A 55,861-nucleotide genomic window follows, 5' to 3' on the forward strand; every position below is an offset into this window, starting at 1 on the left:
GCGCCGACGCGCAATGGAAAGCGCAGCAGGTCGTCTCGTCTTCGCTGAGCGACAAGGTATGGATTCCAGTCTCGGCTTCCTCACGACCGAGCCGGCCTCCCGAACGCCGAGGGTGGATCAGCTACCGCGGAGGGATCAGTAGCGGTAGTGGTCGGGCTTGTACGGGCCCTCAACCTGGACACCGATGTACGCCGCCTGCTCGGGGCGCAGCGTCGTGAGCCTGACGCCCAGGGCGTCGAGGTGGAGTCGGGCGACCTTCTCGTCCAGGTGCTTGGGCAGCACGTACACGTCGGTGGGGTACTCCTTGGGCTTCGTGAACAGCTCGATCTGCGCGAGGGTCTGGTCGGCGAAGCTGTTGGACATCACGAAGGACGGGTGCCCGGTCGCGTTGCCCAGGTTGAGGAGGCGGCCCTCGGACAGGACGATGAGGACCTTGCCGTCGGGGAACGTCCAGGTGTGGACCTGGGGCTTGACCTCGTCCTTGACGATGCCGTCGATCTTCGCGAGGCCGGCCATGTCGATCTCGTTGTCGAAGTGGCCGATGTTCCCGACGATCGCCTGGTGCTTCATCCGGGCCATGTCCTTGGCCATGATGATGTCCTTGTTGCCCGTCGTGGTGACGAAGATGTCCCCCTGCTCCACGACATCGTCCAGCGTGGCGACCTGGTAGCCGTCCATGGCCGCCTGCAGCGCGCAGATCGGGTCGATCTCCGTGATGATCACCCGGGCGCCCTGGCCGCGCAGGGACTCCGCGCAGCCCTTGCCCACATCGCCGTAGCCGAGGACGACTGCGGTCTTGCCGCCGATCAGGACGTCGGTGGCGCGGTTGATGCCGTCGATGAGGGAGTGGCGGCAGCCGTACTTGTTGTCGAACTTCGACTTGGTCACCGCGTCGTTCACGTTGATCGCGGGGAACAGGAGGGAACCGTCACGGTGCATCTCGTACAGGCGGTGCACACCCGTCGTCGTCTCCTCGGTGACACCGCGGATCTCGGACGCGAGCTGGGTCCACTTCTGCGGGGCCTCGCCGAGCGTGCGGTTCAGCAGGGTGAGGATGTGGGCGAACTCCTCACTGTCCGCCGTCGACGGGTCCGGGGCGGCGCCGGCCTTCTCGAACTCCACACCCTTGTGGACGAGGAGGGTGGCGTCACCACCGTCGTCCAGGATCATGTTCGGGCCGCCGGTCGGGGTGTTCGGCCAGGTCAGGGCCTGCTCCGTGCACCACCAGTACTCCTCCAGCGTCTCGCCCTTCCAGGCGAAGACCGGGATGCCCGCAGGGGCTTCCGGAGTGCCGTTCGGACCGACCGCGATGGCCGCGGCGGCGTGGTCCTGGGTGGAGAAGATGTTGCAGGAGGCCCAGCGGACATCGGCACCCAGGGCGACGAGGGTCTCGATGAGCACGGCGGTCTGCACGGTCATGTGCAGCGAACCGGTGATCCGGGCGCCGGCCAGCGGCTGAGCGGCGGCGAACTCCTTACGGATCGACATCAGGCCGGGCATCTCGTGCTCGGCGAGCGTGATCTCCTTGCGCCCGAAGGGGGCGAGGGAGAGGTCGGCGACCTTGAAGTCCTGGCGGTTGGTGGCCGTCGTCATAACGGGCTGCTCCTCGTGATGGGTCGAGGGTGGGCTTTCTCTGGGCTGACTCTGCGGCGCGGCGGGCACACGAATGCCCGGGGGTTCGCAGTGCAGTCCGTCGGAGGCCCTCTGTCCCTCGCCCGGCTCGCTTCCGCCAGCCGGTCGACCGCCATCAGCAGCGACGTCTGTTATCCGTATCCGAATCTACACCGAACGGCCCATTGAGCCCCAGCCCGTTCGTGGAGAAGAACGTGTGTGAGGGGTCACCGGGCCGATCGGGGCCGATGCGCGGTGGGTCAGTGGCCGGAATCCTTCGAGGCCGGGCCCTCGCCCGGCTCGGGTCCCGTTTCCGGGGCCTCGGTGGCCTTGCCCGGGTTGGTTCCGGTCACCGCGGCCTGCGCGTTGTAGATGTCCGGCTCCAGGTAGATCACCCGGGCGATCGGGCACGCTGCCCGGATGCGGTTCTCGGCGGCGTTGATGGCGTCGGCGACCTCGGTCGCGGTCTCGTCGTGCCGGACCGCGATCTTGGCGGCGACCAGCAGTTCCTCGGGGCCGAGGTGGAGGGTGCGCATGTGGATGATGCGGGTGACGGTATCGCCGTCCACCACGGCCGCCTTGATCCTCTCGACGTCCTCGATACCGGCGGACTCGCCGAGCAGGAGGGACTTCGTCTCGACGGCGAGGACGATCGCGATGAGGATCAGCAGGATGCCGATGCAGAGGGTGCCGATGCCGTCCCAGACGCCGTTGCCGGTGCCGAGGGCGAGGCCGACGCCCGCGAGCGCCAGGATCAGGCCGACGAGCGCGCCGAGGTCTTCCAGGAGGACGACCGGGAGCTCGGGCGCCTTGGAATGGCGGACGAATTCGGTCCAGGACCGGTCGCCGCGCGTCTGGTTGGACTCACGGATCGCCGTACGGAAGGAGAAGATCTCCGCGATGATCGCGAAGGTCAGGACCCCGACCGGCCAGTACCAGGCCTCGATCTCGTGCGGGTTCTTGATCTTCTCGTAGCCCTCGTAGACCGCGAACATGCCACCGACCGAGAAGAGGACGATGGAGACGAGGAACGCGTAGATGTAGCGCTCGCGCCCGTAGCCGAAGGGGTGCTGAGGAGTGGCTTCGCGCTTCGCCTTCTTGCCGCCGAGCAGCAGGAGTCCCTGGTTGCCCGAGTCGGCGAGCGAGTGGACGCTCTCCGCGAGCATCGACGAGGAACCACTGAAGAGGAACGCTACGAATTTGGCCACGGCGATCGAGAGGTTGGCGACGAGTGCCGCCACGATCGCCTTGGTTCCGCCTGACGCGCTCATGAGTGCGTGGTGTCCCTTCGTCGGTGCGCGGCAGGTGCCGCCGCGGTGAGGCGGCACATTGTTGCAGCCGTCGGGACGGTCCGTGGGTCAGGCCGCCACGGTGGCCCGGAAGAGTGTTCCCGGTCCCGCCGCCACGACAGTCTCGTCGGCCGGAACGTACGCGGACTCCCCCGGTGCGAGGGCGAGTTCGCCGACGGTGACCGAGCCCGCCGTGCAGAGCAGGATCTGGGGCGTGGGGGCGGTCAGTTCGGTGGGGTCCGCCCCTGGGGCGAGGGTGTAGCGGGACAGGGCGAACTCGTCGGCGGGGGTCTCGTAGAGCTCCTCGCCCGACGGGGCCGCCTCCGGGCGCAGCACGCCGGGCTCGGTGGCCTCGAACCGGACGATCCGCAGGAGTTCGGGGACGTCAATGTGCTTGGGGGTCAGGCCGCAGCGCAGCACGTTGTCCGAGTTGGCCATGATCTCGACGCCGAGGCCGTCGAGATAGGCGTGCGGGACGCCCGCGCCGAGGAACAGGGCTTCTCCGGGCTGGAGTCGCACATGGTTCAGCAGCATCGCGGCCAGGACCCCGGGGTCGCCGGGGAAGTGGTGGGCGATGCGGGCGTACGGGGCGTGGGCGCCGCCGAGGCGTTCGGCGGCGGCCGCCGCCTCCGTAACGGTCTCGGCCATCTCCGCCGGTTCCGCGCCGAGGATCGCTGTGAGCACCTCGCGGAGGGCCGCTTCCTCGGGGTGGGCGCGGAGGAGGTCCACGTACGGCTTGAGGGAGTCGACTCCCAGCGCCTCCATCGCGTCCGCCGCGTCGGTGGGACTGCGGAAGCCGCACAGCCCGTCGAAGGGGGTGAGGGCGCAGATGAGTTCGGGCTTGTGGTTCGCGTCCTTGTACGTGCGGTGCGGGGCGTCGATCGGGACGCCCCGGGCCTCTTCGTCGGCGTAGCCCTCGCGGGCCTGCTCCAGGTTCGGGTGGACCTGGACGGAGAGGGGGGCGCCGGCGGCGAGGAGTTTCAGGAGGAACGGGAGGCGGGGGCCGAACCGGGTGACCGTCGGTGCGCCGAGCTCTCCCTCCGGGTCGGCGTCGATGGCCTCGGTGAGGGCCAGCTCCGTCTCACCGGACGCGGTGGTACGGGTGATGCGTGAGGGTGCTCCGGGGTGGGCTCCCATCCACATCTCGGCCTGTGGTTCGCCGGTGGGGGCGATGCCGAGCAGGGCGGGAATGGCCGTGGTGGACCCCCAGGCGTAGGGGCGCACGGTGTTGGACAGCCGGTCCATGGAGTCGTCCTCGGGTGGGGCGGGGTGGGTGAGTGTGGCACCAGGGGTACCAGTGTTACGTGAGGTCCTGGGGTCGTGGGGGTGGCCGGGGGGTGACACGGTCCCGGGGGGCTGAGGGGGTTCCCTTCTCTCTCTGGGATTCCTGGCCTCCCTGGCGCCTTGGGTTTCCTGGCCCTGGCCGACCTGGCCGCCCTGGCCGCCCTGGCCGCCCTGGGTTTCCTGGGTTTCCTGGGAGGGTTCGTTTCCCTGGGGGTCGCGGCCCTTGTGCGTGCTGTTCCGGTGTCCGGCTGTTTCTGTCAGGGCTGGGGGGCCGAGGCCAGTGACAGGTAGACCGCTGCGAAGTCGGTGATCGCGAGCAGTTCGGCCACGGCCTCCAGTGCGCTGCCCTCCTCCGGCTCCAGCTCGCTCACGGGAGTGTCGTGGCCGAGTGCCAGCTCCCGGGCCGCCGGGTAGGCGCTGAGGCCTCCCGTCGGGCGGTCCCGGAGCAGGACGACCCGGGCCCTCAGCGTCTCGCCCTCGTCGACCCGGTCGCGGAAGAAGTCGTCGGGGTCCGCGCCCGCCGCGAAGTCCCCGGTGAGGAGCGTGCCGTGCGAGGGCAGCGCCTCGGGCAGTTCCGCCGTCAGGGCGGGGCGGCCGGCGAGCTCGGACAGCACGGCGGCGAAGCGGCGTCCTACCGGGCCCGCGGCGTCGCCCTCCGTCCACAGCAGCGGCAGGCTGTCGGCGAGCTCGGCGGCGAGTGTCTTGGCCGGGTTGCTGTACGTGGCGATGGCCGGGCCGCAGCGTTCCGCGGTGCGGTCCAGGCGGTCCGCCACCTTCTGCAGGTCCTCGGGAGGCGCGGTCACCAGGCCGACCCGGTCCAGGAGGGCCAGCAGGGGGGTGAGCAGGGCCCACAGGGTGCCGGGGCCGGCGGCGGAGGTCTCAGCGTCGTACTCGCCGTACGGGGCGGCGGCCATCGGGACGACCAGGCCGTGCACCCCGTCGACCGCCTCGCGCAGCGGTGAGCGGGTGGGGGCGACGGCTACGACGGTGCAGCCGCGACGGTAGGCCTGCTCGGCGAGCAGGGCGAGGCCCGGTTCGGAACCGTCGGCGGTCGCGATGAGGAGCAGGTCCACGGATCCGGCCCAGCCGGGCAGCGCCCAGCGGAGGGCGCCGGGGGCGGGGGCCACACCCGTGGGGTGGATGCGTACGACGGGGGCGGCCGCGCCCGCCAGTGCGCCGATCAGGTCGGCGACCCCGGAGGCGGCGGTGCCGGGGCCCGCGACGAGGACGGCCCGCGGCCGGCCCTCCGGGTTCAGGCCGCCGATGCCGGCCTCGGCGGCGTGCCGGGCGGCGGTACGGACCCGGGCGCCTGCCTCGGCGGCGCCGCGCAGCAGATCGCGGCGGTCGGCTCGGGCCAGGGCTTCCGGGGCGTCGAGCAAGGACTCGTCGAGCATGGCGGTGGGCCTCCGATCACCGGGCGGGGTGCGGGCTGCGGTCACGGGTACGGGCGCGGTGGTGTGGCCTCCGGGGCGGGCGCGGTGCCGAACGGGGGCGCCGGCATGCGGTCGGGCCGGCTGTCGTGCGCTGCCGGGGCCGTCCCCCGCGTCGTCCTGCCCGTGCGCGTGTCGCTCGCGGTCAGGCGGGGCGGCGCGCCTCGTCGACGAGAAGGACCGGGATGCCGTCCCGGACCGGGTAGGCCAGGCCGCAGTCGTCGCCCGTGCAGACCAGCTCGGGGCTGTCGGCCGCCGAACGGTCGTCGAGCGGGGAGTGGCAGGCAGGGCAGGCCAGGATCTCCAGGAGGCCGGCTTCGAGCGCCATGGGGTGAGTCCCTTCGAGCATGCGAGTTCCGATCCGCGTGGATCAGGCGTCGTCAGCCTACCGCTGGGGTGGAGGGGGCGCGGCCTGGCCGGGGGGTGAAACGGGGGATGGGGGTGGGTGGGTGCCGTGCGGGTGGGGGTGCCGTGCGGGTGGGGGTGCCGTGCGGGTGGGGGCGGGGCGTGGGTGCGCGTGCATGTGGCGGGGGTGGACGCCTGCGGCGTGCTTCTCCCCGCCCCGCCCCTTCCCGTAACCGGGGCTCCGCCCCGGACCCCGCTCCTCAAACGCCGGAGGGGCTGGAAAGAGCGGGGCCGAAGAGCGAAGAGGGTGGGGTGGGAAGGGGGTGGGGCGGGGTGGGCCGAAGAGGGAAGGGGGCGGGTTGGGGTGGGTTGGGGTGGGGCGGGCCAGGTTCGGGAGGGGTGGGCCGGGTTGGGGCGGGGTGGGCCAACTGGGGCCAGGCCGGGCCAGGTTGGGCCAGGCCAGGTTGAGCCGGGACGGGCCAGGCCAGGCCAGGCCAGGCCAGGCCAGGTTGGGCCGGGCCAGGTTGGGCCGGGCCAGGTTCGGGAGGGGTCGGCCGGGTTGGGGCGGGCCGGGTTGGGGTGGGGCGGGTTGGGTGGGGCGGGCCAACTGGGGCCGGGCCAAGCCAGGTTGGGCCAGGCCAGGTTGGGCCGGGCCAGGCCAGGTTGGGCCGGGCCAGGCCAGGCCGGGCCAGGTTGGGCCGGGCCAGGTTCGGGAGGGGTCGGCCGGGTTGGGGCGGGCCGGGCCGGGCCAGGCCAGGTTGGGCCAGGCCAGGCCAGGCCAGGCCGGGCCGGGCCAGGCCGGGCCGGGCCGGGCCAGGCCAGGTTGGGCCGGGCCAGGTTCGGGAGGGGTCGGCCGGGTTGGGGCGGGCCGGGTTGGGGTGGGCCAGGCCAGGTTGGGCCGGGCCGGGCCAGGTTGGGCCGGGCCAGGTTGAGCCAGGTCAGGTTGGGCCGAGCCCAGTTGGCGCGGGGTGCGAACGGCGAAGGCGCCGAGCGGGGCCGGAGCGGCTCCTGGCTGGTTCAGGCTTTGCGGATCAAGGTCAGGACCTCGTCGCGTACCGCCGCCATCGTCTTCTCGTCCCTCGCCTCGACGTTCAGGCGCAGCAGCGGTTCCGTGTTCGAGGCGCGGAGGTTGAACCACCAGTCGGCGGCCGTGACCGTGAGGCCGTCCAGGTCGTCGAAGGTGATGCCGTCGCGGGCGCCGTAGACCTTCCTGACCGTGGCCAGGCTGGCGGTCTGGTCGGCGACGGTGGAGTTGATCTCGCCTGAGCCGCTGTACCGGTCGTACTCCGCGACCAGTTCGGAGAGCGGCTTCTGCTGGCCGCCGAGTGCGGCGAGTACGTGGAGGGCGGCGAGCATGCCCGTGTCGGCGTTCCAGAAGTCGCGGAAGTAGTAGTGCGCCGAGTGCTCGCCGCCGAAGATCGCGCCGTGCCTCGCCATCTCCGTCTTGATGAAGGAGTGGCCGACGCGGGTGCGGACCGGGGTGCCGCCGTTCTCGCGGACCACCTCGGGGACGGACCAGGAGGTGATCAGGTTGTGGATGACGATGCCCTCGCCGCCGTTGCGGGCCAGCTCACGGGCGGCGACCAGGGCGGTGATCGCGGAGGGAGAGACGCCCGCGCCCCGCTCGTCGACCACGAAGCAGCGGTCCGCGTCGCCGTCGAAGGCGAGGCCGAGGTCGGCGCCCTCGGCGAGGACGCGGGCCTGGAGGTCGACGATGTTCTCGGGGTCGAGGGGGTTGGCCTCGTGGTTGGGGAAGCTCCCGTCCAGCTCGAAGTACATCGGTACGAGGTCGAGCGGGAGGCCCTCGAAGACCGTGGGGACCGTGTGGCCGCCCATGCCGTTGCCCGCGTCCACCACGACCTTGAGGGGGCGGACCGTTTTGAGGTCGACCAGGCCGAGGAGGTGGGCCGCGTAGTCGGTGAGGGTGTCGCGTTCCGTGATCGTGCCGGAGGTCGGGGCGGCGGCCGGCTTCGGGGCTCCTTCCGACCACTGCTCGACCAGGGTGCGGATCTCGGCGAGGCCGGTGTCCTGGCCGACCGGGGCGGCGCCCGCCCGGCACATCTTGATGCCGTTGTACCGCGCCGGGTTGTGCGAGGCCGTGAACATCGCCCCGGGGAGGCCGAGGGCCCCCGACGCGTAGTACAGCTGGTCCGTCGAGCAGAGGCCGATGAGCGTGACGTCCGCGCCCCGGGCCGCCGCACCCCGGGCGAACGCGCCGGCGAGCCCCGGTGACGTGGGGCGCATGTCGTGGCCGATCACGATCGCGTCGGCGGCCGTGACCTGAACGAACGCGGATCCGAAGAGTTCGGCCAGCGTTTCGTCCCACTGGTCGGGCACCACTCCGCGCACGTCGTACGCCTTGACGAGCTGCGACAGATCAGCAACCACGGCCGGTCCTCCTGGGGTCTTTGCGGACCGCCCAAACTACCCGGCCGGGCAGAGCCTCAGGCGGCGGCCTCAGGAGTCCGGTGAGCGCAGCACCCTCAGGTGGCCTCGGCGGGCCACTTCCACCGGGTCGGCGGCGCGTGGCCCCCGGCCTCCGCCGTCCGGGCCCCGGTCGTGCGGGCGTGCCGCTTCGCGGACCGCGTTGGCCAGTGCTTCGAGGTCGTCGCCGCTGGGGTGCGCCGGTGCGGAGCCGTCGGAGAGCCGCACCACTTCCCAGCCCCGTGGCGCGGTAAGCCGCTCACTGTGTTCGGCGCAGAGGTCGTAACAGTGGGGCTCGGCGTAGGTGGCGAGCGGGCCGAGGACCGCAGTCGAATCGGCATAGACGTACGTCAGTGTCGCGACGGCAGGGCGGCCGCACGCGGTGCGCGAACAGCGACGTACAGGGCTCACGATGTTGGACGGTACCGCACTCGTGAGCGGGCTGCGACGACTCCCCCTCGGGTCACCCCACCGTGTCGCCCTGTGACCTGCGGCACCGCGGCGTTCCGGGCGGCTGTCCTGACCTGCGTCGGGGCGGGGGCCCGGCGGTCGCACCGTGGCCGTTCCGGTCTCGGGCGGGGGTGGATCGCGGCGTCGGGCACGGGGTCGATGATCGGATCACGGGCCTGAAATGGGCTCAACCTTGGCCGAAATGTTCAACTGTGGACATCCGAGATCCGGACGGGCCCCCTCTCCGGAAGGTCCGGTCGGCCGCGTCGGCTCGCCGATCACCCGGCCTCCGGAGCGTTACGCTGCGTCGGTGATGGACAGCTCCGTACCTCCCCGCCCGTTCGAGCCGCGGCCCCGGCGCCGTGACCGGCATGGCCGCGGTATGCGCGGGCCGGTCGCGCCACCGCAGGTGCCGCTGTCGGCCAGCCGGGGCGAGACCTTCCGTGATCTGGTCCAGGACTCGGTGGAGCGGCTGGAGCGGCGCTGGCCCCAGCTGGCCGAGGTCGACTTCGTCGTCCTCGATGTGCCCGACACTCCGGAGGAGATCGTTCCGCTCGGCAGCGCGGTCTCCGTCGGCAAGGGGCGGCCCGCGCAGATCGTCGTCTACCGGCGGCCCGTCGAGATCCGCACCAAGAGCCGCGACGAGCGCGCCCTGCTCGTCCACGAGGTCGTCGTCGAGCAGGTCGCCGAGCTGTTGGGGCTGGCGCCCGAGTCGGTCGACCCCCGGTACGGACAGGACTAGCCCCCCTGGAGCCGGGCCCCCAGGGTGATTCCCTGACTGAGGTGATCCCCTGGGGGGTTCGAGCGAGGGGACGGCTCGGCTGTCGGAGGTTCGCTCGCCCTCAGTCGTCCAGGACCGAGAGGTCCTGGCGGGCCGACGGGACCTCGACCGTGCCCCCGTCGTCGGGGAGGGTCTGCACGGTGAACATCTGAACGCCGTCCTCGGTGCGCGCCAGGGTGCGCGACGCGTGGACCGGGCCGCCCGAGGTCGTCTCGACGGTCAGCGCGTAGGCGCCCTTGAGGCCTTCCGGGGCCTTCGGGGTGACGGCGAGGGTCGTGCCGGCCTTGACCGTGTACGTCTCCACGGCCGGTTCGCCTCCGTCGCTGCCCGCCGACGCGGTGACCTTCACCTCGGAGGTGGCGCCCGGCGCGGTCAGGGAGAGCGTCGAGCCCTTGGCCCGGTTGTCCGGGACGCTCGCCCGTGCGCCGACCGGTCCGGTGGCCGGGATGTAGGCGATCTCCTGCTTGTCGCCCTTGCCGCGGACCACGCGCAGTGCGGCCACGATCGGGGTCGCCCGGTCCTTCTGGACGGGGCTCAGCCGCAGGGAGCCCGGTTCGCCCCGGGTGACGTCCTTGAGGTCGACCGCCGCCGTCATCGAGGACTTGATGTGCAGGGTGGCGTTCCCGGCCGGGGAGAACGCCCCGTTCTTCCCCAGGAGCTGGACCTTCACGTCGGCATCGTCCTCGCCGGGGGCGAACGCCACCAGTTGTACGGAGGTGGCGTCGGCCGGGATGCCAGGCAGCACGAGCGTGCCGGTGGGGTCGTCGGACGCGGTGATCCAGTCGCTGCCCGCCTTGTCGTCGGCGCTCAGGACGACCGCGCCGACCCGGCCCGAGCGGGTGGTGACGTGGGCGGTCAGGTGGTCGACGGCCTCGGCGGTGAGGGTGGACAGCAGAACGGCGACGCTGGAGCGGGCCGGCACGGTGATGCCGTCGCCGACCTCGGACTTGAGCGCGCCCTCGGGGCCGTACAGCTCGATGTCGGCGACGGCGGCGGAGTCCTCGGGGTTGGTGAGGTGGAGGTAGTCCTGGCGGGACTTCGCGGTGCTCGCGCCCGGGAACCAGAAGTCCGTGTCGGGAGCGGTGCAGGTGACCCCGAGGAGCCCGCGGGCGCCGCCCACGGTGACCTCGGTGGTCTGCTGGGCGGCCCAGCCGGGGGCCAGTTTGCCGGTGGCCGTGCCGACGAGGGCCGGGGCGTCGGAGCCGTCCGCCTCGGCGACGACCGGCTTTCCGGGCTCCTTCACGGCGAGGACCGGCTTGTCGGCCTTCTCCTTCGCCTTCTTCGCCGCCTCTTCGGCCTTCTTGACCTTCTTCGGGTCGGTCTCGTCCTCGTCGTCCACGACCGGCAGGGCCGGCTTCAGCTCGGCGGTGCCCTTGGCGTCGCCGCCCTCGCCCGCCGGGGTGAACGCGGTGTACTGCGTCTCGGCGAGGTCGGAGTCGCTGGGCGCCGGGCAGACCAGGCTGGAGCGCTCGACCGGCAGCAGCGCGGCGGACTTCGTCCCGGTCTCCGCCGGGGCTCCGGGCGCGGTGACCGTGGCGAATCCGGTGATGGCGGCCAGGACGGCGGCGCCCGCGATCAGGGACAGGTGGGTGGACTTCACTCGGAATCGCCTCGCGATGCGTTACCGGTCTGCCACGGGGCCTGGCCCGGGGCCGGGGGGTCGGTCTGTTCGCCGTTCTCGGCGGGGTGGGGGTCGGGCTGGGGCTGCTGGGCGGGGTCGGGGTAGGGCTGCTGCTGGTACTGCCCGCCGACGTACTGGCCGTACTCGTCGTACGCGCTCTGGTCGTTGTTGTACGCGCCCTGGTCGTTGTAGGAGCTCTGGTCGTTGCTGTACGCGGCCTGCCCGCCGTACGTGCCCTGCTCGTTGTACTGCTGTGTGTAGGGGTCCTGGGCCTCGTAGCCCTGGTAGCCGGCGCCCTGCTGTTGTTGCTGTTGCTGTTGCTGGGCGTACGGGTCCGGCTGGTACGTCGTGTAGTAGTCGGCGCCCTGCTGCCGGCCGTCCCACTGCGCGTACTCGCCGTACTGCTGCTGCTGCGGGACCGCCGCGTAGCCGCCGGTGGCTTCCTGCGGGTCGTGCACCGGGGGGTTGGCGGCGTACGGGTCGGCGGACTGCTGCGCGGGGATGTACTCCCCCGGGTCCGCAGCCGGGCCCGGGACGCGCGACGGGTCGCGGTCGCCGGGGTGGACGGCCTCCCCGAGCTCCCCGGGCCCTCCGGGCTCCCCGCCCTCCTCGGCGGCGGCCGCCGCCTCGGCCTGGGCCGCGGCGCGCAGCCTGCGGGCGCGGCGGCCCTCTCCGTCGACCGGCTCGGCGGCGACGGCGGGCGCCGCCTCCTCCGGCAGGTCGTCGTCGATCTCCCGGCGGCGGCCCGGCAGGGCCATGACCACCAGGACCAGGAGGAGTCCGGCCTGCGCCCAGATCCACGCGGTGTGCGTGATCGAGGCGTCGTGGGTGAGGTCCAGACGGCCGCCCTCCGCGGGCAGTTCGAAGCCCTGGGCCCAGCCGTCGACGGTCTTGCGGGGCAGCGGCTTGCCGTCCAGGGTCGCCGTCCAGCCCGGGTCGGCGGCGTCCGCGATCCGCAGCACGCGGCCCGCTTCGCCGGACGGGATCTCGGAGTGGGCCTCGACGGCGGCCGAGCCGACCGGAAGGTGCTCGCCCTCGCCGGAAGCCGGGGTGATCATGACGCGGGCGACCTGGCGGTCCACCCGCCACAGGGCGCTGCCGTCGAGCTGGCTGAGGCGGCTGAGCCCGGGCGTCGAGTCGAGGACCCGGCTCATCTCGCGCGGTGCTCCGTCCCGGACGAGGACGTAGCGGATCGCGAAGCCGCTGAGCTGGCCGCCCTGGTCGGCGCCGGAGCCGGCGACGAGATTGGCGACGACCTTGTCGAGGTGGCTGTTGCTGCCGCCGGCCTCGGTGAGTTCGCCGTCGCCGAGGCGGGCGCCCGAGCCGCGGACCAGGCTGTACTCCACGGAGCCGGGCGAGCTGCCGCCGAGGACGAGGGTGCGGGGCTGGTCGCGGGTGGTGCTCTCCTCCGCCACGAAGGCGGGCACCTGGACGGGGTCGCGCCGCTCCAGGGGCCCGTCGGCGCCACCGATCATCCAGCCGAACGCGGCCAGGACCGGGGCCAGTCCGGCGGCCAGCGCGATCAGGACGGCGACGGGCTGACGCCAGCCGAAGCTCTGTTCGGCGACCCGGATACGGGCCCCGTCCGCGCCCACCAGGGCGGCGGCGATCAGGGCGGCGCCGTAGACGAGGGTGGCGGGTCCGGCCCACGTGGACCCGTTGGCGACGGCGGCGCAGAGGAAGCCGACGAGCGCGACCGCCCAGGCGGCGCGGACGGCGAACTGCCGCTCCCCGCGCAGCAGGGCGGCGAGCGCCGCCAGCACGATGCCGAGGAGCAGGATGCCGCCCGTCGCCCCGGGGCCGCCGGGGCTGATGCCGAGCAGGTCGAGGCCCGATGCCGTTCCCGTACCGAGGTCCAGGCCCGCTTCGGTCAGGAGCGCGGACGGGTCCGTCAGGAGGGTGAGCGACCAGGGGGCGAGGACCAGCACCGGGGTGCCGACGGCGGCGACGAAGCGGAGTCCGTACGCCGTGATGTCGCCGCGCCGCAGAACGAGGACGCCGATGCCGAGGACCACGGCGAGCGGCCAGACGATCGGGGTGAACGCCATCATGACGGTCAGCAGCAGCGTGTACGCCCAGGTGGCGCGCCAGCTGCCGCGCTCCCCCGCCGCGCTGTCCGCGCGCAGCCCGTGGGCGGCGACGCCCGCGCGGGCGGCCAGCGGGAGCAGGACGAGGAGGACGGCGGTGCCGAGGCGGCCGGTGGCCAGGGCGCCGGTCGCGGCGGGCAGGAAGGCGTACGCGACGCTCGCCCAGGCCCGCAGCAGCCGGGAGGGGAGCAGCGGGCGGGAGGCGAAGTAGGCGGTGAGCCCGGCCAGGGGGATCGAGCAGACCAGCAGCACGCTGATGGCGAGGCCGGTCGAGCCGAGGAAGAGGGCCGACAGGGCGGCGAGCAGCGCGAGGTAGGGCGGGGCGGTCTGGGTGCCGCCGGTGCCGACGGTGTGCCAGGCGTCCGCGTAACTCCCCCAGAGCGCGCCGAACTCGGCCGGGGCGGGCAGCAGGGCGCCGCCCGCCAGTGCGCCGCCGCTGAGGAGGTTGCGGCCGGCGATGAGGGAGACGATCAGGAGCAGCGCGAAGAGGATGGGCCCCGGTTTGCGGCCGATGCGCTTGAGGCGGGCGAACTGGTCGACTTCGAGGAAGTCGGCGTCGTCGCCGCCGGGCCCGGATTCGACGGCTCCGTGCCGTGAGCCGCCCGAGTCGGCGTCGCTGCGGCCGCCGAAGTTGCCCGCGACCTGGTCGACGGTGGCCCGGACGGTCGCGCCCGGCGGCGGGAACAGTGCGCGCAGCTCGGCGGCGTCGACGGCGCCCTTGCCGCGGTCGCGGCGGGCGGCGAGGATGCGGCCGGGGCGCAGCAGGGTGCCGAGCAGTCCGGTGACCTCGTCGAGGGCCTGGCCGGGCACCTTGCCGAGGAGGTAGGCGAGGGTACGGAGCAGGGTGCCGACGACGAGCCGGAGCAGGACCCAGGGCAGGGCCTTGCCGCGGGCGTTGACGAGCATCGTGTAGACCGCGCCCGCCTTGTCGACGCGGTGCGGGCTCGCGACCGAGCGGCCGGCGCAGTCGATGGGGCGGCGTTCGCGGGCGGAGGCCTCGGCGTGCCGCAGGACGGCGTCCGGGGCGACGAGGACCCGGTGGCCCGCCAGGTGGGCGCGCCAGCACAGGTCGACGTCGTCGCGCATCAGGGGGAGCCTGCGGTCGAAGCCGCCGAGCTCCTCGTAGACGTCGCGGCGGATGAGCATGCCGGCGGAGGAGACGGACAGGACGGTACGGACCTGGTCGTGCTGGCCCTGGTCCTGCTCGCGGCGGTCCAGGCCCGTCCAGCGGCGTCCGCTGTTGGCGATGGAGACGCCGACTTCCAGGAGCTGCTTGCGGTCGTACCAGCCGCGCAGTTTGGGTCCGACGATCGTGGCGTGCCGGTCGGTGTCGACGACGCGCAGCATCTCGGCGAGCGCGTCCGGCTCGGGCGCGCAGTCGTCGTGCAGCAGCCAGAGCCACTGGACCGGTTCGCCGTGCGGCAGTTCGGGGAGGTCGTAGTTCTCGTCGACCCAGGTCCGGCCGGCCGGGTCCCAGCCGCTGGGGCGCTTGAGGTACGGCAGGTCGTCCGGGGTCAGGATTCCCGCCGTGCGGGCCGCCTCGTCGACGGCGGTGCCGAAGCTCGTACGGCGTGCGAGGTGCAGGACGCGTTCGTCGCCGAGCGCCTCCGTGACCAGCCGGGCCGAGTCGTCGGCGCTGCCGGTGTCGGCGGCGACGACGTTCTGTACGGGGCGTTCCTGCCCGAGCAGCCCGGCCAGCACGTCGGGCAGCCAGCGGGCGCCGTCGTGGGAGACGAGCACGGCGGTGACGACGTGCCGGGGGAACTCTGGGGCGGCGGCGGCCGCGTTCGGCGCCGCCGAGTGGCTGTGCACGGACATCGAGGTACGGGCCCTCCGGCCGGGTCCGGGGGCGTCCCCGGGGGCTGCATCGGTGTACACGCGCGCGCCGTCGGGGCGTTGGCGCGTCTCGGACGGGGCCCCACACTAACGGTACGGACAGGTGGCGGGGGTCGGAGCGGGTGAAGGGGCCGGGCGCGGACGCGCCGACGGCCCGTCCGCTGAGCCCCGGGGAAGGGGTCGGGGGACGGGCCGTCGGGGGTGGGGAAGCGGGCTCGGGGGCCTGCCGGACGGGAGTCCTGCCGGATAAGAGGTGCGGCCTCGGCCGGAAGCGAGGGAAGTGGGGGATGGGGAGGAGGGGGCGTGGGGGATGGGGAGTGAGGCGTGGGGATTGGTGTGCGGGCGTGCGGTGGGGTGCGGGTCGCTCTGCGGCTCGCGAGGGAGCGGCCGGCGGCCGGTAAGTGGTCCGGGGTGCGCCGGGGGCCTCGTGGGGGCGTTCGGGTCCGCCCGGTCTGGTGGGGGGGTGTAGGTGTATTCGGGTGCGCCCGGTCTGGTGGGGAGTGTTCGGGTGCGCCCGGGGGCCGGGTCCGGTCTGGGTGGTTCCGGGTGCGCCCGGAGGCGGGTCCGGGTGCGGTGGTCGATGGCCGACGCGTCCTGTGGCGGGGCCGACCGGGGGCGGACGTCAGATGGCGGCCTTCTTGAGGCGCCGCCGCTCCCGCTCGGAGAGCCCGCCCCAGATCCCGAAGCGTTCGTCGTTGGAAAGGGCGTACTCAAGGCATTCCGAACGCACCTCACAGGCGAGGCAGACCTTCTTGGCCTCGCGGGTGGATCCGCCCTTTTCGGGAAAGAAGGACTCGGGATCGGTCTGGGCGCACAGTGCGCGCTCCTGCCAGCCGAGTTCCTCGTCCGCGTCCTCGACCAGCAGTTGCTGGAACAGCTCGGTCATGTGCGCCCCTCGTCTGTCTCTTGCGTCCCGTGATGCAGCCGTTTGCGGCTGAACGACACGAGTGAAATTACAAGTGTGTAGCTCCGGGCCAGTCAAGCGAGGATCTGCTATTGGCCCAGGGATTCACTCTGCGGAACCAAGCGTATGCAGAAAGTGTTGAAATCAGCAAAAACCTGACATATGCCACTGGCTCCACAGCTCCACACCCTCTCTCCTGAGAGACGAGCGACGACGCCCTTGTGTTGCGATTCGATCACCGAAGCGATCAAGATCACAGTCAGGTCACGGAGTGTCAGTCGCGTTTGAGGGCGCGGATGATGCGCCACATGTCCCTGCCCGGGCGCGCATAAACCTTTCTCCAAACCCGGCAACCGGAAGGGGTGAAACATTGCCCCCATTTCGGGCATTGGGTTGACAGCGGACGGTCGAGCCGGTCTCCTTGGTCCCATGCCAGCGACCACAGTCATGCGCGTCACCCACATCCGTGGGTTCCGTAGTGCTGTCCAGGCCCGCTGTTGCTGTTCCAGCTGTCACAGCTGTTGATGCCCTAGCGCTCCAGCTCTGATCCAGCCTCTCCGGTCGAGCGTCGTTCTCCGTCTCCCCCTGCTCCTCCCCCCACCTCGCACTTCCCGCGGCTCGTTTCCGGGCTGCCGACGCTCACCGCGACTCCCCGCACGTGTACCCCCCATGCCGAGGAACCACCGCAGCCATGAACAGCGACAGCGACCTTCAGATCGCCGGCGACATCCTTGAGGTCCAGCACCTCCTGCAGCCGGCCCGCGAGCACCCCTCCACCGTCTCCGAGTTCGTCGGCCTCGCACGCTCCATCGCGGCCGACCGCGCTCAGTGGGCCGGAATCGTCCAGTACGACTCCGCCTCCCGCTGGTACCACCGCCTGCACCAGGGCCCCGGCTACGAGGTGTGGCTGCTCAGCTGGGTGCCCGGGCAGGGCAGCGGGCGTCACGACCACGGCCACTCCGCCGGCGTACTGACGGTCCTGGAAGGCGAGTTGACCGAGCACACCGAGCGAGGGGCGCGAGCTCTCGGCGCGGGCGCGCAGCGTGCCTTCGCCCCGGGGTACGTCCACGAAGTGGTCAACGACTCGCTCGAACCGGCCGTGAGCCTGCACATCTACTACCCGGGCCTGACCGAGATGCCGATGCACGCCACGCAGAGCGCCCCGACGGCCGTGGGCGCCGTACCCGCCTGACAAACTGCTCCGCATGCGCATTGTTGTTCTGGCCGGTGGCATCGGCGGTGCCCGCTTCCTTCGCGGCCTCAAGCAGGCCGCGCCCGACGCGGACATCACGGTGATCGGCAACACGGGTGATGACATCCATCTGTTCGGGCTGAAGGTCTGTCCCGACCTCGACACCGTGATGTACACCCTCGGCGGTGGCATCAACGAGGAGCAGGGCTGGGGGCGGACCGACGAGACCTTCCAGGTCAAGGAGGAGCTCGCGGCGTACGGCGTGGGACCCGGGTGGTTCGGGCTCGGCGACCGCGACTTCGCGACCCATATCGTCCGTACGCAGATGCTGGGCGCGGGCTATCCGCTGAGCGCGGTCACCGAGGCGCTCTGCGCCCGGTGGCAGCCGGGCGTGCGGCTGCTCCCCATGTCCGACGACCGGGTCGAGACGCATGTCGCCGTCGAGACGGACGGCGAGAGCAAGGCGATCCACTTCCAGGAGTACTGGGTGAAGCTGCGCGCCTCCGTCGAGGCGCAGGCGATCGTGCCGGTCGGCGCGGAGCAGGCCAAGCCGGCCCCGGGGGTGCTGGAGGCCATCGGTTCGGCCGATGTCATCGTCTTCCCGCCGTCGAATCCGGTGGTGTCCATCGGCACGATCCTCGCCGTGCCCGGGATCCGGGAAGCCATCGCCGAGGCCGGGGTGCCGGTCGTCGGCCTCTCCCCCATCGTCGGGGACGCGCCCGTGCGCGGGATGGCGGACAAGGTGCTCGCCGCGGTGGGCGTCGAGTCGACCGCCGCCGCGGTGGCCCAGCACTACGGTTCGGGGCTGCTGGACGGCTGGCTGGTGGACACGGTGGACGCGGATGCGGTCGGGGAGGTCGAGGCGGCGGGGATCCGCTGCCGGGCGGTGCCGCTGATGATGACGGACGTGGACGCGACCGCGACGATGGCCCGGCAGGCGCTGGAGCTGGCCGAGGAGGTCCGGGCGTGAGCGGTTCTCCTGGTGGCGGCGGTGGCGGTGGTGGCGCGGCTTCGGGTGCGCCCTCTTTCCGGGTCTGGGCGTTGGGCGGGATTCCCGAGGTGCGGGCCGGTGACGATCTCGCCAAGCTGATCGCCGCGGCCGAGCCCGGACTGGTCGACGGGGACATCCTGCTCGTCACCTCGAAGATCGTTTCCAAGGCCGAGGGCCGGATCGTCCGGGCCGCCGACCGCGAGGCCGCCATAGACGCCGAGACCGTACGGGTCGTGGCCCGGCGCGGGCCGCTGCGGATCGTGGAGAACCGGCAGGGTCTGGTCATGGCCGCCGCCGGGGTCGACGCCTCGAACACGCCGGCCGGGACCGTACTGCTGCTGCCCGAGGACTCCGACGTCTCCGCCGGGGCCATCCGGGACGGGCTGCGGGACGCCCTCGGCGTGGAGGTCGGCGTCGTCGTCACGGACACCTTCGGGCGGCCCTGGCGCAACGGGCTGACCGATGTCGCGATCGGGGCCGCCGGGGTGCGGGTGCTGGACGATCTGCGCGGCGGGACGGACGCGTACGGCAATCCGCTCAGCGCCACGGTCGTGGCCACGGCGGACGAGCTGGCCGCGGCCGGGGACCTGGTCAAGGGCAAGGCGGAGGGGCTGCCGGTCGCTGTGGTGCGGGGGCTGCGGCACGTGGTGGCGTCCGGCGACGAGTCCGGTGCCCGTGCGTTGGTGCGGACCGCCGCCGACGACATGTTCCGGCTCGGGACGTCCGAGGCCGTGCGGGAAGCGGTGACGCTGCGGCGTACGGTGCGCGAGTTCACCGACGAGCCGGTGGATCCGGGGGCGGTGCGGCGGGCGGTGGCCGCGGCGGTGACCGCGCCCGCCCCCCATCACACGACGCCGTGGCGGTTCGTGCTGCTGGAGTCCGCCGCGTCGCGGACCCGGTTGCTCGACGCGATGCGGGACGCGTGGATCGAGGACCTGCGGCGCGACGGCAAGAGCGAGGAGTCGATCGCCAAGCGGGTACGGCGCGGGGATGTGCTGCGCCACGCGCCGTATCTGGCGGTGCCGTGCCTGGTGATGGACGGCTCGCACACGTACGGGGACGAGCGGCGCGATACCGCGGAGCGCGAGATGTTCGTCGTCGCGGCGGGCGCGGGCGTGCAGAACTTCCTGGTGGCGCTGGCGGGTGAGCAGCTGGGGTCGGCGTGGGTGTCCTCGACGATGTTCTGCCGGCCCGTGGTGCGGGAGGTGTTGGCACTGCCGTCGTCCTGGGATCCGTTGGGGGCGGTGGCTGTGGGGCATGCGGCGGGGGCGCCTCGGGAGCGGGGCGTTCGGGATGCGGAGGCGTTTCTCACCGTGCGGTGAGGGGGCGGGCCGGGATGGTGGGTGCCCCGTGCCGCGTGCCTCGGGGTGCCGCTGCGCGGGGCCTTCCCCTACCCGCCCCTTCCCGAAACCGGGGCTCTGCCCCGGACCCCGCTCCTCAAACGCCGGAGGGGCTGGAAGCAGCGCCGGAGCGGCTGGAAATGCCACGCCCTGGAGAGCCGAGGGGCCCCGGAGGGGCTGGGAGCGCCGGGCCGGGAAACGGCTACAGATGGGTGATGTTGCCCGGGGTCATCCTCGGCGAGCGGCGTTTCGGGGTGTGGCCCGAGAGCAGGATCAGGCGGGTCGCTCGGTGGCGCTGGCCTTCGTACGGGGTGAGCAGGGACAGCATCTCCTCGTCGTCCGCGTCGCGGTTGTCCGCCAGGGCGTGGCCCACGATGCCCGGGAGGTGCAGGTCGCCGACCGTGACCGCGTCCGGTGCGCCGTTCGAGCGCTGGAGGGTCTCGGCCGAGGTCCAGGGGCCGATGCCGGGGATCAGTTCCAGGCGGGTCAGTGCCTCGGGGAGGTTCATCGTCGCCGCCTCCTCCAGTCGGCGGGCCACGCGGACCGCGCGCAGGATCGTCGACGACCGCTTGGCGTCGACGTTCGCCCTGTGCCATTCCCAGGACGGGATCATCGCCCAGCCCCGTGGGTCCGGCATGACGTGCAGGCCCAGCTCCGTGGTGGGGCCGGGGGCAGGGGTGCCGAAGCGGCGGACCAGGTGGCGCCAGGCGCGGTACGCCTCGTCCGTGGTGACCTTCTGCTCCAGGATCGACGGGATCAGCGATTCCATGACCAGGCCCGTGCGGAGGAGTCGCAGGCCCGGGCGGCGGTGGCGGGTCAGGGCCAGCAGGCGGTGGCGGGGGGCGAAGGCGTCCGGGTCGTCGTCCGCGCCCAGGAGTGCGGGGAGCCCCGCCAGCAGCCAGTCCGCGCCGGGGCCCCAGGCCGCCGCCGCGATCCGGTCGCCGCGTGCCGCGAGGCGCAGGGTGCCGGGTCCCTCGGGCGTGCGGGTGGCCCGCCAGAACGTGCCGTCCGCGACCATCCGGAACGTGGGGTCCGCCGGGCCCCGGCGCAGGGGGCCGAGGACGAGGCGGAGGTCCAGCGGGCCGGGCGGGGTCCACTCCCGGGTCAGCGGCGGGCCGTCGTGCGAGGGCGGAGCCGTCCGGCGCGCGGGGGCGGGGGCGGGGGCCTGGTGCGGCAGTGCCGCTCGCGCGGTGCGGGGGGCGAATCGTCCTGCCACGGGTGGCCTCGGTGCTCTCGGTGGTCTCGGTGTTCTCGGTGTTCTCGGTGCGGAGGGGGCGTCCTTCGAGGGTACGGGTACGGGGCTACGGGTACGGGGCTGCCGGTACGGGGCTACGGGTACGGCGCTACTGGTCCGAGGAGAAGCGGACCGCGGCGTCCGGCAGGACCGCGCCGCACCAGATCCTGATCCCGTCACGCAGCTCGTTGTCCGCGCCCACCCGTGCCCCGTCGCCGATCACCGCGCCCACCAGCACCGTGCGGTCGCCGATCCTGGCGCCGGCCCCGACCAGGGAGTCCGTGATGACCGCGCCCGCTTCCACGACCGCGTCGGCCAGGATCGTCGAGCCGTCTATCCTCGCGCCCGCGCCGATCACCGCGCCGGCGCCGATCACCGTGCCGCCGGTGAGCTTGGCGTCCGGGGCCACGGAGGCGGTCGGCAGGACCAGGCGGTCGCCGCAGCGGCCGGGGACCGCGGGGGACGGGGCGCGGCCGAGGACGAGGTCGGCGGAGCCGCGGACGAAGGCGCCCGGGGTGCCGAGGTCCAGCCAGTACGTCGAGTCGACCATGCCCTGGAGGTGGGCGCCGGAGGCGAGCAGTCCGGGGAAGGTCTCGCGTTCGACGGAGACGGGGCGGCCGGCCGGGATGGAGTCGATGATCGAGCGCCGGAAGATGTACGCCCCGGCGTTGATCTGGTCGGTGACGATCTCTTCCGGCGTCTGCGGCTTCTCCAGGAACGCCGTGACCCGGCCCGTCGCGTCGGTCGGCACGAGGCCGAAGGCGCGCGGGTCCTCGACCCGGGTCAGGTGGAGGGAGACATCCGCCCCGGAGACGGTGTGCGAGGTGACCAGGGCCCGGATGTCGAGCCCGGTCAGGATGTCGCCGTTGAAGATCAGGACCGGTTCGTCGGGCCCCGAGGACAGCTTCGGCGCGACGTTGCGGATGGCTCCGCCGGTGCCGAGCGGTTCCTGCTCGGTGACGTACTCGATGTGCAGGCCGAGCGAGGAACCGTCGCCGAAGTACGGTTCGAAGACCTCCGCCAGGTAGGACGTGGCGAGCACGATGTGCTCCACCCCGGCCGCCCTGGCCCGCGCCAGTTGGTGGGTGAGGAAGGGGACCCCCGCCGCCGGAACCATCGGCTTCGGGGTGTGCACCGTGAGCGGGCGCAGCCGGGTGCCTTTGCCACCGACCAGGAGGATCGCTTCTTTTGCCTCTGTCACAGCACCGTCTCTGCTTCCTGCTGGGGCCTGGCCTGGTTGTGGCTGGCCAGTCTAAGCAGACCGGGCGGAAACGCCCCGGTCAGCGGCCCTGCAGTTTGGCGGAGCTGGTCCGGGCCTTGCCGAGCTTCTTGTAGAGACGCGCTCCGGGGCATTCGGTTGCGAAGGCGTTCCGATGGCCCGAGATGACGTTCATCTTGACCTTCTTGCCCTTCGCGTACTTGCCGCTTCCGCCGGAGACGAGGGTGACCTTGCCCTTGGGGTTGGCCCCGAAGAGTCCGAGCTTCCAGGCGGTGAGCTTGGCGACGGCGGTCACCGCGGCGGCGGGCGGGTTGGTGGAGGAGTACGTGCCGAGCACGGCGACGCCCATGGTGTTGGTGTTGAAGCCCAGGGTGTGGGCGCCCAGGACGGCCTTGGACACGCCTCCGGCGCGGCCCTCGTAGATGTTTCCGCACTTGTCGACGGCGAAGTTGTAGCCGAAGTCGCGCCAGCCGCTGCTCTTGACGTGGTAGCGGTAGATGCTGCGGAGCACCGAAGGGGCCTGCTTGCAGGTGTAGTTGTTCCCGGTCGCGCTGTGGTGCACGAAGGCCGCCTTGACGGACTTGGTGTACGCGAAGTTGCGCTCGCGGAGCTTCTCGTCCGCGCCCCAGCCCTTGCGGGTGACGATCTTCGGGCGGGGGCCGATGTACGGCTTCGCCCCGGCAGCGACGATCGCCGCCTCCTCCACCGTCGCCGCTTTGGTCAGCGCGGGGATGACGGCCGCGCCGAGCGGCGCGAGGTCCGCGTTGACGGCCGAGGCCGCGGCGGATTCGGCGGTGAGCATCTCCGGCACGGCCCCCGTCGTCGTCGGCGGCACCGGGTTGCCGACGAACGCCGCCGGGGTGATGGTCCCGCCGGCGGGGGCGTCGTCGGCGGGTTCGGGCGCGGGGTCCTCACCGGGGTCGACGAGTTCGAGGCGCAGCCCTTCGGGGAGCGGCGCGGCGGCGGGCCGGTGCTGTGGATCGGCCGCCTCCGGACGTACGCGTACCTCCACGCCGTCCGAGTCACCGACCCAGAGCGGGGCGGTCGCTCCGCGCGCGGCGCCGGACTTCCGTTCGGCGCTGCCGAGGTCGGGGGCGTGCTCGGCGTTGTGGGTCTCGACGTCCTGCCAGTCCGACCAGCTCGTTCCGCCGGTCGCCCGGGTGCGGACCTGGACCGTGCCGTGGAGTTCGGCTTCGGCGTCGTCCCAGACCACGCCGACCAGGGAGAACGGGCGGGCCGTCCGCCGGTCCAGCCCCTGGCCGGCCGTCGCCGGGCCCATGGAGCGGTCGGACGGTGCGGCGAGGGGTTCCAGGGGCAGGGACTGCGTCGAGCCCGCGAGCGCGGCCGCACGGGTCTCGCCGGTGCGCGGCGGGGACGCTTCGGGGACTTCACGCACGCCCCCTTCGTTCGCTTCGTTCGCTTCGTTCCCCTGATTCGCTTCGTCTACTTCGTTCGCTTCGTTCGCTTCGTTCGCTTCGTGGGGGGCGGTTTCGATCCGGGCCGACGGCGGGCCGGATCCGGGCGACTCGGGGGCCAGGGAAGGAGGCCGGGCCGAGGCGGAGTGCGCGGCCGGGGCGGACAGGGCGGGGGCGGCGAGCGGCAGGGTGAGGGCTGCCGCGCAGGTGACGCCGACTGAGGTGACCAATAGTGCACGCATACGGATGATCCTCGCCATACAGCCATGAGTCCGGCGACCCGGGCATCGGCCCCGGCGTGACGCGCCGTCGGCCGAACCGGTGTACGTGACACCCGTTCAGCCCGCCCCGCACAGCGGCCCCGCGTACGCTTGCGCGGATGAACTCCAGCGACCGCACCCCTGCCGACCTGCTGCGATCCGCGCTCGCCGCGGACCCGGCCCGCCCCCTGGTCACCTTCTACGACGACGCCACCGGAGAACGCGTCGAACTGTCGGTGGCCACCTTCGCCAATTGGGTGGCCAAGACCGCCAATCTGCTCCAGGGCGACCTCGCGGCGGAGCCGGGCGACCGGCTCGCCCTGCTGCTCCCCGCGCACTGGCAGTCCGCGGTCTGGCTGCTCGCCTGCTCCTCCGTCGGGGTCGTCGCCGACGTCCAGGGCGACCCGGCCGCCGCCGATCTCGTCGTGACCGGCCCGGACAGCCTGGAGCGGGCGCGGGCCTGCCGTGGCGAGCGCGTCGCCCTCGCCCTGCGTCCGCTGGGTGGCCGGTTCCCGCAGGCTCCCGAGGGGTTCGCGGACTACGCGGTGGAGGTGCCGAGCCAGGGCGACCGCTTCGCGCCCTTCGCCCCGGTGGACCCGGACGCGCCCGCGCTGGCCGTCGGCGGGGTCGAGCTGACGGGTGCGCAGCTCGTCGCCCGGGCCCGCGAGGATGCCGACGCCCTCGGACTCGTACCGGGGTCCCGGCTCCTCACCGGGCGTACGTACGACACCTGGGAAGGGCTGAGCGCCGGACTGTTCGCGCCACTGGCGGCCGGCGGGTCCGTGGTGCTCTGCCGCCACCTCGGTCAGCTCGACGCGGAGGGGCTGGCCAAGCGGACCGAGAGCGAGCGGGTCACCAACACCGCGGTATGACAAGCGCCCTGAGGTGCACTCGTCCGGCCCACAGCGGGCCGAGTCCTCGGAAATCGGCTCCGGAGCGGGTAGATGATCGGGCGGTACAGACCACTCTCCTGGCCGTGCACAACCAAGCGTGAGTTTCAGCCGTCTACTCCTGCGACCGGCGGCCCCTCGCGCCGCCGAACGTGAAGGATGGACGCAGACGTGACCGACAGTGCTGGCCCGCCGTCCGACCCGGACCACCCGGCCGGGGACAAGCCGCAGGGCAGGTCGCAGGAGGAGTCCGGACCCGAGAGCGTGAACCCCGGGGGCGCGAACCCCGGGGGCGCGACCCCCGGGGGCAGGGCGCCCGAGGACGGGGCACCGGCGGGCGGGGGCGCCCAGGAGTCCATGGAAACCCCTCAGGCTTCGGAGGACCCGTCGGCCGGGGAGCCCGAGCCCGAGGCGGGCGCCAAGCCCGATCCCGAGCATGAGCCCGACCCCAAGCCCAAGCCCGACCCCGATCCCGAGGCCGATCCCGCCGAGGCCAGGAGCGGCGAGAGCTCCGGCGAAGGTGACGGCGCACCCGAGGCCGGCGGCGGCTCCGGCGCGCAGACCTGGGCCGACCGGCCCAAGGGCGGCGGGGTCTCCGCCCGCAAGGGCCACTGGCTCCGCTGGACCGCGCTCGCCGCCTCGTTCCTCGTGCTGGTCGCCGCGGGCGTGGGCTGGTGGATGTACCAGAAGCTCGACGGCAACATCACCACCGACACGAGCGCCGCCGCCGAGCTCAAGGCGTACGAGAAGGAACGGCCGACACCGGTCGTCATGGACGCCCAGAACATCCTGCTCATCGGGTCCGACAGCCGGGCCGGGGACAATCGTGAGTACGGCCGGGACGACGGCGGCAGTCAGCGCTCCGACACCACGATCCTGCTGCACCTGGCGGCGGACCGGAAGAGCGCGACCGCCGTGTCCCTCCCCCGTGACCTGATGGTGGAGATCCCCAGCTGCCGCACCTCGGACGGCAAGGAGACGCGGGAGCGGTTCACCCAGTTCAACACGGCGTTCGAGGTCGGCGGCACCGCCTGCACGATCCGCACCGTGGAACGGATGACGGGCATCCGCGTCGATCACCACATGGTCGTCGACTTCAACGGCTTCAAGGACATGGTCGACGCCGTGGACGGGGTCGAGATCTGCCTCAAGGAGCCGATCGACGACAAGGACGCGCATCTGGAGCTCCCGGCCGGCCGGCAGACGCTGGACGGCGAGGAGGCCCTCGGCTACGTACGGGCCCGCAAGACCCTCGGCGACGGCAGCGACACCGAACGCATGGAGCGCCAGCAGCAGTTCCTGGGCGCCCTGGTGAACAAGATGCAGAGCAACGGCGTGCTGCTCAACCCGACGCGGCTCTACCCGGTGCTGGACGCGGCGACCAAGTCGCTGACCACGGACCCGGGTCTTGACTCGCTGCGCGACCTGTACGACCTGGTGCGCGGGATGCGCAACGTGCCGACCGAGCAGGTGCAGTTCCTGACTGTGCCCCGGCAGCCGTACCGCAACAATACGAACCGGGACGAACTCGTCGAACCGGACGCGGGCGACCTGTTCGAGCAACTCCGCGAGGACCGGCCCGTCGCCGTGGTCCCGGCCGACGAACTCAAGGAAGCACAGCGGGACCAGGAGGCGAAGCAGGACGGGAAACCGGACGACACCGGGTCCGAGAGCCCGACGCCCACACCCACCTATTCAGGGTCGAGCGCGGCGGACGACCTGTGCAAGCAGTAAAGCAATTGCCAAGACATAGAGCTCAATCGACGCCTAATGGGAAGAATGCCCGGTTGTAAGGGGCGTGGAATGTGTCACGCACGTCGCTCGACGCGGAATCGGCCGGATAGTGTGACGCGATCCGGTGCTTCCGGCCGTCAGGTCGTGCACTGCTGGAGCGAAGGAACGAGCGCCTTGCCGGGGGAGGGCGCCTCGCGTGGCACCGACGGAGGACGCAGGCAACCGTGGACGCGCACAGCCGTGGACGGGCGGACGATATCGACCCCGCCGACCAGTGGGTACTCAACCCGCACACCGGTAATTACGAATTGCGACTGGATCACTCCACTGGGGAGTCGAGCAGCCCTTCGCGTACGGCTACGGCCGCGGGAACCGGTCGCCGGGACGACTCCCGGACCCGCTCGTCCCGCGAAGGTTCGGGACGCCGCGGCGCCGGTTCGCGTGAGCGCGACGGCGAGGGCCAGGGCGCCCCGGACGGGCCGCGCCGCGCGGTGCCCGGCCAGCGCAGCCGCCGCAGCTCCCAGGGGGGACGCGGGGCCGCCGAACCGCCGGCGCCCGGCCGCCGGAAGCGCAAGCCCCAGAAGTCGCGCAAGAAGAAGGCGTTGCTGTGGACGGGCGGGGTCATGGCGTTCGTCGTGGTCGCCGGCTCGGCCGGAGCGTACGTGCTGTACCAGAAGCTCAACGGGAACATCGACGCCATCGACGTCGGTGACGCCGGCAGCAAGAACGTCGTCACCGACGGCCCGATGAACATCCTGATCATCGGCACCGACAAGCGCACCGGCAAGGGCAACGAGGGGTACGGCGACAAGGGCAGCGAGGGCCACGCCGACACCACCATCCTGTTCCACGTCTCCGAGGACCGGACCAACGCGACGGCGATGAGCATCCCGCGCGACCTGATGACCGAGATCCCCGAGTGCGAGTCGAAGAACGAGGACGGCACCTCCACGGTCATCCCCGGCACCCCGAACGAACGCTTCAACACCAGCCTCGGCCAGAACGGCCGTAACCCCGGCTGCACCATGAAGACGGTCGAGAACATCACCGGGGTCAAGCCCCACCACTTCATGATGGTCGACTTCAACGCGGTCAAGTCCCTGACCTCGGCGGTCGGTGGCGTCAAGGTCTGCATGGCGAAACCGATCGACGACCCGAAGTCGCACCTGAAGCTGCCCCAGGGCGATTCCAAGGTGCAGGGCGAGCAGGCGCTGGCCCTGCTGCGCACCCGGGACAGCTTCGGCAACCGGAGCGACCTCGACCGGATCAAGGTGCAGCAGCAGTTCCTCGGCTCCATGATCCGCGAGATGAAGTCGAGCGACACCCTGACCAACCCGAAGAAGCTGTACTCGCTGGCCGACGCGGCCACCAAGGCGCTGACCGTCGACACGGCCATCGGCGACGCGACGAAGCTGATGACGCTGGCCGAGGAGATCGGCAAGGTCGACACGAAGAACATCAGCTTCCTCACGATGCCGGTCATAGACAACCCGGCCGAGCCGAAGCCGGTCACCGTGGTCGTGGACCCGGTCAAGGGCGAGCAGCTCTTCGCGATGATGCGCTCCGACACCTCGCTGACCGAGGTGAAGCAGAAGGAGAAGGCCGCCAAGGGCAAGCAGGCGGCCCTGCTCAAGGGACCGAAGGCCGAGGCCGCCGACGTACGCGTGGACGTCCTCAACGGCGGTGAGATCCCCGGCGCGGCGGGCTCGACCGTCACCTGGCTCCAGAACGAGCAGGGGGTGCTGAAGTCCACCAACAAGGCCAACGCACCCGAGAAGATCAAGAAGACGACCCTGGAGTACGCGCCCAACCAGGCCGATCAGGCCCGGGCGCTCGCCGAGATGATGGGGCTTCCCGCGACGGCCATGAAGCAGGGCGCCACCGACGCCGAAGGGCTGGAGGCGATGGTGCTCACGCTGGGGTCGGACTTCAAGGGCGCGGGCCAGCTCATCACGGGACCGACGAAGCCGCCGAAGGACATCGAGAAGGCAAGCGCCGACAAGGCGGTATGCGCCCAGTGACACCGGGTCACCGCGCCACAGCGGAAATCTGAACAGCATGGGGGGTCCGGTGGGACGGAGCAGCACGCCCGGGGAGAGAACGCGGTCACGCGTCCGCCGCGCCGATCGACTCGGCCGGGACGGGAGCCCGCACGGCGGCGACGGCGTACGGAACGGCGGCGATGGGCCGGGCGACGGCGACGGGCCGGGGGGCCGTGAAGAGCCGGGCGGCCGTGGGGCGCCGGGGGGCGGCCGCCGGGCGACCGCGGGCAGGGGCGGGAACGGCGGCGGCGCCCGGGCGCGCAGCAGCCGACGTGCGCCCAAGAGCGCCAAGCGGCGGGTGCTGCGCTGGAGCGCCTCCGTGCTCGCCGTGCTGATACTCGGCACCGGCGGCGCCGGTTATCTCTACTACGAGCACCTCAACGGCAACATCAAGAAGGAGGATCTGACCCTCGGCGACCAGCAGATGGCCGATCACAAGGTCAACGCCGCCGGTCAGACCCCGCTCAACATCCTGCTCATCGGTTCCGACGCCCGGGACTCCAAGGCCAACCAGAAGCTGGGCGGGGCGAAGGAGACCTTCGGCGCGAAGCCGCTGGCCGATGTGCAGATGCTGCTCCACATCTCCGCGGACCGCAGCAACCTCTCCGTGATCAGCATGCCGCGCGACACCATGCTGAAGATGCCCAAGTGCACGGCCCCGGACGGCGAGGTCTTCCCCGCCAGCACCACGGACGTACAGACCAACCAGAGCCTGGGCCGCGGTGGTCCGGGGTGCACGGTGGCCACCTGGTACGAGCTGACCGGCATCCGGATCGACCACTTCATGATGATCGACTTCGCGGGTGTGGTGTCCATGGCCGACGCCATCGGTGGCGTCCCGGTCTGTGTCGACGCCAACATCAACTCCCGCGGCCGGGACGGCAAGGGCTCCGGTCTGAAGCTGGAGAAGGGCACCACCTACGTCAAGGGCGAGCAGGCCCTCCAGTGGCTGCGCACCCGGTACGGCTTCGAGGACAACACCGACCTGGGGCGGGCGAAGGCCCAGCAGCAGTACATGAACGCGATGGTCCGTCAGCTGCGCAAGGGGACCAAGCTCACCGACCCGGCAAAGCTGATGAACCTCGCCGAGGCGGCCACGAAGGCGCTGACGGTCGACAAGGGCCTCGACACGGTCAAGAAGCTCTACGACCTGGCCGAGGAGTTCAAGAAGGTCCCCACGAAGCGCATCACGATGTCGACCATGCCCAACGTGTACGGCACCGGCACGAACAACGGCCGGGTCTACCCGAAGGCGGGCGACGCGGAGCAGCTGTTCCGCATGGTCCGCGACGACGTCCCGCTGGACGGCAAGGCCTCCAAGCGGAAGAAGCCGGAGGCCACGAAGGACCCGTCGGCGCCGGTCGGCGAGATCGCCGTCGCCGTGCGGAACGGGACCGCCACGGACGCGCTCGGACCCGCCTCGGGGCGCGCGGGTGACGTGATGGAGCAGCTGAAGGACGCGGGCTTCGCGAAGGCCACCGTCGACCCGGGCAACGTGACCGGGGCGGCGCGGACGGCGATCCTGTACCCGAGCGCGGATCTGGAGGGCGACGCGCAGGCGGTCGCCAAGGCGCTCGGGGTTCCGCTGTCGCAGGTGAAGAAGTCCACGGACGTCTCGGGGATCGCGCTCGCCGTGGGCGCGGACTGGCGCGAGGACGGGGCCTACCCGGTGTCCAAGGGCAAGGAGAAGACCCCCGAGTCGGCGGGCGCCCTCAACGGCGACGACGACAAGGCCTGCATGAAGGTGAACCCGAACTACACCTGGTGACGCCGTAACGACACGTGTAGGCGAAGGGCCCCACCGCCGAGGCGGTTTCCAGGGGCCCTTCGTACGCGTCGGGCGACCGGTGTCAGACGGTCTCGCTGCTGCCGTTCATCGCCGGGCGGCGGCTCGCGATGACCCGCTTGGCCAGCGACCGGGGGCTGGTGAGGAAGCCGAAGCCCCAGCACATGTGCATCGTCGCCAGCGCCACCGGGATCTGTGCGCGGGCCTTCAGCGAGAGGCCCTTGCCCGCGGGCAGCGATCCGGCGACGATCGCGGCCACGTATCCGCCGGGGACGATCAGGGCCCACGGGGTGACGGCCGCGCCCAGGACCAGACCCGCCGCGATGGCGACGACGGCGGTCGGCGGAGCCAGATAGCGGAGGTTGATCGAGCCGGAGTGGTAGCGGGCGACGACATGGCGCCAGCGGCCGTAGTCCTTGTACTGCTTGGCGAGCGCCTTCACCGTGGGGCGCGGGCGGTACTGGACCTTCAGCTCGGGCGAGAACCAGATCAGCCCGCCGGCCTCGCGGATGCGGAAGTTCAGCTCCCAGTCCTGGGCGCGGATGAACTCGACGTTGTAACCGTCGGCCCGCTCCAGGGCCTCGCGGCGGAAGACCCCCAGGTAGACGGTCTCGGCCGGGCCCGCCTGGCCGCCGGTGTGGAAGGCGGCGTTGCCGACGCCGATCTTGGAGGTCATCGCGGCGGCGACGGCGTCCTCCCAGGCGTTCTCGCCCTCGGCGTGCATGATGCCGCCGACGTTCTGCGCGCCGGTCTCCTCCAGGAGGCGGACGGCGGTCGCGATGTAGTTCGGCGAGAGCATGCCGTGGCCGTCGACCCGCACGACGACGGGGTGACGGGAGGCCTTGATCGCCGCGTTGAGGGCGGCGGGGGTGCGGCCGGTGGGGTTGGGCACGGTGTGGACCCGGGGGTCCTCGGCGACCAGCTCGGCGGCGATCTCGTCCGTACGGTCGGCGGAGGGGCCGAGCGCGATCACGACCTCCATCTCACCGGGGTACTCCTGCTCCAGGATGTGCCGGACCGAGTTCCTGAGATGACGTTCCTCGTCGAGCACCGGCATGATCACGGAGACGGCGGGGTACTGCGCGGCAGACATGTGGTCCTCGGGTGGTCCTCGGGGGCGCCGGGGGTGCCGCACCGCGGGAGGCGGGGCGCCCCGGGAGGTGGCGTTATTCGGCCGCCACGTTACCGCGAATGGGGGATACCGGTGCGCGCAGCCGGGTCGCGGGCCGGAACGGAGATCGTATGGGCCTACCGTGCGATGGTCCCCTTGCACCGCAGAGGTGTCTCCCTTGCACCCCGGAGGTGTCTCCCCCGTGCCCGCACCGCAGCGACCGCAGCGCCCGCCGCGCCCCCGCGCCACTCCCCCGCACCGCCGCCCGCCCCCGGGCACCCGGCCGGTCCGCCGCCGCAAGCAGGACGAACGGCCGCGCTGGGGCATGCGGGTGGCCACGGGCCTGTCGGTGCTGGTGCTGGGGGCCGGCGGGATCGGGCACGCCGTGGTGACCAGCCTGGAGGGCGGAATCGGCCGGGTCGATCCGTTCAAGGACATGAAGAACCGCCCACAGGGGGGCCACGGCACCAATCTGCTGCTCGTCGGCACCGACGGCCGGGACACGATCACCAAGGCCGAGAAGAAGAAGTACAAGCTCGGCGGTGCGCCCTGCCACTGCACCGACACGATCATGCTGGTCCATCTGTCGGCCGACCGGCAGAGGGCGAGCGTGGTCAGCCTCCCCCGGGACAGTTACGCCGAGATGCCCGCCCACACCGACCGCACCACGGGCAAGCGCCACGCGAGCCACCCGGTGAAGCTGAACGCCGCGTATGCGGAGGGCGGGCCCGCGCTGACCGTGCGGACCGTCGAGAACATGACCAAGGTCAAGATCGACCACTATCTGGAGATCGACTTCACCAGCTTCATGAAGACGGTCGACGCGGTGGGCGGGGTGAAGATCTGTACGGCGCGGCCGATGAAGGACGCGTACACCGGGCTGGACCTCCCCGCCGGCACCCATGAGCTGGACGGCGGCCAGGCGCTCCAGTACGTGCGCTCGCGCCATGTGGACGTGGCCTCCGACCTGGGCCGGATGGAGCGCCAGCAGAAGTTCATGGCGGCGCTGATCAAGCAGGCGACGAGCAGCGGGGTGCTGCTGAACCCGGTGAAGTTCCAGCAGGTCTCCGCCTCGGCGCTCGGCTCGGTCCGGGCCGACGAGGGCTTCGGTACGGAGCAGATGCTGGCGCTCGGCAAGGCGATGAAGGACTTCGGGCCGGCCTCGTCGGAGTTCGCCTCCGTGCCCGTCGGCAACCCCAGTTTCCCGGTCGAGGGCATCGGCTCGACGGTGCGGTGGGACGCGAAGAAGGCGAAGAAGCTGTTCCAGGCCCTGCGCGAGGACCGGCCGCTGGCCCCGTCGAAGCCGGAGCCCGCGGCCGGTCCGAAGAAGCCTCCGGCCACGCTCGTGGACGTGGCGCCGAAGGAGATCCGGGTGCAGGTCTACAACGGGACCCCGGAGGCCGGTCTCGGCCGGACGGTGGACGAGGCGCTGCGGGCGACCGGCTTCACCACCACCGAGGCCCCGCTCAACGGGGAGGTGCGGGAGCTGAAGCGGACGCTCGTGGAGTACGACCCGCGCTGGGACCGGTCGGCGAAGTCCCTGGCCACGGCGCTGCCCGGGAGTGAACTGAAGGCGGTGAAGGGCCAGGGACCGCAGCTGAAGGTGACGGTGGGCTCGGACTTCACGAAGGTGCAGCGGGTGAAGGCGGAGAGCCGGGAGACGGGCGAGTTCTCGACGGTGCGCGGCGACGAGGTGGTCTGCCCGTAGCCCGGTGGCCGTGCCCCGGTGGCCGTGCCCCGGTGGCCGTGCCCAGGCGGCCGTGCCCAGGCGGCCGTACGGGCGGCCGTACGGGCGGCTCAGTCGTCGATGCCGTCGGCGGCGCGCTTCTCGCGCAGCTCCTTGATCGCGCGGCGGCGGGCGAGCCGGTGGGTGCGCCGGATCTGCGCCTCCTGGTAGCGCCGGTTGTCGCGCTCGGTCTCGGGGATCACCGGCGGTACGCGGCGCGGCTTGCCGTCACCGTCCACGGCGGCGAAGACCAGATACGCGCTGCCGACCTGCTGGGCGGGGGTCGACTCGTTCCAGCGTTCGGCCATCACCCGGACGCCGACCTCCATCGAGGAGCGGCCGGTCCAGTTGACCTGTGCGCGTACGTGGACGAGGTCGCCGACCCTGACCGGCTCCAGGAAGACCATCTCGTCCATCGAGGCGGTCACCGCGGGCCCGCCGGAGTGCCGGCCGGCCACCGCGCCGGCGGCGTCGTCGACCAGTTTCATGATCACGCCGCCGTGCACCGTGCCGAGGAGGTTGGTGTCGCTGCCGGTCATGATGTGGCTGAGGGTGGTCCGGGACGCCGCGGTCGGCTTGCCCGGAATCTCGCCCTCCGGGCGGGTGGCCTGATCTGTCATACAGTCCACCTTATGCGGGGGCCCGTGTCCCGCAGAATGCATCAGGTTCGCAACAGCCCTGGTGCGATTTCCCTTACACCCTGTAATAGCTGTGGGCCGGGACGGCACACTGTGCGGATGAACGATTGGCCCGATCGACGGACCGGCGACCGCAGCGAGCGCTACGGACGGGGCAGTGCCAACCCCCAGCCCGAGAGTGCGCGGGCGATGCCGCACATCCAGCGTCGCCCCGCCCCGCAGAGGCCCCCGGCTCCGCCGCAGAGGCCTCAGGTGCCGCAGCAGGGTCAGGGATACGACGACCGCTACGGCAACAGCCCCGACCCCGGGTACGACAGCGGCTACAACACGGGCCAGGTCTACGGCTCGGGCGGCGGATCGGACGGCCGGGGCGGCGGAGGCGGTCGTCGCGGCGGCGGCGGTGACGGGGGTTACGTCCACGGCGGCGCGGCCCCGGACTGGCGCCGCCGGATCAAGCTCGGCGCGCTGACCCTGGTGGTCGTGGTGCTCGCGGTCTCGATCTCGACGTACTTCTGGGCCGACTCGAAGCTGAAGCGCGAGGTCGACCTCGCCAAGGTCATCGACCGGCCGGAGTCCGGCGACGGCACGAACTACCTGATCGTCGGGTCCGACAGCCGCGAGGGCATGTCGGCCGAGGAGAAGAAGCGGCTGCGCACCGGTTCCGCCGAGGGCAAGCGGACCGACTCGATGATGATCCTGCACGACGGCTCCAACGGCCCGACGCTGATCTCGCTGCCGCGCGACTCCAACGTCGAGATCCCGTCCTTCGTGGGGTCCGAGTCCGGGAAGAAGTTCGAGGGCACCGGCCGGCAGGTGAAGCTGAACGCCGCCTACGCCGAGGACGGCCCCGAACTCCTCGTCCGTACGGTCGAGTTCAACACCGGGCTGCACATCGATCACTACGTCGAGATCGGCTTCGGCGGCTTCGCGAAGATCGTGGACGCGATCGGCGGGGTCGAGCTGGACATCCCGAAGGCCTTCAAGGACAAGAAGTCCGGGGCCGACTTCCAGGCGGGCAAGCAGACGTTGAACGGCGAGCAGTCCCTCGCCTTCGTCCGGACGCGGTACGCGTTCGCGGGCAGCGACCTGGACCGTACGAAGAACCAGCAGAAGTTCCTCGCGGCGCTGGCGAGCCAGACGGCGACCCCGTCCACGATCATCAACCCGTTCAAGCTGTACCCGACGATGGGCGCCGGCCTGGACACGCTGATCGTGGACAAGGACATGTCGCTCTGGGCACTGGGCAACATGTTCTTCGCGATGAAGGGCGTCACGGGCGGCGAGGGCACGTCGATGAACATCCCGATCTCGGGCAGCGTCGGCGGCAACCTGGCCTGGGACAAGGCCAAGGTGAAGCAGCTGGTGGAGCAGCTCAACAACGACGAGAAGGTCACGGTCAAGGGCAACTGAGCCTGCGGGAAGAGCCGTTGAAGGGCGCCGGACTGTTGCCCGGCGCCTTCTTCCGCCTGCGGGGCCACCTACGAGCCGATGATGTTCCCCTTCTCGTCCATGAGGGGGTGGATCTGGGAGGGGCCGTAGTCGTCCACGTCGGACGGGCGCGACTTCTCCGGCCCGTCCGGCCCGATCCGCATCACGCGTTCGACCCGGACCACCTCGTACCGACGCCCCCGCACCACGAGTTCGTTGGGCCTCCGGCGCGCGGTGAACTTCTTCGCGGCCCGCGCGTGGACGGCCGCCTCCTTCTCGTCCACCTTCATCCAGGCGGGCAGTTCCGGCATGTCCGGCAGATCCGGCAGCTGGGGAACGGGCCGGGTGAGGTGGTGGACGAGGGCGCGGCGGGCGCCCTGCGGGGTCGAGTACTGTCCGGTCACCATCGACCAGGTCAACTCCTTCCGCTCCACCACCCGGAACGTCGTCGGGAGGAGCACGACCCCGGGGTGGGTGGTCAACGCCCGCCGGGAGTCGGCCCGTACGTCCTCGGGGAAGCGGGCGGCGGTGTAGGAGAGCCCCAGCAGCCCGGCCCGGTCGATCCCCTCGGTCAGCCCGACGGCGGCCGCGTGGTCGACCACGAAGCCCTCGGTGCGGCAGGGGTCGGGGGCGTCCAGGTCCCAGCTGTCCTCGTCCGGGTCGGTGGCCCGGGGCGGCTCCAGACGGTCGCCCCCGATCCGGGCGAACTCGTCGGCGCGCACGACCCGGTAGCGGACGCCGTCCGCCGACACCTCGTCGGTCTCCTCGACCTCCAGCCGCGCCACGGCGTCCAGCAGGGACCTCCGCACCACCGGGTCCTCGGTGTCGTCCCTCGCCCTGAACCACAGGATCGAGTTGAGCTCGTCGCGGGCCATCTGCGGGAATCCGCAGTCCAGTTCGCCCAGCAACCGCCAGCGCGGCCGGTCGCCGCGCCGCTGCTCGGCAAGCCCGAAGAGGGGCCCCCGGACCACGATGTTCGGGTACTTGCGGACCGAGGCGAACGCGTCCGCCTCGGTGACCTCGGAGACCGGGTCGTCGTGACGGGTGACGTTGATCGTGAGGTGATCCGGCGATTTCTCCGGGTGAGCGTTCATGTACTCAGTGTGCCGAAGGGGGAGCGTCGGTGTCAGGGGTTTCCGCCGCAAAGGGTTCGCTCCGCCCGGAGTTCACGCCGCCGAGCGCGTTCCGCCGCCCGCCGGGGCCGCTGAACGCGCTCGGGTCCGGGCGGGTGGCGCGTGCGCTCAGCTACCGGCCTCCGCACCGGAGGCGTACGGGACGAAGTCGGCCTCGCCGTATTCGATGGCCGCGCCCAGCTCTGCGGCGCGCAAACCGGCCGCTTCCCGCCAGAGTCTGATCTGCCGCCCCACGGCGGCCATCACCGCGCTCGAATCGTCGGCCGGATCGATGTCCAGGTCGAGATCCGGCTCGGGCTCGGTCACGTCTTCGTCAGCCATGGTGCGCAGCGTAGGGACGGCGGGCCGGACCCCGTGACGGATCCCCGGAAATCCACCCGAAATCGCTGCTCACACCGGGTCGTGACGCCCCACGATCCGGTGGGGGCCGACCGGATCGTGGCCCACCGCGACCCGGTGGGTCGCGACGTCAACTACCTAAAGAACCAAGAGAAATTACCCAACCCCACCCCACCTGATCCCGGTGGTCAACTGCGGGACGGGCCGGTCACCCACATGGGTGAGATTCACCAACTGGTGTGGATTTCGGTCGGGTTGGCAGGCATATGCTCGCGCTGACACACAACCCCAAATATGAGACGGCCCCCGCCGGGACGGCAATCCCGAGCGAGGACCTGACCACCAAGGAAGAAAGACGCTTCCCCATGGATACCCAGCACGATATCGCCCTTACCCACGCCCTGGCAGAGATTCCCGGGCCACTGCCGGTCTCCGGCGTCATCCACGTCGCGATCCCGCACGCGAGCCGCTTCACGATCGTCGGCAACCACCTCGCGCAGCACGCCGAGCTCACCCTCACCGCGATCGGGATCGGCGTACACATCCAGTCGCTGCCCGCCGGGTCCCCGGTCGGCATCAAGGCGCTCGCGGCCCGCTTCACCGAGGGCGAGACCACGATCGCCGCCGCCCTGCGCGAGCTGGAGACCCACGGCTATCTACGCCGGACCCGCACGAGGCTGACGAACGGCCGGATGATCACCCGCACGGTGTTCTGCAACCAGCCAGGGGCATTACTGCGGGGCCGGGCCGTGGTCCCGGTGTCCGTAGCGCCAGTGCCGGTGCCGGTCGTGACGCCCGTGGTTCCCGCGCCCGTGGTGCCCGCACCTGTGCCCGCGCCCACCCCCGTACCGGAGGAAGCACCCCCGCCGGTCCGCGTACCGTCGCGCATCGGGCCCAAGCCTCCGCGCCGGCCGCTCCCGCAGCCCGGCGAGCTGACCCCGGAGCTGTACCGGGCCGCGTCCGCGCTCCTCGCCGACCTTCGGCGGCACGCGCCGGAGCTGGTGCTCTCCGAGGACGACGTCGAGGAGCTGGTCCCCGGCGCCGCTGCCTGGCTGGAGCGCGGCGCGCACCCCGATGCCGTCCGCCACGCTCTGACGACCGAGCTCCCGCAGCCGCCCAAGTACCCGGCGAAGATCGTCAGACACCGCCTCACCGTGCTCCTGCCACCGCCGCTCCCGGGAGCCGCCGAACTGGCCCCGGCCCACCGGACGCCCGTCACCCCCTTCCAGACCTGCGAGGGCTGTGATCGCGCCTTCCGCTCCCCGGAACCCGGCCACTGCCGCGACTGCCGGGCCCAGTACTGGGAGGCGGCGTAGGCCCTGTCTCTCTCCGGTCGCGCCCTCCGGTCACGAGAGTTGGGGCGAGCGGGGGCCGACCGGCCGACCCCAGCCACGCTCGACCGACTGCCGGCATCGGGCGGGCCCGTCTCCCGCGCTGGTGAACAGAGCGGTCAGCATGGGGGCCCCGTGAGCAAGGGTCCGGTGTGGCAGGGGGCCTGTGGCGACGAGGGATGCGAGTCCGTGGCCGATGGTCCAGCTCTGTGTGGCCAGTTCCAGCGGGTCGGTCTCGTCGCGGAAGCGGCCGCTCGCCTTGGCCCGCTCGATGGCCTCGACGAGCCGGTGGAGGGTTTCGTCTGCGGCCCCGGTGTCTTCGAGGTCGAAACCCGCGTCGAACATGACGCGGTACAGGTCAGGGGTTTCCAGGGCGTTGGCCACGTAGGCGCCACCCAGGGCGGCGAGGTCTCGTACCGGGTCCGCTGACAGCTTGACGGCTGCGAGTCGGGTGGCCAGGCGGGTGAAGCCTTCTTGTCGCAACGCTTTCCAGAGGCCGTCCATACCGCCGAAGTATGTGTAGACGGCCATCGTTGACACGCCGGTTCCGGCGACCAGGGTGCGGAGGGTGACCGGTTGCCTCGTCCGCAGCATCTGACCGGCCCTCTCAAGGAGCAGGGAGCGGACCGCTGGATCTTTCGTCCTTGCCATCCGGCACACAATACATAGCATCGCTATGCTTTGATGAGTGCTGATCTCGCTGCTCCTGACCCCAAGAGGAAGAGGCCGTTCATGCCGGTGACGCTGTTCAACCCCGAGGGACTACCGAAGCCCGAGGCCTACCGGCAGTTGTCGGTCGCCACCGGTTCGAAGCTGGTGTCCCTCGCGGGACAGGTCGCCCGCGACTCTGACGGTCAACCCGTGGGCCAAGGGGACTTCGCCGCTCAGGTCGAGCAGTGCTACCTCAACATCGCCACCGCCCTGGCCGCGATCGGCGGCTCCTTCGACGACGTGGCGAAACTGACCGTCTACGTCGTCGACTGGAGTCCCGAGAAGATGCCGCTGCTGGGCGAGGGCGTGGGCCGGGCGGCAGCGAAGCTGGGCATCGATCCGGTCAAGCCGATCACTTTGCTGGGCGTCGCGGCGCTGGGAGAACCGGACCTCCTGGTCGAGGTCGAAGCCACGGCGGTCATCGAGTAGCCGTAACACTGCGAGCAGGGAGACTCCACGCTCAGCCCCGCGCCCCGGGCCGCGGCGCCCTCGGTGCGGGGCCGGGTCCGGCGGCTACGCCTGGCGACGGCATCCGGCGAGGAGGGTCGCGACCATGCGCCCGGCATCGGCCCGGTCGTAGTCGGGGCCGGTGATGCAGAGATTCCCGATGGCGCGCATGAGCGTGTAGGCGGTGACGTCCGGGGCGACCTCCTCGGCGGCGACGCAGGCGTCGAGCAGCGTGGCGCAGGCCGGGACCAGGGTGTCGAGCATGAGGGCGTGGAGGTTCTCCAGCCCGGGATCACCGGATCCCAGGGCGGCGCCGAGGCCGTGCTTCGTCACCAGGAACTCCACGAACGCGTCCGCCCAGCCGGTCAGGGCGGTGAACGGGGAGGCCGATTCCTCCAGGAGCCGGGGCGCGAGTGCGGCGCAGATGTCGATCTGGTGCCGGTAGACGGCGGTGACGAGGTCCGCCCGTGTCGGGAAGTTCCGGTAGATCGTGCCGACGCCGACGCCGGCGCGTTCGGCGATGTCGCGGATGGGGGCCTGGACGCCCTGGTCCACGAAGACCGCCGCTGCCGCCGCCAGCACACCGTCGCGGGTGCGCTGCGCCTGCGCTTGGCGTACTCCGACCGACTCCGGCACGAGGCTCTCCCTTTACTCGCGGAACAATGTTCCGCTAAGTTGGCGGAACGGTGCTCCGCCAAAGTATGGCAGAGCGATCCCGTGGAGAAAGCACAGGTCTCCCATGCCTTCCAGCCACCTCGGCCCAGACCCCGATCTCGACCGCGACCAGCGGATCGTCGCGGTCAAGCCCATCACCGTTCCCGCGCCCGGCCGCGCCCTCGACCTCCAGGTGAAGGTCACCGCCCCGGTGTCGGGCCACGACCTTCCCGTCATCGTGTTCTCCCACGGCAACGCCTGGTCCATGGACGGATACGAACCCCTCGCAGACCGGTGGGCGGCCGCCGGATTCGTCGTCGTACAGCCCACCCACCTGGACTCCCGCCGCAACGGCATCGGGTGGGACGATCCGCGCTTCGCCACCGTCTGGCGCGTCCGGATCGCCGACCTCCACGCGGTCCTCGACGGCCTCGGCGACATCCTTGTCCGGGCCGGCGGTCTGGAGGCCCGCGTCGATCATGAGCGCATCGCGGTCGTCGGGCACTCCTGGGGCGCGCAGACCGCCGGGGCAATCCTCGGCGCGCGTGTGCTGGACGCCGACGGGGTTCCCGGAGAGGACTTCTCCCACCCCGCCGTCTCGGCCGGCGCGCTGATCGCCGCTACCGGAACCGGCGACACCCTCACCCCGTTCGCGGCCGAACACCTTCCGTTCATGAGGCCGGACTACTCCACCATGACCACACCGGCCCTGGTCGTCGCGGGCGGCAAGGACCGGTCCCAGCTCTCCACCCGGGGACCGGAGTGGTTCACCGACGCCTACCACCTCAGCCCGTCCCCGAAGAGCCTGCTCACCATCGCCGAGGGCGAGCACACCCTGGGCGGCCTCGCCGGCGAGGCGGTCGCCGAAACCACCGACGAGGACCCCGCCCGCGTCGCCCTCGTCGCCGACGCGGTCTCCGCCTACCTCCTCGACGCCCTCAAGCTCGACGACGCCGGGTGGGCCCCCCTCGACAACGCCGCCGCTGCCGGCGACGGCACGTGGAGCGTCGTCGGCAAGTGAAGCCGTGGGCGAGCAGTGACCCGGTGGCCGCCTCACGGCGTGACCCGGCAGCGGTCAGCCGGCGCGCACCCCTCGCAGGACGGTCTCCGCCACCTCTGCGGGCACGACACCCGTCGTGTCGATCTCCCGGGCCTCCCGGCGGAGCCACGGCAGGGCCCGCTCGTAGTCGGTCAGATGGTCCAGCCGCCACTGCCGGGCGCCGGCGCTCTCGGGCTTGCTGTCGGTCTCGATACGTTCGACGAGCGTGTCCCGGTCCGTGTGCAGCAGGACGTGGTGCACGGGGATGCCGGCCCGTGTCAGACCGCCGTGGATCTCCCGCCAGTACGACTCGACCAGAACCGTCTGCGTGACCACCAGCGTTCCGCCCACGTGGTCGAGCACCTGCCGCGCGGTCTCCACCACCAGGCCCCGCCAGGGCGGAAAGTCCTGGAAGTCCTTCTCCGGCACGCCCAGCACGTGCCAGAGCATCTCGCCGACCTTCTCGGTGTCGAACAGCCGGGAGTCCGGGAGGAGCGAGGTCACCTCCTTCGCGGTGGTGGTCTTGCCCGCGCCGAAGGTTCCGTTCAACCAGATGATCATCGCTCCACCCTAGGCTCGGCCGAATACTCCGGGCGCCGGACCGACCGTTCCCCGTAGGTTCGGACACGCCCGTCGTGAGGACGGACCGGACCTACGCATCAGGGAGCCCGCATGGCCACCATCCACCGCACCACCATGACGCCCACCAAGCTGGAGCTGCTCACCGGCTGGCTGCCGAAGCAGGACTGGTACGTCGGCTCCGGGGAGACGCCGGACCTGGTCAAGGCCGGCGGGTTCCGTCTGGACGATCCGGAAGGCGAGGTCGGCATCGAGTTCATGGTCCTGGCGGACACGGCCGGGCAGGAGCCGGTGGCGTATCTGGTACCGCTGGGCTACCGCGGCGCGGCGCTGGAGGGCGTCCCCGGCGAGGGGTTGATCGGCACCTCCGAACACGGGGTGCTCGGCACCCGGTGGATCTACGACGGCGCCCACGACCCGGTGGTCCTGGGGCAGTTGCGCGCCCTTCTCCGCGGCGAGGCGAAGCCGCAGCAGCAGAGCGTGAGCGACACACCCGACCCGACCGTCACCGTGCACGGGCCCGGCCCCGACCAGGGGGCCGACGTCCGGATCAACCGCGTCCTGCGGGCGACGGAAGCCGAGCAGGGGTCTCCGGGGAGTCTCGTCGCCGGCTGGACCTGGCCGGACGGGACGGCTGCCCGGGGTGTGATGGCTGCCGTGACGCGGCGGTAGGGCGGAGCCGCTGCGAACGCCCCCGGCACACAGCGCCGGGGGCCGTCGGCGGCAGGTGTTACGGCTGGTTGCGCGCCATCACGATGCGCTGGACCGGCCTGTCCTGCCAAAGCACACGGAAGGTGAGGGTGCCACCCTGGATGCCCCCAGGATCGGTCCATAAGCCGTGCTCTCTCACGCATGAAGCACGTGACCAACCTGCCGCTCACTCCGGGATAGCCGAGTACCTTTCGACGCCGGCCCGTCCCGTGGAGCGGTCGAGCAGGCGCAACTCCCAGGGCCCGCTGTTCACGTCGAAGTCCTTTCCGAACCCGACCCACTTGCCTGCCATACGGCGGCCCGTCGGCTCGATCAGTAGCTGTAGGGCACCGTGGTACCGGGCACCGTGGTAGTAGCCGTCCACCGCCGTCTGTTCCGTCCACGTGCCGGTGATGATGTTCCGGTCCACGGTCAGGTCCAAAGACAGGGGGCTGTCGGGGTTGGTCGACGCTCCGGGCAGGCTCTGGGCAGTCAGCCTGTTGCCGTGCTGGACGATGACGACATGGTGCTTGCAGTCGAAAGTCTCGTCACGGCTGGACGAGTAGAACTCGTACCGAGACAGCCAGATACCTGCGTACTCGCCGTGCGTCTCCGGCTCCGGGCTTGTGACGGCATTGGTCGTGCCGACTTCCCCAGCTCCCATATCGTGGCCTCCTACGCCGTCTGAGTGGACGCGTGCCATAGGGATCGCAAACCCTAGTGACTCGGGGGCGCGGCCAGTGAACTGTTTGAGCGCTCGCGCGTACAGCGGGCGGCACGTCTTGGTCATCCCGGACTCCCAACGCTGCACAAGTCGCTTGGAAGCATCGTTCGGTTCGCCCAGTTTTTCCCCCGCCCCACGTAACCCCTGGGCGAACTCGTCTTGGCTGAGGTTCATCGACTTGCGTACGGAGGTCAGTACGTCGTTGGGAACTCGCTCACGCTCGGCCGTAGTCGTCATGGCCCGAGGCTAGCGACGCAGCACCTCGAATGACACCGGTTTGACGCCCTGGGAGTGACGTCGAGATAACGCCTGAGGGTCGTCTCGAACGTCGCCGCGATGGTCGAGGTCAATCCGGAGCATGGTCGACATGTCCATCCGCATCAGCGCCTACACGGTGAGAGCCAACGGCACGCAGACCCAGCCGCGAACGCTGTACGAGGGAGGGGGCGGGGAGCCCCTGGCGACTGGCTTGATGCCCCCGTGCCTGTGCCCCAGGTGCAGAGGCGGACGGCATGAACGGAGCACGTCGGACACCCAACTACGTGGAGGCAAGCCAGCATGAATACGGCAGTAGTGATCCGCGACCCGAAGACGTACGTCACGCCGGACGTGTGGGAGCGGGAGGTAGCCCTTCTCCTCCGGAACCGGGAGAACACCCGCGAACTGGCGGAAGCCAAGTTCGGCCAGGCCATCGCCTACCTGATCACGTGCGGCGAGAACCCGGACGCTCTCATGGGTCCGTCCGAGCAGGTGGACGAGGCGTGGCACTCGTTCATGCTTGACTCGATCCCGTATCACCACTTCACCAACCGGCACTTCGGCCGGTACATCCACCATGTTCCAGAGCTTCCGGGAACGGCTGCCGGGGTCCCATGCCTCAGCGACGAGGAGACGACGCGGGGCGGGCACGACTCCGGGAGCGGTGGCCCGCTGGTCCTGAAACAAACGATCAAGGCCATCAAGGCGGCTGGGTTCGAGATCGACCCCGACCTGTGGGACATGGAGAGTGCAGCAGGCTGCAACCAGTGCCACGCCGGGTGCCACGACTCGCCCAAGTAGAGCCGCACAGGCGCTGAGTTGGGGCCTACCTCGTACGTTGGGAGTAGGCCCCTTCTGCTGGAAAGGATCACCGCATGTCATTGGCTGGGTCCTGGGACAAATACGCGGTCGGGAGCAAGCCGCGCAGGGCAGTGAACGCCACGGGCGAGACGACGTGGCTGAACTGGACTCAGTACGCCGATCACGGGCCGAACGAGAGCGTTCTAGGCCCCGTCGCCGGACGTCGGGTGCTGGAACTCGGCTCAGGCAGCGGGAGCAACCTGGCACATCTGGTCACGCTCGGCGCGACGGGTCTGGGAGTGGACGTTGCGCCTGCCCGCGAAACTGTCGCGAAGGAGCGTTGGGCCGGCCTGGCGGGTCTTGAGTTTCGCACGGCAGAGGTGACGGCATTTCTGAGCGAGACGGACGAGACCTTTGACGTCGTGCTCTCCATCTTCGGTGCCGTGTGGTTCGTCGATCCGCGCACCCTGCTACCGCTGATTCGGTCCCGTATGGCTTCGGGGGGCACTCTCGCGTTCTCCCACCTCCCCGCCGGAAGCCAAGACGTGAAGCCGGGCGGGGCGGGGTTGCGTCACAACCACAGCCTCGACGCATGGGAACACCTGCTCACAGGCCACGGATTCGCGGCGGTGTCAGCATCACTGATCGATCCGCCGCAGGGCATGACCGTGGGCACGATGCTCGTACGCGCGCTGGCGTGCTGACCGCGCATGGCAGCCCTTGGGTGACGTGCCGCCCCACGCGCTGAACCGGCACGCGGCTACTTCAGTAGCGTCCAGGGCGGGACGAATGAGACAGCGTCATCCGACAGGCCCCTTCGGTTCGAGTTCGGCGAAGTCCTCGTGGAGCGCGTCGAGATGGCGGCCCGTCGGCGCTCCGGCCGGGTTCAGCTCCGCCAGCCGCCAGCCGGGCAGCTGCGCCTCGACCTCCGCCGGGAGCGACCCGTCCGCCGGGTCCGCCAGGGCGTACAGCACCCCGAACGCGGTCTCCCTGGCGACCTCGCGGGCCAGTGCGCCGAGGTCCTCGGGGGTGAGCCCGGCCGCGAGGGCCCGGTCGACGGCGTCGGCCGCCGCCCCGGCGCCGCGGTAGGCGTCGACCCACCGCGGGGCGGCCGTGCCCCAGGCGTCGACGTCCTGCCACACCGTCCGCAGGAGGCGGTAGCGGGCGAGCTGCGGCAGGTCCTCCTCCGCCTCGGACTCGGCCCAGTCGCGGGCGTCGACATCCGCCCCCAGGGCGGCGAAGAGGGCGGTCAGCCTGTCGAGTTCGGTCATGGGGAGGGAGGTTACCGGCCGGGGCCGGGGTGTGGCCGGGGGCGCTGCGCGGTGCGGGGCCGATGAGTTTTCGCGGGGTGCGCGGTCTGTACTTCCGTAAGACTGAGAGGCGACGCCGGGCACCGACCGGGGCCCGCCACGACACAGCCAGGAGACCTGATGCGCACCGCCTTCGTTTCGCTCGACGGCGTCATGGAGGCCCCCGGCGGCGAGCCCGGCTACCGGAACTCGGGGTGGACGTTCAAGGACGTGGAGTTCCTGCCGGAGGCGTACGAACTCAAGAGCCGGGAACAGGACGAGGCCACCGCCCTGCTGATGGGCCGGGCGAGCTACGAGGCGTTCAGCCCGGTGTGGCCGGGCATGGAGGAGTTCACGGGGTACAAGGCGATGCCGAAGTACGTCGTCTCCACCAAGCTGACCGACGGCGACCTGGTGTCCGACTGGGGCGAGACCACGATCCTGCGGTCGCTCGACGAGGTGGCCGCCCTGAAGGAGACCGAGGGCGGCCCGATCATCGTCCACGGCAGCACCGAGCTGAACCGGAACCTCGCGGACGCCGACCTGATCGACCGTTACCACCTGCTCGTCTTCCCGCTCCTGCTCGGCGCGGGCAAGCGCCTGTTCAGCGCGACGGACAAGGACGCGCAGAAGCTGAAGCTGGTCGAGCACGAGGCGTACGCCAACGGCATCCAGAAGAACGTCTTCGACGTCGTCCGCTGACGTGGCGGCAACCGCCGGCCCCGCCCCTCCTCAGCCCGTGCCCACGGAGGAGGGGCGGGCCCGCTCCTCCAGGAGGGCCGTCAGTTCCTTGCGGTCGACCTTTCCGTTGCGGCTCAGGGGCAGGGCGTCGAGCACCACGCAGCGGCGCGGAATCTTGAACTCCTCGATCTGGTCCTGCATCCGCTGGAGGACGGCCTGGGGGTCCAGATCGGTGACCACGACGAGGAGCGCCGACTTCTTTCCGGACGGAGGGATGACGGCGGCGGAGACGACCTCCGGGATGCGGTGGGCCGCGGCTTCCACCTCGGTGGCACTGACCCGGAAGCCGCGCTCCTTGTAGAGGTCGTCCCGGCGCCCGGAGAAGTACAGGTAGCCGTCCTCGTCCAGTCGGCCGTAGTCGCCGGTGCGCAGTTCGGGGAAGAGACCGTCGCGCCGCGGGAACCTCTGCGCGTTCAGTTCGGGGCGCCGCCAGTAGCCGGACATGACGTGCGGGCCTCGGACCGTGATCTCGCCGGTCTCCCCGGCGGGCAGTCGGTTTCCCTCGTCGTCGACGGTGAAGACCTCGGTGCCGGGCAGCGGCAGGCCGCAGGATCCGGGGCGCAGCAGGTCGCCGTCCGGGGGCATGATGGTGGCGCGCTTGCACTCGGTCAGCCCGAACATCACCTGCCCCTTCAGCCCCGGTATCGCCGCGCGCAGTGCGTTGAGCGTCTCGGTGGACAGGGCCGCCCCGGTGTTGGTGACCAGGCGCAGGGCGGGCCGCCGGGAGGCACGCCCCAGCAGCCAGGCCAGTGATTCGGCGACCGAGGGGACGGCAGGCAGCACGGTCGCGCCGCTGTCCAGGAGGCTGCGCAGCAGTGCGGGCCCGGCTTCGGCCGCGCTGCCCAGCACGACGTGGGCTCCGCTGAGCGCGCCGAGGAACAGCTGGTAGAGCCCGTAGTCGAAGGACAGCGGCAGCGGGCAGTAGACGACGTCGTCGGCGCGGTAGTTCAGAACCTGCTGGATCGCTTGGGCGGCGAACACGGCCTGCTGGTGTGTGCTCACCACGGCCTTGGGCGCCGAGGTGGTGCCCGAGGTGTAGATGAGCGAGAGCGGGTCGACGGCGAGGGGGGCGGGCAGCAGCTCCGCGGCGGGGACCGGCGTGGCCGTGGCCGGGAACGCGGTGGCCTGGGCGTCGGCGGCGGAGACCGTGGTGATGCCCCGGGCGCGGGCGGTGTCCAGCACCGAGGTGTCGGCGGCCACGACGAGCGTGGGCTCGCTGTCGCGGAGCACGTGCTCCAGCGGCGCTCCGACGACCTGCTCGTGGAGGACCGTGTAGACGGCGCCCACGCGTGAGGCCGCGAAGACGAGCGCGGGCACCAGCGGGCCGGGCGGCAGGGAGACGACGAGCCGCCGGCCCCGGGAGACGCCCTCGGAGTGGAGCCGTGCGGCGAGCCGCAGGCTGCTGTCCCGCAGCTCGGCATAGGTCGCGGTCGTGCCGAGCCGGGACACGGCTGGGCGGTCCGGCCACCGTTCGGCGGCCGAGTCCAGCACATCGTGCAGCAGGGATATCTCAGACATGGGTCAGCATCCTTGGAGTACGGGCGGTCAGGGGGTGCGCACAGCTCCCAGCTGGGACAGGAGGCCGAGGCCGTCCGAGAGCACCCAGTACTCGGCGAGCTTGCCGTCCTGAAGGCGGACGATGGACATGCCCGCGTAGCGGACCGGGGTGCCGGGCTCGACGGTCGCGGTGGGGGCTCCGCCGGCGTACGTCCCGGTGACGGTGTAGCCGCCGGCCACGTGGTCGCCGTCCCTGATGGGGCCGGGGTCGGTCGTGAACCGCACGTCGTGGAGGAGCCCGCGCACGGCGCGGACCCAGTCGAGCAGACCGTCCCGGGTGGTGATGTGGTTGGAGTCGGGGAAGCCCAGGTACCGGGCGAGTTCGGCGCTGTGCACGGTGAACTCGTCGGCGATGAACTCCGCGGTGTCCGCGAAGTCGACCTCGCCGTTCCACAGGTCGACGAACCTCTCGAAGAGGATCTTCCCGTGATCCGTCTCCTGTCCGGCGGGGGCGCTCATGCGGAGGCCTCCGTCCCGGGAGCAGGCTGTGCCGGGGCCTTCTGGGGCGCGGTGACCCGTACCCCGATCAGCAGGGGCAGGACGGCCAGGGCGCAGACTCCGCAGAGCACGCCGATCGTGGTGAAGGAGAAGCTGCCCTGGAGGAGGGCCGCCGCGATACTGGTGGCCAGCATCATTCCGGCGTACTGGGCCGAGCCGTTGAGGGCCAGGGCGGTGCCGCGCATCTCCGGGCGCAGCTCGCTCACCAGGGTGTTGAGGACCGGCTGGCCCACGCCGACAGCGGTGCCCCACAGGATGAACACGATGAGCACGGGGACGAGGTTCTCGCCGATCAACGGTACGGCGCTCACCCCCGCGGCGGCGACCAGCGCGGCGGCGACGAGCACGCGGCGCTTGCCCAGCCGGTCGGCGATCCGTCCGCCGAGGAGGGCGCCGGCCATGCTGCCCGCCCCGGATCCCATGATCGCGAATCCGGTCTGCGCCTCGTTGAAGTCGAAGCGCTCGGCGAAGAAGATGCCGATGTTGGAGAACATGCCGTACAGGGCGGCGCTCCACAGCAGCGTCGAGCCCAGTACGCAGAGCAGGGCGGGTGTGGTGACGGCGCGGCGGATCATGCCGAGGTAGCTCGCCACCGGGTTGCCCGGAGCGCGCTCCTGCGGATCCTTGGGGGCCATGACCGGGAGCCGTACCAGGACCATCAGGTAGACGGCGGCAGCGACGACCGCGACGGCGACGAACGCCGCGCGCCAGCTCATCAGGTACGCGAGGTAGGCGCCGAGCGGTACGCCGAGCACGGTGGAGCTGAGCAGCCCGGCCACGACGATGCCCATGATCTTGCCGCGCTTCTCGAACGGGAAGTTCTCGGCGATCATGGCGTAGACGCTGGGCATGATCATGGCCGAGCCGAGGCCGGCCACGGCACGGCTGATCAGGATGACGGTGAAGTCCCCGCCCAGGCCGGTGAGCACGTTGGCCAGCGCGAAGATCACCAGGCCGGTGCAGAGAATCCGGCGCCGTCCCAGACGGTCCGACATCGCGCCGCACAGCGGTGCCACGAGGGCGAAGAGCAGCGCGTAGGCACTGACGAACAGACCGCCCGCACGGGCGGCGGTGTCCGTGTCGGCCGCGATCTCGGGAATCAGCGGAACCGTGATCATCGAGTCGAGGCCGACGAGGAACGCGCTGCACACGGCAACGGCCAGCACACGGCCCGGCAGGGCCGGGGCCGATGTGGGGGTGGTCATGAGGAACAGTCCTTCGGTCGTCTTGGGGGGTGCCCGCTCACACGCGGGACGGGAGGTTCTGGGCCGGGATCCGTGTGGGGGTGGTGTTGCGGCGCGCGGCGGCCGGGGGGACGACCGCGGTGCCGACGGCGCGGCAGACCAGCGCCGGCTCTTCCGATGCCTCGGCTCTGGTGGGTCCGAGTTCGTACGTGGACACTATGGTCTTGTACGCGGTGAACTCGACGGTTCTGCGCAGTCGGCTGCGGCCGACCAGTCGTGCGGTGGCCTCGATGTAGTCCCCCGCGTACACCGGGGCGAGGAACTCGACCCGACGGTATTCGGTGAGCAGACCCTCGTCGCCGTCGCTGCGGATGGTTATCTCGGTGACGAGGTCCCCGAACAACCGCAGCAGCCGGGCGCCGTCGACCAGACTGCCGCCGTAATGGGCGTCCTGCTGGCTCATGCGCACCCGGAGGGTGGCGGTGACTTCCTCAGGCATTGCGGTTCCTCGCTTTTCCGATGTCGGGTTGTGAGCGGGCGATCTTCCGCAGGGCGATCCGGGTGACCGCCGCCGCCCGGTCGGGGCCGAGTGCCGTGTCGTCCGGGGAGGATCCGCCGATCGCCACGGCGACCACGCACTCGTCCTTGTGGGCGATGGAGACCGAGATGGTGCCGATCCCCAGCTCGGCCGCCCGCCGCGCGGCCGCTCCGGTCAGCCGGACGACGGGGGCGGAGCGGCCGTCGCGCAGTACGCGGACGTGCGCGGGGCTGATTCCGTTTCCGAAGCCCGTTCCCAGGACCTTCAGGACGGCCTCCTTGGCGGCGAACCGGCCCGCGAGGAACTCCCGTTCGCGGCTGGGCGACAGCGCCCCGGCCAGCTCCAGCTCCTCCTGGTCGTAGGTGTGCCGCCGGAACCAGCCGCGGGTGTGCAGCCGGTCCAGTTCGCCGATGGCGAGCACGTCGACCCCGATGCGCATCCGGCGTCCGCCCCTACGCCGCGACGTGCGCGGGATTGATGAGCAGGGCCAGATGGCCACTGCCGGACAGCGGGTCGATGTCGCAGAGGACGACCCGCCGGTGGTCGCGCTGCCACTCCTGCCAGTGCTGTGCCAGGTCGAGCCAGACGCTGGTGCAGTAGCTGCCGGGTGCGACCCGGTGGCTGAGCGCCTCCACTCCCGGTGCCTGCTCCGGGACCCAGGGGCCCAGGACGATCAGGGTGTCGGCGCCGCCGTCCGAGGCCAGTTCCCCCAGGCGGGCCGCTGTGGCCTCCTCGTCGTCGAAGGACTCGACGCCGCCCACCCCCGGGCCCTCGCCGCGTTCGAGCACGAGGAGCGCGCCGGAGTCCACCAGGCCTCCGGCATCCACCAGCGGGTGCGGCGTCGGCAGCGTGGTCTGCTCCAGCACCGCGAGCACCGCGCGCTCGGACCGGCCGCCGCGCTGGAAGGCGGCGATGATCCGCAGCGCGGTGAAGGGGGCCGCCAGTCCCTGTTCGCTGATGCTGAAGCTCTGCGCGCCCCCGCCGAGCAGCATGTTGAGGTGCGAGGCGACCGCGGTGAAGGGGTGCACGTCGGGCAGCGCGTGGGTGACGACGACCAGATCGGCGGCGCCGTCGATGTCCTCGCTCCCCACGAGCCGGTCGACCAGGTCCTTGTGGAACACGTTGCGGCCGTCGCGCAGCAACCGCTCGTCCACGGTCGAGCCGAACGGCTCCACCAGGTCGCGGTAGAAGCCGAGGACGGCCGAGTCCTCGTGGAAGGGTCTGCCGTCCGGAGCCCGGACGGCGGAAGACGCGGCTACGGTCGTCATGTCATTCACCCGCGCCCTGCGGCTCGGGGCTGATCCGCCGCAGGTACCCGGTGAGGGTGCTGATGGTCTGGAAGTCCTCCATGTCGAGGTTCTCGGGGTCTATGACGATCTTCATGCTGTCCTCCAGCTCCATCAGCATCTCCATCACGGAGGTGGAGTCCAGATGCAGGTCCTCGAAGAGGCGGACGTCCTCGGTCAGCCCGGTGACCTCCCGCTCCAGTACCTCGCTGAGCGCGGTCTCGACCTGCGCCACGATCGTGCTGTTGTCCATGGTCATGCTCCTCGGTAGTGGTCAGAAGTCGATGAGTCGTTGCTTGCCGAGGAGGTCCTCGACGGTGTCCCGGCTCCGCACCAGGTGGGCGGCGCCGTTGTGGACCATGACCTCCGCGGGGAATCCGTGGCTCAGGAAGAGTCCCGGGGAGGCCGAGGGGCCGTACGCGCCGGAGAGTTCGACCCCGATGAGGTCGCCGGCGGCGACGGGAGGCAGTGCCACCCGCTTGCCGATCACGTCGTTGGGCGTGCACAGCGGCCCCGTGACCGTGTAGGTGCCGACGGGCTCCTCGGCGTACCGGGTCAGGGAGCGGATGGGGAAGTTGCGCTTGACGAAGCTGCCTACGCCCACCGCGGCCATGTGGTGGTTGGTGCCGCCGTCGGCGACGACGAACTGTTCGCCCATCGACTCCTTCACGAACAGCGCCCGGGTGACGTAGGTGCCGCACGGTGCGGTGAGATAGCGGCCGAGTTCGTTGATGAGGCGGCACTCGGGGCGCCCTTCGAGGAACTCCGCGACCACGTCGTTGATGCCGTCGGTCAGTGCGGGGAGGTCCAGCCCGGTCTCGTTGTCGAAGTACGGGACGCCGAAGCCGCCACCGAAGTCGACGGTCCTGAGCTCGATACCGGTCTCCGACGACAGCGACTCGGCCGTCGCCAGGATCTCCCGGGTGTTGTGGACCAGGTCCTCGTGGTTGAGGAAGCGGGTGCCCATGTAGGCGTGCAGGCCCATGACATGAACCCGGCGCAGCCCCTTCAGACGTCGCTGCGCCGTGCGCACGTCAGCCACATCGATGCCGAACTGCCGGGGCTTTCCGCCCATGGCCAGTCCCGACCCCTTGGTCCGGAAGTCCGGGTTGACGCGCAGCATCACCGGAAGCCGGTCGCGCCCGGCGGCGACGGCCAGGTCGTCGAGTGCCTCGACTTCCTCCAGCGACTCGCAGACGATGGCGTGCAGGCCGGCGGCCACGCACGCTTCCAGTTCGGCCCGGGTCTTGCCCGGACCGAGGAAGATCGTGTTCTGCGGGGCGATCCCGGCGCGGCGGGCCGTCTCCAGTTCCGCCAGCGAGGAGACCTCGGCTCCTGCCCCCAGGGTGCCGAGGAAGCCGATGACGCTGATGTTCGGGTTGGCCTTGAGGGAGAGGAAGATGTCGACGCCGGGGTGCATGCGGTTCCGCAGCCCCTGGTAGACGTCCCGCAGCACGTCGGCGTCGTAGACGTACAGCGGCGTGCCGAACTCCGCGGCGATCTCGGAGACGGGCAGTCCCTGCACCTGGAGTTCACCGACGGTGCTCATGAGGTCTCCCCGTCCGGGCCGGTCTGCTGATGGGTGATCACCATGGCGGCGAAGGTGGCTCCGAGCCCGACCGTGGCGAACACGTAGTTACGCCCGAGGGTCAGGCGGCCGGCGTCGCGCAGCGTGGTGTAGTTGAGGAACACGTCCGAGGCGAAGCAGTGGCTGTAGCGCTCGACGTTGTCGAGGAACACCTGCGAGCGGTCGATGCCCAGCTCACCGATGGTCTGACGCCAGGACTGGAGGTTGACGTTGTGCGGGATGATCAGGTCGATGTCGGGGAGCGTCATCCCCGCCCGTGTCACGGCCTCCTGGACGACCTCGGCGAGCACCGGCGCGTAGAACTTGCTGACCTCCAGCGACCGTTCCTCGTCGAGGAGCATGGCCGCCGAGAACTCGCCCAGGGTGCGGGTGGCGTACGAGAGCACCCGGTCACCCCCGCCGTCGAGCGTCACCAGGCAGGCCGCTCCGGCGTCGCCCATGATGGCGACGTCGGGGATGAGCTGGATCTGGGGCGAGAAGGCCTGCTCGCCGGTGATCACCAGAGCGCAGTCGCCGGGACCGCCCTCCGCCCTGAGCAGTTCCGCGGCGGTGTCCACGGCCGCGATGCCGCTGGCGCAGTTCTGCTGGCTCAGCGCGAACGCCTCGACGCCGGCCAGCCCCAGGCGGTCCTTGATCTCCTGGGCGGGGCTGATGTGGGCCGGCGCCACCGCCTGTGTGGTGTGCGCGTAGACGACGTACTTGAGCCGGTCCCGGACCCGTGGGTCGGCCGTGATCCGGCGGGCCGCCGGCAGCACCACGTCGAACAGGTCGAGGTCGGGGTCGAAACGGATCTCCTTGAGTCCGTGGACGCGTTCGAAGAGACGGAGCTTCGTCCGGCGCAGGCCGAGCCGGTCGGCCAGTTGGCCGATGGGCACGATCCGCTCCGGAGCGAAGGATTCCACGGCCTCCAGGGTCGTGACGGACGCCTTCATCGCAGACTCTCCAGGTTCGTAGGGCAGGCCGGTCCGGCTCCGCTCGGTGGCTGTCACCTCGCACCTCCCCGGTGGGTCAGTGCCAGGGCGGTGAAGGTCGCCCCCGCGCCGACGCCGGCCATCAGGTAGTGGCGGCCGGCGACGAGACGTCCCGTGGCCAGCAGGGTCGTGTAGTTGACGAACGGGTCGGCGGCGAAGCAGTGGCTGTAGCGGGGGATGTTCTCCAGGAACACCCGGTCCGGGGTGATGCCCAGCTCGCCGATGGTGTTGCGCCAGGCCATCATGTTGACGTTGTGCGGGATGACCAGGTCGATGTCGTCCAGGGCGAGGCCGGCCTCCCGCACCGCCCCGCGCATCACGTCGGCGAGCACCGGCGCGTACGCCTTGCCGTACAGCGCGGCTTCCTCCGGGGACAGGGAGATCAGTTGCGCGTACTCCCCCAGGGTGCGGCTGACATGGGAGAGGACGGGGTCTCCTGGACCGGACGCGGCGATCAGGCAGGCCGCGGCGCCCTCTCCCATGAGGGCCGTGTTCGGCACTTTCTGGATCAGCGGCGAGTGGGGCTTGTCGCCGATCACCAGCAGGGTCCGGTCGGCCGGGTCGCCGTCGGCGAGGAGCCGGGACGCGACCTCGACGGCTCCGAGTCCTCCGGCGCAGTTCTGCTGGCTCAGCGCGAACGCCTCCGCGTGGCCCAGGCCCAGTGCGTCGCGCAGAACGGTGGCCGCGTCGAACCCGGCGGGCGCGACCTCGTGGATGGCGTGCGCGTAGATCACGAAGCGGATCCGGCGTGGGTCGTCGAGGCTCGCGACCACCCGCCGGGCGGCCGGCAGGAGCAGGTCGAACAGCGATGCCCCGGGGTCCTGGTGCAGGGTGTGCAGGCCGTGGACCTTGCGGAACAGTGAGAGCTTGGCCCGGCTCAGGCCGAGCGCTCCCGACAGGGTCTCGATGGCGACCCGGCGGTCCGGCAGATGGCTCTCCACCCGTTCGAGGGTGGCGATCGGAGCGGTCATGACCGGGCTCCGTCCTGGTCCGTCCCGTCGGCCAGGACCGGGTCCAGCCAGCCGGTGACGGCCCGCGCGGTCGTCCCCGCGTGCTCCGCCAGCACGGTGAAGTGGTCGCCCGGAACGTCCACCGTGGTGTCCGCGAGCGCCCAGCGCGGCCGGTCGTGCGTGTCGCCGCGCTCCGTGGCCCGCACGAGGAGGGTGGGCACGGACAGCCGCTGCGGGGTCCACCCCTCGAAGAGCTGGATGTAGCCGCCCATCGCCACGAGCCGGTCGTCGTCGAGCCACTGGCTGCTGTGCTCGTCCAGCATCTGGTCGGCGACCATGGACAGATCGGCGATGTCCAGCGGGCAGGCCAGGGTGTCGATCAGCACGACGGACCGCGGGGCCGTGCCCTGCTCGGCCAGCCGCTGGGCGACGGCATGCGCGATCCAGCCGCCCGTGGACCGGCCCAGCAGCACCAGCGGCCTGCCGTCGGCGAGCCGGGCCGCACCGTGGGCCAGCGCGTCGACGAGGGCCGGCAGCGAGGACGGCAGCGGCTGCCCCGGGGCGAACCCCGGGAGCGCGGGGACCGAGACGGCCCGGCCGTCGAGGTGCACGGTGAACTGGTCGTACTCCTGAGGACCCGAGATGGCGATCATCGACGGGAAGCAGACGATGACCGGAGCCCGGTCCGGGCCGGTGGCGGGCGGGAACGGCGGCAGCGGCACCACGTCCTCGGAGCCCCGGCGGATCCCCGCCGCCGACATCAGCAGCTCGATGGCCCGGTCGAGCCGCCCGTTCTCGTGTGCGGAGCGGAAGAGCGTGACCAGGGTGCCCGACGGAGCGGCCGGTGCGGGGGCGCCGGGCGCGAGGACGCCCAGCTGGTCGAAGACGTGCTTCGACAGATCGTCGACGCTCGGCCGGTCGAAGACGACGGTCGCCGGCAGCCGCAGGCCGGTCGCCCGGTTCAGCGCGTTGCGCAGCTCCAGCGAGGTCAGCGAATCGAAACCGAGGTCCCGGAAGGGGGCTTCGGCGTCGATGGCGTCGACGTCGCTGTGGCCGAGTACGGCGGCGACGATGTCCTGCACGGTGTCGGTGACCGCCTTGAGCCGGCGGTCCTCGGGCAGCCCCGCCAGCTTCTCGCGCAGGGACTCGGCCGACGCCGGGCCGACGGTGGCGGACGAGGCCGACTGCGCCCCGCCGCCGGCGCGCCGGGCGGCGGTCCTGACGAGTCCACGGAGCAGCGGCGGCAGTGCCTGGCCGGAGGCGCGCAGGGCCTTGCGGTCCAGCCGTACCGGCACCAGGGCGGCGGCAGGGTCGTCGCATGCCGCGTCGAAGAGCGCCATGCCCAGTTCGGCGGAGACGGGCAGGACGCCGTAGCGCTCCATCCGCTTGAGGTCCGCGGCCTGGAGCGTGTCGGCCATACCGCCGGTGGGCTCCCAGACGCCCCAGGCCAGCGAGGTCGCGGGCAGGCCGCGCCGGGCACGGTGG

At 71.5% G+C, this 55,861-nt stretch carries 49 protein-coding genes and 1 pseudogene (1 of these 50 cut by a window edge); 17 read left to right on the forward strand and 33 right to left on the reverse strand.

Annotation, left to right across the window (positions count from 1 at the left end):
* Positions 1-135: 135 nt before the first annotated feature.
* From ahcY to AB0F29_RS36070, 7 genes are all read right to left on the reverse strand, one after another.
* Positions 136-1,593 carry an adenosylhomocysteinase gene (gene ahcY, locus AB0F29_RS36040; RefSeq protein WP_361881524.1) on the reverse strand — a complete coding sequence of 486 codons (1,458 nt, stop codon included), beginning with the start codon at positions 1,591-1,593 and terminating at the stop codon, positions 136-138.
* Positions 1,594-1,871: 278 nt separating this feature from the next.
* Positions 1,872-2,882 carry a cation diffusion facilitator family transporter gene (locus AB0F29_RS36045; RefSeq protein WP_361881527.1) on the reverse strand — a complete coding sequence of 337 codons (1,011 nt, stop codon included), beginning with the start codon at positions 2,880-2,882 and terminating at the stop codon, positions 1,872-1,874.
* 87 nt (positions 2,883-2,969) lie between these two features.
* Positions 2,970-4,145, reverse strand: a complete 1,176-nt coding sequence (manA, locus tag AB0F29_RS36050; protein ID WP_361881530.1) for a mannose-6-phosphate isomerase, class I — start codon at positions 4,143-4,145, stop codon at positions 2,970-2,972.
* Between the two features lie 296 nt (positions 4,146-4,441).
* On the reverse strand, positions 4,442-5,578 hold the full coding sequence (locus tag AB0F29_RS36055; RefSeq protein WP_018961957.1) for an SIS domain-containing protein: 1,137 nt from the start codon (positions 5,576-5,578) through the stop codon (positions 4,442-4,444).
* Positions 5,579-5,759: 181 nt separating this feature from the next.
* Positions 5,760-5,942, reverse strand: coding sequence for a Trm112 family protein (locus AB0F29_RS36060; protein WP_003968734.1), 183 nt, complete (start codon positions 5,940-5,942; stop codon positions 5,760-5,762).
* A gap of 1,034 nt (positions 5,943-6,976) precedes the next feature.
* Positions 6,977-8,347: a phosphomannomutase/phosphoglucomutase gene (locus AB0F29_RS36065; protein ID WP_361881535.1), complete on the reverse strand. Its 1,371-nt coding sequence runs from the start codon at positions 8,345-8,347 to the stop codon at positions 6,977-6,979.
* A 69-nt stretch (positions 8,348-8,416) separates the two neighbouring features.
* Positions 8,417-8,794, reverse strand: coding sequence for a DUF3499 domain-containing protein (locus AB0F29_RS36070; RefSeq protein WP_032753657.1), 378 nt, complete (start codon positions 8,792-8,794; stop codon positions 8,417-8,419).
* 352 nt (positions 8,795-9,146) lie between these two features.
* On the opposite strand from AB0F29_RS36070, the gene AB0F29_RS36075 reads away from it, so the two are divergent.
* On the forward strand, positions 9,147-9,575 hold the full coding sequence (locus AB0F29_RS36075; protein WP_361881538.1) for a metallopeptidase family protein: 429 nt from the start codon (positions 9,147-9,149) through the stop codon (positions 9,573-9,575).
* 100 nt (positions 9,576-9,675) lie between these two features.
* On the opposite strand, the gene AB0F29_RS36080 is transcribed toward AB0F29_RS36075, so the two are convergent.
* The 3 genes from AB0F29_RS36080 to AB0F29_RS36090 all read right to left on the reverse strand — a co-directional run bounded on the left by AB0F29_RS36080 (position 9,676) and on the right by AB0F29_RS36090 (position 16,044).
* Positions 9,676-11,214: a DUF5719 family protein gene (locus AB0F29_RS36080; RefSeq protein WP_361881541.1), complete on the reverse strand. Its 1,539-nt coding sequence runs from the start codon at positions 11,212-11,214 to the stop codon at positions 9,676-9,678.
* Positions 11,211-15,140 carry a glycosyltransferase gene (locus AB0F29_RS36085; protein ID WP_361881544.1) on the reverse strand — a complete coding sequence of 1,310 codons (3,930 nt, stop codon included), beginning with the start codon at positions 15,138-15,140 and terminating at the stop codon, positions 11,211-11,213. The genes AB0F29_RS36080 and AB0F29_RS36085 overlap by 4 nt, the downstream gene beginning before the upstream one ends.
* Positions 15,141-15,780: 640 nt before the next feature.
* Complete coding sequence (locus AB0F29_RS36090) at positions 15,781-16,044, reverse strand: WhiB family transcriptional regulator (RefSeq protein ID WP_003968728.1); 264 nt, start codon at positions 16,042-16,044, stop codon at positions 15,781-15,783.
* A 709-nt stretch (positions 16,045-16,753) separates the two neighbouring features.
* On the opposite strand from AB0F29_RS36090, the gene AB0F29_RS36095 reads away from it, so the two are divergent.
* The 3 genes from AB0F29_RS36095 to AB0F29_RS36105 are packed head-to-tail and all read left to right on the forward strand — an operon-like array spanning position 16,754 to position 19,567.
* A complete protein-coding gene (locus AB0F29_RS36095) occupies positions 16,754-17,254 on the forward strand; it encodes a cysteine dioxygenase family protein (RefSeq protein ID WP_361881547.1) in 501 nt (166 codons plus the stop codon).
* 13 nt (positions 17,255-17,267) lie between these two features.
* Complete coding sequence (gene cofD / locus AB0F29_RS36100; RefSeq protein ID WP_361881550.1) at positions 17,268-18,224, forward strand: 2-phospho-L-lactate transferase; 957 nt, start codon at positions 17,268-17,270, stop codon at positions 18,222-18,224.
* The gene (locus tag AB0F29_RS36105) at positions 18,221-19,567 is read left to right on the forward strand and encodes a coenzyme F420-0:L-glutamate ligase (RefSeq protein WP_361881553.1); all 1,347 of its coding nucleotides are present in this window, start codon (positions 18,221-18,223) and stop codon (positions 19,565-19,567) included. The genes cofD and AB0F29_RS36105 overlap by 4 nt, the downstream gene beginning before the upstream one ends.
* 220 nt (positions 19,568-19,787) lie before the next feature.
* Here AB0F29_RS36105 and AB0F29_RS36110 read toward each other — a convergent pair whose 3' ends face one another.
* The 3 genes from AB0F29_RS36110 to AB0F29_RS36120 form a co-directional block, all read right to left on the reverse strand.
* Positions 19,788-20,801, reverse strand: coding sequence for a DNA-3-methyladenine glycosylase 2 family protein (locus tag AB0F29_RS36110; protein ID WP_361881556.1), 1,014 nt, complete (start codon positions 20,799-20,801; stop codon positions 19,788-19,790).
* 127 nt (positions 20,802-20,928) lie between these two features.
* Positions 20,929-22,020, reverse strand: a complete 1,092-nt coding sequence (locus AB0F29_RS36115; protein WP_361881559.1) for an NDP-sugar synthase — start codon at positions 22,018-22,020, stop codon at positions 20,929-20,931.
* A 79-nt stretch (positions 22,021-22,099) separates the two neighbouring features.
* The gene (locus AB0F29_RS36120; RefSeq protein ID WP_361881561.1) at positions 22,100-23,695 is read right to left on the reverse strand and encodes an N-acetylmuramoyl-L-alanine amidase; all 1,596 of its coding nucleotides are present in this window, start codon (positions 23,693-23,695) and stop codon (positions 22,100-22,102) included.
* A gap of 137 nt (positions 23,696-23,832) precedes the next feature.
* On the opposite strand from AB0F29_RS36120, the gene AB0F29_RS36125 reads away from it, so the two are divergent.
* The 4 genes from AB0F29_RS36125 to AB0F29_RS36140 all read left to right on the forward strand — a co-directional run bounded on the left by AB0F29_RS36125 (position 23,833) and on the right by AB0F29_RS36140 (position 30,147).
* Positions 23,833-24,585 (forward strand): TIGR03089 family protein, encoded by a 753-nt coding sequence (locus AB0F29_RS36125; protein WP_360728256.1) that lies wholly within the window; start codon positions 23,833-23,835, stop codon positions 24,583-24,585.
* 177 nt (positions 24,586-24,762) lie between these two features.
* On the forward strand, positions 24,763-26,337 hold the full coding sequence (locus AB0F29_RS36130; protein ID WP_361881564.1) for an LCP family protein: 1,575 nt from the start codon (positions 24,763-24,765) through the stop codon (positions 26,335-26,337).
* 224 nt (positions 26,338-26,561) lie between these two features.
* Positions 26,562-28,358: an LCP family protein gene (locus AB0F29_RS36135; RefSeq protein WP_361881567.1), complete on the forward strand. Its 1,797-nt coding sequence runs from the start codon at positions 26,562-26,564 to the stop codon at positions 28,356-28,358.
* 37 nt (positions 28,359-28,395) lie between these two features.
* A complete protein-coding gene (locus tag AB0F29_RS36140) occupies positions 28,396-30,147 on the forward strand; it encodes an LCP family protein (protein ID WP_361881569.1) in 1,752 nt (583 codons plus the stop codon).
* Between the two features lie 82 nt (positions 30,148-30,229).
* On the opposite strand, the gene AB0F29_RS36145 is transcribed toward AB0F29_RS36140, so the two are convergent.
* Positions 30,230-31,258: a glycosyltransferase family 2 protein gene (locus tag AB0F29_RS36145; RefSeq protein ID WP_018961268.1), complete on the reverse strand. Its 1,029-nt coding sequence runs from the start codon at positions 31,256-31,258 to the stop codon at positions 30,230-30,232.
* A 343-nt stretch (positions 31,259-31,601) separates the two neighbouring features.
* Here AB0F29_RS36145 and AB0F29_RS36150 point away from each other — a divergent pair, with 343 nt between their 5' ends.
* On the forward strand, positions 31,602-32,984 hold the full coding sequence (locus AB0F29_RS36150; protein ID WP_361881722.1) for an LCP family protein: 1,383 nt from the start codon (positions 31,602-31,604) through the stop codon (positions 32,982-32,984).
* A gap of 89 nt (positions 32,985-33,073) precedes the next feature.
* On the opposite strand, the gene AB0F29_RS36155 is transcribed toward AB0F29_RS36150, so the two are convergent.
* On the reverse strand, positions 33,074-33,622 hold the full coding sequence (locus tag AB0F29_RS36155; protein WP_018961270.1) for an acyl-CoA thioesterase: 549 nt from the start codon (positions 33,620-33,622) through the stop codon (positions 33,074-33,076).
* Positions 33,623-33,739: 117 nt separating this feature from the next.
* Here AB0F29_RS36155 and AB0F29_RS36160 point away from each other — a divergent pair, with 117 nt between their 5' ends.
* Entirely contained in the window at positions 33,740-35,050 is a 1,311-nt protein-coding gene (locus tag AB0F29_RS36160; protein ID WP_361881573.1) for an LCP family protein, read from the forward strand.
* Positions 35,051-35,118: 68 nt separating this feature from the next.
* Here AB0F29_RS36160 and AB0F29_RS36165 read toward each other — a convergent pair whose 3' ends face one another.
* A complete protein-coding gene (locus tag AB0F29_RS36165; RefSeq protein ID WP_361881576.1) occupies positions 35,119-36,162 on the reverse strand; it encodes a DUF5954 family protein in 1,044 nt (347 codons plus the stop codon).
* Positions 36,163-36,354: 192 nt separating this feature from the next.
* Positions 36,355-36,522 (reverse strand): annotated as a pseudogene (locus AB0F29_RS36170) (transcriptional regulator); the annotation flags it as partial.
* 383 nt (positions 36,523-36,905) lie between these two features.
* Here AB0F29_RS36170 and AB0F29_RS36175 point away from each other — a divergent pair.
* Positions 36,906-37,856, forward strand: coding sequence for a hypothetical protein (locus AB0F29_RS36175; protein ID WP_361881578.1), 951 nt, complete (start codon positions 36,906-36,908; stop codon positions 37,854-37,856).
* A gap of 30 nt (positions 37,857-37,886) precedes the next feature.
* On the opposite strand, the gene AB0F29_RS36180 is transcribed toward AB0F29_RS36175, so the two are convergent.
* On the reverse strand, positions 37,887-38,522 hold the full coding sequence (locus AB0F29_RS36180; protein ID WP_361881581.1) for a TetR/AcrR family transcriptional regulator: 636 nt from the start codon (positions 38,520-38,522) through the stop codon (positions 37,887-37,889).
* Between the two features lie 81 nt (positions 38,523-38,603).
* On the opposite strand from AB0F29_RS36180, the gene AB0F29_RS36185 reads away from it, so the two are divergent.
* Complete coding sequence (locus AB0F29_RS36185) at positions 38,604-39,011, forward strand: RidA family protein (RefSeq protein WP_361881584.1); 408 nt, start codon at positions 38,604-38,606, stop codon at positions 39,009-39,011.
* Between the two features lie 84 nt (positions 39,012-39,095).
* On the opposite strand, the gene AB0F29_RS36190 is transcribed toward AB0F29_RS36185, so the two are convergent.
* On the reverse strand, positions 39,096-39,665 hold the full coding sequence (locus AB0F29_RS36190) for a TetR/AcrR family transcriptional regulator (RefSeq protein WP_361881587.1): 570 nt from the start codon (positions 39,663-39,665) through the stop codon (positions 39,096-39,098).
* A gap of 103 nt (positions 39,666-39,768) precedes the next feature.
* On the opposite strand from AB0F29_RS36190, the gene AB0F29_RS36195 reads away from it, so the two are divergent.
* Positions 39,769-40,704, forward strand: coding sequence for a chlorophyllase (locus AB0F29_RS36195; protein ID WP_361881590.1), 936 nt, complete (start codon positions 39,769-39,771; stop codon positions 40,702-40,704).
* A 54-nt stretch (positions 40,705-40,758) separates the two neighbouring features.
* Here the strand turns inward: AB0F29_RS36195 and AB0F29_RS36200 are convergent, their stop codons facing one another.
* Positions 40,759-41,283 (reverse strand): AAA family ATPase, encoded by a 525-nt coding sequence (locus AB0F29_RS36200; protein ID WP_361881593.1) that lies wholly within the window; start codon positions 41,281-41,283, stop codon positions 40,759-40,761.
* A 111-nt stretch (positions 41,284-41,394) separates the two neighbouring features.
* Between AB0F29_RS36200 and AB0F29_RS36205 the strand changes: the two genes are divergently transcribed.
* Positions 41,395-41,973, forward strand: a complete 579-nt coding sequence (locus tag AB0F29_RS36205) for a 1,4-alpha-glucan branching protein (RefSeq protein ID WP_361881596.1) — start codon at positions 41,395-41,397, stop codon at positions 41,971-41,973.
* A gap of 205 nt (positions 41,974-42,178) precedes the next feature.
* Here AB0F29_RS36205 and AB0F29_RS36210 read toward each other — a convergent pair whose 3' ends face one another.
* On the reverse strand, positions 42,179-42,952 hold the full coding sequence (locus tag AB0F29_RS36210; RefSeq protein ID WP_361881600.1) for an XRE family transcriptional regulator: 774 nt from the start codon (positions 42,950-42,952) through the stop codon (positions 42,179-42,181).
* A 321-nt stretch (positions 42,953-43,273) separates the two neighbouring features.
* On the opposite strand from AB0F29_RS36210, the gene AB0F29_RS36215 reads away from it, so the two are divergent.
* Both AB0F29_RS36215 and AB0F29_RS36220 read left to right on the forward strand, forming a co-directional pair.
* A complete protein-coding gene (locus AB0F29_RS36215) occupies positions 43,274-43,774 on the forward strand; it encodes a hypothetical protein (protein WP_361881603.1) in 501 nt (166 codons plus the stop codon).
* 74 nt (positions 43,775-43,848) lie between these two features.
* The gene (locus AB0F29_RS36220; RefSeq protein ID WP_361881606.1) at positions 43,849-44,478 is read left to right on the forward strand and encodes a methyltransferase domain-containing protein; all 630 of its coding nucleotides are present in this window, start codon (positions 43,849-43,851) and stop codon (positions 44,476-44,478) included.
* Positions 44,479-44,574: 96 nt separating this feature from the next.
* On the opposite strand, the gene AB0F29_RS36225 is transcribed toward AB0F29_RS36220, so the two are convergent.
* Positions 44,575-45,045, reverse strand: coding sequence for a hypothetical protein (locus tag AB0F29_RS36225; protein WP_361881608.1), 471 nt, complete (start codon positions 45,043-45,045; stop codon positions 44,575-44,577).
* A gap of 159 nt (positions 45,046-45,204) precedes the next feature.
* Here AB0F29_RS36225 and AB0F29_RS36230 point away from each other — a divergent pair, with 159 nt between their 5' ends.
* The gene (locus AB0F29_RS36230; protein ID WP_361881611.1) at positions 45,205-45,765 is read left to right on the forward strand and encodes a dihydrofolate reductase family protein; all 561 of its coding nucleotides are present in this window, start codon (positions 45,205-45,207) and stop codon (positions 45,763-45,765) included.
* Between the two features lie 30 nt (positions 45,766-45,795).
* Here AB0F29_RS36230 and AB0F29_RS36235 read toward each other — a convergent pair whose 3' ends face one another.
* The 11 genes in view from AB0F29_RS36235 to AB0F29_RS36285 are tightly spaced (at most 53 nt apart) and all read right to left on the reverse strand, a layout consistent with a single transcriptional unit that may run on beyond the window.
* Complete coding sequence (locus tag AB0F29_RS36235) at positions 45,796-47,322, reverse strand: class I adenylate-forming enzyme family protein (RefSeq protein WP_361881614.1); 1,527 nt, start codon at positions 47,320-47,322, stop codon at positions 45,796-45,798.
* Between the two features lie 27 nt (positions 47,323-47,349).
* Entirely contained in the window at positions 47,350-47,820 is a 471-nt protein-coding gene (locus tag AB0F29_RS36240; protein WP_361881616.1) for a nuclear transport factor 2 family protein, read from the reverse strand.
* Positions 47,817-49,064, reverse strand: a complete 1,248-nt coding sequence (locus AB0F29_RS36245) for an MFS transporter (RefSeq protein WP_361881619.1) — start codon at positions 49,062-49,064, stop codon at positions 47,817-47,819. The genes AB0F29_RS36240 and AB0F29_RS36245 overlap by 4 nt, the downstream gene beginning before the upstream one ends.
* Positions 49,065-49,101: 37 nt before the next feature.
* A complete protein-coding gene (locus AB0F29_RS36250) occupies positions 49,102-49,542 on the reverse strand; it encodes a hotdog fold domain-containing protein (protein WP_361881622.1) in 441 nt (146 codons plus the stop codon).
* Complete coding sequence (acpS, locus tag AB0F29_RS36255; protein ID WP_361881625.1) at positions 49,535-50,020, reverse strand: holo-ACP synthase; 486 nt, start codon at positions 50,018-50,020, stop codon at positions 49,535-49,537. Before acpS ends, AB0F29_RS36250 begins: the two co-directional genes overlap by 8 nt.
* A gap of 13 nt (positions 50,021-50,033) precedes the next feature.
* Positions 50,034-50,849, reverse strand: coding sequence for a hypothetical protein (locus tag AB0F29_RS36260; protein WP_361881627.1), 816 nt, complete (start codon positions 50,847-50,849; stop codon positions 50,034-50,036).
* A 1-nt stretch (position 50,850) separates the two neighbouring features.
* Complete coding sequence (locus tag AB0F29_RS36265; protein ID WP_361881630.1) at positions 50,851-51,120, reverse strand: phosphopantetheine-binding protein; 270 nt, start codon at positions 51,118-51,120, stop codon at positions 50,851-50,853.
* A gap of 21 nt (positions 51,121-51,141) precedes the next feature.
* Positions 51,142-52,416 (reverse strand): type III PLP-dependent enzyme, encoded by a 1,275-nt coding sequence (locus AB0F29_RS36270; RefSeq protein ID WP_361881633.1) that lies wholly within the window; start codon positions 52,414-52,416, stop codon positions 51,142-51,144.
* Positions 52,413-53,387: a 3-oxoacyl-[acyl-carrier-protein] synthase III C-terminal domain-containing protein gene (locus AB0F29_RS36275; RefSeq protein WP_361881725.1), complete on the reverse strand. Its 975-nt coding sequence runs from the start codon at positions 53,385-53,387 to the stop codon at positions 52,413-52,415. Before AB0F29_RS36275 ends, AB0F29_RS36270 begins: the two co-directional genes overlap by 4 nt.
* A gap of 53 nt (positions 53,388-53,440) precedes the next feature.
* Positions 53,441-54,397: a ketoacyl-ACP synthase III family protein gene (locus tag AB0F29_RS36280; protein ID WP_361881636.1), complete on the reverse strand. Its 957-nt coding sequence runs from the start codon at positions 54,395-54,397 to the stop codon at positions 53,441-53,443.
* A protein-coding gene (locus AB0F29_RS36285; RefSeq protein ID WP_361881639.1) for a type I polyketide synthase crosses the window boundary here: on the reverse strand, positions 54,394-55,861 show its 3' end. It continues 4,664 nt past the right edge of the window; the window shows 1,468 of its 6,132 coding nt (coding positions 4,665-6,132); the start codon falls outside the window, past its right edge; the stop codon is at positions 54,394-54,396. Before AB0F29_RS36285 ends, AB0F29_RS36280 begins: the two co-directional genes overlap by 4 nt.

The organism is Streptomyces sp. NPDC026589, assembly GCF_040638385.1.
Taxonomy (GTDB): Bacteria; Actinomycetota; Actinomycetes; order Streptomycetales; family Streptomycetaceae; genus Streptomyces.

What these genes read in the sequence shown, in the direction of transcription:
- ahcY (WP_361881524.1), bottom strand. Translation starts at nt 1,593, where the DNA reads ATGACGACGGCCACCAACCGCCAGGACTTCAAGGTCGCCGACCTCTCC.
- AB0F29_RS36045 (WP_361881527.1), bottom strand. Translation starts at nt 2,882, where the DNA reads ATGAGCGCGTCAGGCGGAACCAAGGCGATCGTGGCGGCACTCGTCGCC.
- manA (WP_361881530.1), bottom strand. Translation starts at nt 4,145, where the DNA reads ATGGACCGGCTGTCCAACACCGTGCGCCCCTACGCCTGGGGGTCCACC.
- AB0F29_RS36055 (WP_018961957.1), bottom strand. Translation starts at nt 5,578, where the DNA reads ATGCTCGACGAGTCCTTGCTCGACGCCCCGGAAGCCCTGGCCCGAGCC.
- AB0F29_RS36060 (WP_003968734.1), bottom strand. Translation starts at nt 5,942, where the DNA reads ATGGCGCTCGAAGCCGGCCTCCTGGAGATCCTGGCCTGCCCTGCCTGC.
- AB0F29_RS36075 (WP_361881538.1), top strand. Translation starts at nt 9,147, where the DNA reads ATGGACAGCTCCGTACCTCCCCGCCCGTTCGAGCCGCGGCCCCGGCGC.
- AB0F29_RS36085 (WP_361881544.1), bottom strand. Translation starts at nt 15,140, where the DNA reads ATGTCCGTGCACAGCCACTCGGCGGCGCCGAACGCGGCCGCCGCCGCC.
- AB0F29_RS36090 (WP_003968728.1), bottom strand. Translation starts at nt 16,044, where the DNA reads ATGACCGAGCTGTTCCAGCAACTGCTGGTCGAGGACGCGGACGAGGAA.
- AB0F29_RS36095 (WP_361881547.1), top strand. Translation starts at nt 16,754, where the DNA reads ATGAACAGCGACAGCGACCTTCAGATCGCCGGCGACATCCTTGAGGTC.
- cofD (WP_361881550.1), top strand. Translation starts at nt 17,268, where the DNA reads ATGCGCATTGTTGTTCTGGCCGGTGGCATCGGCGGTGCCCGCTTCCTT.
- AB0F29_RS36120 (WP_361881561.1), bottom strand. Translation starts at nt 23,695, where the DNA reads ATGCGTGCACTATTGGTCACCTCAGTCGGCGTCACCTGCGCGGCAGCC.
- AB0F29_RS36125 (WP_360728256.1), top strand. Translation starts at nt 23,833, where the DNA reads ATGAACTCCAGCGACCGCACCCCTGCCGACCTGCTGCGATCCGCGCTC.
- AB0F29_RS36130 (WP_361881564.1), top strand. Translation starts at nt 24,763, where the DNA reads ATGGACGCAGACGTGACCGACAGTGCTGGCCCGCCGTCCGACCCGGAC.
- AB0F29_RS36140 (WP_361881569.1), top strand. Translation starts at nt 28,396, where the DNA reads ATGGGGGGTCCGGTGGGACGGAGCAGCACGCCCGGGGAGAGAACGCGG.
- AB0F29_RS36145 (WP_018961268.1), bottom strand. Translation starts at nt 31,258, where the DNA reads ATGTCTGCCGCGCAGTACCCCGCCGTCTCCGTGATCATGCCGGTGCTC.
- AB0F29_RS36150 (WP_361881722.1), top strand. Translation starts at nt 31,602, where the DNA reads ATGCGGGTGGCCACGGGCCTGTCGGTGCTGGTGCTGGGGGCCGGCGGG.
- AB0F29_RS36155 (WP_018961270.1), bottom strand. Translation starts at nt 33,622, where the DNA reads ATGACAGATCAGGCCACCCGCCCGGAGGGCGAGATTCCGGGCAAGCCG.
- AB0F29_RS36160 (WP_361881573.1), top strand. Translation starts at nt 33,740, where the DNA reads ATGAACGATTGGCCCGATCGACGGACCGGCGACCGCAGCGAGCGCTAC.
- AB0F29_RS36165 (WP_361881576.1), bottom strand. Translation starts at nt 36,162, where the DNA reads ATGAACGCTCACCCGGAGAAATCGCCGGATCACCTCACGATCAACGTC.
- AB0F29_RS36175 (WP_361881578.1), top strand. Translation starts at nt 36,906, where the DNA reads ATGGATACCCAGCACGATATCGCCCTTACCCACGCCCTGGCAGAGATT.
- AB0F29_RS36180 (WP_361881581.1), bottom strand. Translation starts at nt 38,522, where the DNA reads ATGGCAAGGACGAAAGATCCAGCGGTCCGCTCCCTGCTCCTTGAGAGG.
- AB0F29_RS36185 (WP_361881584.1), top strand. Translation starts at nt 38,604, where the DNA reads ATGCCGGTGACGCTGTTCAACCCCGAGGGACTACCGAAGCCCGAGGCC.
- AB0F29_RS36195 (WP_361881590.1), top strand. Translation starts at nt 39,769, where the DNA reads ATGCCTTCCAGCCACCTCGGCCCAGACCCCGATCTCGACCGCGACCAG.
- AB0F29_RS36200 (WP_361881593.1), bottom strand. Translation starts at nt 41,283, where the DNA reads ATGATCATCTGGTTGAACGGAACCTTCGGCGCGGGCAAGACCACCACC.
- AB0F29_RS36205 (WP_361881596.1), top strand. Translation starts at nt 41,395, where the DNA reads ATGGCCACCATCCACCGCACCACCATGACGCCCACCAAGCTGGAGCTG.
- AB0F29_RS36210 (WP_361881600.1), bottom strand. Translation starts at nt 42,952, where the DNA reads ATGACGACTACGGCCGAGCGTGAGCGAGTTCCCAACGACGTACTGACC.
- AB0F29_RS36215 (WP_361881603.1), top strand. Translation starts at nt 43,274, where the DNA reads ATGAATACGGCAGTAGTGATCCGCGACCCGAAGACGTACGTCACGCCG.
- AB0F29_RS36220 (WP_361881606.1), top strand. Translation starts at nt 43,849, where the DNA reads ATGTCATTGGCTGGGTCCTGGGACAAATACGCGGTCGGGAGCAAGCCG.
- AB0F29_RS36225 (WP_361881608.1), bottom strand. Translation starts at nt 45,045, where the DNA reads ATGACCGAACTCGACAGGCTGACCGCCCTCTTCGCCGCCCTGGGGGCG.
- AB0F29_RS36230 (WP_361881611.1), top strand. Translation starts at nt 45,205, where the DNA reads ATGCGCACCGCCTTCGTTTCGCTCGACGGCGTCATGGAGGCCCCCGGC.
- AB0F29_RS36235 (WP_361881614.1), bottom strand. Translation starts at nt 47,322, where the DNA reads ATGTCTGAGATATCCCTGCTGCACGATGTGCTGGACTCGGCCGCCGAA.
- AB0F29_RS36240 (WP_361881616.1), bottom strand. Translation starts at nt 47,820, where the DNA reads ATGAGCGCCCCCGCCGGACAGGAGACGGATCACGGGAAGATCCTCTTC.
- AB0F29_RS36245 (WP_361881619.1), bottom strand. Translation starts at nt 49,064, where the DNA reads ATGACCACCCCCACATCGGCCCCGGCCCTGCCGGGCCGTGTGCTGGCC.
- AB0F29_RS36250 (WP_361881622.1), bottom strand. Translation starts at nt 49,542, where the DNA reads ATGCCTGAGGAAGTCACCGCCACCCTCCGGGTGCGCATGAGCCAGCAG.
- acpS (WP_361881625.1), bottom strand. Translation starts at nt 50,020, where the DNA reads ATGCGCATCGGGGTCGACGTGCTCGCCATCGGCGAACTGGACCGGCTG.
- AB0F29_RS36260 (WP_361881627.1), bottom strand. Translation starts at nt 50,849, where the DNA reads ATGACGACCGTAGCCGCGTCTTCCGCCGTCCGGGCTCCGGACGGCAGA.
- AB0F29_RS36265 (WP_361881630.1), bottom strand. Translation starts at nt 51,120, where the DNA reads ATGGACAACAGCACGATCGTGGCGCAGGTCGAGACCGCGCTCAGCGAG.
- AB0F29_RS36270 (WP_361881633.1), bottom strand. Translation starts at nt 52,416, where the DNA reads ATGAGCACCGTCGGTGAACTCCAGGTGCAGGGACTGCCCGTCTCCGAG.
- AB0F29_RS36275 (WP_361881725.1), bottom strand. Translation starts at nt 53,387, where the DNA reads ATGAAGGCGTCCGTCACGACCCTGGAGGCCGTGGAATCCTTCGCTCCG.
- AB0F29_RS36280 (WP_361881636.1), bottom strand. Translation starts at nt 54,397, where the DNA reads ATGACCGCTCCGATCGCCACCCTCGAACGGGTGGAGAGCCATCTGCCG.